Source organism: Phyllobacterium sp. TAF24, from assembly GCF_052113785.1.
In the GTDB taxonomy this organism is placed as follows: domain Bacteria; phylum Pseudomonadota; class Alphaproteobacteria; order Rhizobiales; family Rhizobiaceae; genus Phyllobacterium.
Genome location: NZ_JBFRDN010000016.1, coordinates 57672 through 115342 on the forward strand (window position 1 = coordinate 57672; position 57671 = coordinate 115342).

Consider the following 57671-nt stretch of genomic DNA (forward strand, 5'->3'; position numbering starts at 1 on the left):
CAGTGACAACCCGCCCGCCAGCGGCGTTTTCCTCATTGACGGCCATGGCGTAAACCGAGAGCCAGTCATTGGCCAGAAGCGGGTTCATGCGGTTCTGCCGCCATTCCTCCTGCAGCCGGTCATGCAGATAACGCGCGCGACGCTTGACCTTGAGCCCGCCGGGCATAATGCCTTCCTGCTCCAGACCGCGATCAATGCAGGAGCGCATGGCCGACCAGATGCGATCAAGACCGGTATTCAGATCGTCGCGGCTCATGAAAACTTCTTCGTTGCGGCGCTTCATTTCCGCAATGGACAATCCGCTTTCCTCGCTCATGGTAAGCATCTGCGCAGCGTTCTTGAACGGGAATGGAACCGGGTCTTCAGCCTTGGGAGCCGTCCGGGTCTTGGCGCTTTCAAGCTCTTCCTCGGTGACGACAAAGCCACCACCAATCGAATAGAAAATACGGCGCAACAGCAGGCGCTCATCCGCATCATAGGCTTCGAAGGCCATGCCATTGGCGTGACCCGGCAATGGCGTCCGGCGATCCATGATCAAATCCGTAGCCGGATCGAAGCGATAGGCGGGATGTCCTTCCGGACGGATACGCTTTTCCTGCTTCACTGTTTCCAGCAGCGCATCCATCTGGTTGGGATCAATCGTGGCCGGCAGAAGACCACAGAGGCCCAGAATAACCGCACGATCCGTCGCATGACCAATACCGGTGAAAGCCAGCGATCCGTGCAAATGCACCCGCAGCCGATCAACCTTCACGCCCGTCGGCCGTGGCCATTGTCCGCTCTTCAATTCCGCGAGAAACAACCCGCCAGCCGTCATCGGGCCCATCGTGTGAGAACTCGAAGGACCAATGCCGATTTTATACAGATCGAAAACCGACAGGAACATTCGGGCTACCTCAACAGGTGAAATTGCATATAGCGTATAATGGCTGTTCTGGCGTCTGCGCCGAAGCCAGCCACCGACCTAGCGTTGTGTTTCTACGACATGCCAGACCAAAGAAAAAGGGTGCAGTCGCGCCGCACCCTTACATCAGAAAATTATTCCGGCTCAACTGGTATGGAGCCTGCTATTTTACTCAGTGAATAACGACCAGATAGGTCACAAGTAAAATCACTGCAAAACCAACGACTGCCCAGGCTGTAATGCCCCAGCAGGATTTTTGAACGCTATCGTCCATGAATTTTGTATTTCCCTGTTTCTCTTGGAAGGACACGATTCGCTCGAAAGGCTCCGTCTCTGGGAGAGTGGATATAACTGCCCATACCTTTCTTCGCAACGCCAAAGGTGGCAAAATCAGGGCGAACACACGCATAGCTGAAATGCGCCAAGTGCATGACACCAACGATATCAACACCTTAAATGGTAATACCGCTCACGGCGCCGTTTACGATTGGGGTAAAATCATGTTGAGTGCAACAGTAAAACGAGTAACTTGCCGTTCATAGACTTCATCTCACACCGAGAGAGCCCGCATGGAATCCGCACGCTTAATGTCCTACTGGGTTGATGCGCTGGCCCTTCTCTATTTCTTCGGCGTATGGGGGCTGTATTCGCACACGACGGCAAACGGGTTTCTCAATCGGCGCTCGCTGACATCGGAAATGAATCTGGCAAGGCGGCAATGGATGACCACCATGTCGAGCCGCGAGCTGCGCATGATCGACACCAGCATCATGATCGGCTTGCAGCAAGGCACCGGCTTTTTTGCGTCAACATCGATTCTTGCCATTGGCGGCTGTTTCGGTCTGCTGAATTCATCCGGGCGGGTGGTCACGCTTTTCCACGATATACCGTTTCTGGGCGAGACAACCGAGCGGCTTTTTGAAACCAAAGTTCTCGGTCTGCTGGTTCTCTTCGCCTATGCGTTCTTCAAGTTTGCCTGGGCATACCGGCTGTTCAACTACTGCTCGATTCTGATCGGCGGCGTGCCGATGGCGCGTGACAAGGCCCCGGATGATCCGCAGGTCGTCTTTGCCGTCAACCGGGCGGCAGAGATCAACATTCTGGCTGGCCAGCATTTCAACAGCGGGTTGCGCGGGATTTTCTTTTCCATCGGCTATCTCGGATGGTTCCTCGACCCCATCCTGTTCATGATCACGACCAGCCTGGTTGCGGTTGTCCTCTTGCGCCGTCAGTTTTTCTCGAACGCCCGCGATGCGCTCATGCGCAATAATGCCGAGACTGATTCATAGTCCGCGCGGCAGGTAGCGCCAGACGACGATTGCCGTGAACACCATCAGCATTCCAAGCGCGATGAAAATCGCGCCAAGGCTGAAAAATGTCAGAATAATCGAATAGAAGAACGCTGGTAAAAGCTCTGAGAAATCGAGATAGGTCCTGTATACTGAGGTCATTTGCGCCCGCTCATGCGGATGAACCGCGCGAATGAATGTCGTTGACGCCAGCGTATCCAGCGCGACGCAGAAAAAAGCGCCGGTCAGCAGCATGAGCGCTGCAATCATCGGGAATTTTTCACCGGCAAGTCCAGCACCGGCCAGCGCCAACGCCAGAAGAACGAAGACACCCGAAATCGTCCGCATCAGCCCCTTGGCCATGCCAACCTTGCCCCACAGGATCGACCCAAGCAGAAACAGGTTGCCAAGCGATACGAGCAGACCACCCGCAAGCTTGCCCTGCCCCGTCGCCACCATGAGAATAGGGCCGTAGACAAAGAACGTGCTCCAGTAGCACGACCGCGAGAAGGCGATGAGCCATGCCAGCCGCAGACGTGGCTGGGCGACAAACCGCCTGACATTGGCGATGGGATTGGCAGCGCGGCTCGGACCTTTCTGCAGAGCCGGATTGTCGCTCAGGCGGAAATACCAGAACAGGGTCAGCAGCAGCAGGGAAAAGCCGATTGAAAGCAGGAACGGCGCGATCATGCCCATCGTGCTGTAGAGGAAAACGCCAAGGAATGGTCCCGCTGTCCACGCCACGGTGGCCGTTGCCATGCGCACGGATTCAGCGCGGACCAGTTCGCCCCTCTTGATATGATCCATGATGTAGAGGCTCAGGGTGATCGACAGCGCACCCGCGCCAAAAGTGCGCAGGAACAGTCCAGCCGCCTGCCCCGGCACCGTATCCAGCGCAAAGGCAGCGCAGCCGAGCATCAGCGACACCGCACCAGATGTATAGACCCAGCGGCGCGGAATGCGGACAATCAACAGCGGAATGGACAGTGTCACCATCAACCCAAGCATCGACATACAGGTATAAAGGATGCTGACGCTGCGTTCGCTCTGCAGCAGATCATAGGTCTGGATCGGCACCACGCTGGTAATGATCGCACGGGCCATGGACTCGATGCCAAAGAGGATCGCAAACACCCGAGCTGTCGGGCGTTTGGCCGTACTGATCCAGATAGGATGGCGAACTTGATTGATCACTGGCTTGGCTATCGGGGATGTGCTGATTCGAGCGCCCTTGGACAATCGGACGCCACGCAAGGGATAGCAGTCAATCAAGCGACATAATATGTCTGTTTCGCAGAAAATGCTGAAATAAATGCGAAATATCAATCATCCAGCGCATGGGAACACGTGGATTTTGTTTTCCAACTCCCCTAGCTTGCATAGAGTTGCATTAATCGAGATTCCCGTATGAGCCAGACTGAGACGTTGACCCCGCCCGCCAAATCCCGTCTCGGCAAGCTGGACGTTTTGCGGGGCATCGCGCTCATCGCTATGGCCACCTATCACACGGGCTGGGATTTCGAGTTTTTCGGCTATATGGAGCCCGGCACCACGGGCCATGGCCCGTGGAAGCTCTACGCCCGCATCATCGCCTCGACCTTTCTCGTGCTTGTCGGTTTCAGCCTTGTTCTTGCGCATCGCAACGGCGTTCGCTGGCGACCCTTTGGTATCCGTCTTGTGCAGATTGTCCTGGCATCACTGGCGGTCACGCTTGTTACCCTGTATATCACGCCGGATAGTTTTGTGTTTTTTGGCATTCTGCACGAGATTGCCGCCGCAAGTGTACTCGGCCTGTTGTTCCTGCGCCTTCCGGCTATCGTGATTGCTGTGGCAGCAGCCGCTGTTGTCGCCGCACCGCATTATCTGGCATCGGCCACATTCGACGGGCCGGTTTTCTGGCCGCTGGGCCTGTCGGAAATGCCGATCCTTTCGAATGATTACGTCCCGGTTTTCCCGTGGTTCGGTCCGGTACTCGCCGGAATGGCGCTTGCCAAAACTCTGCTGCACTTCAATCTCACGGGAATTTTCGCAGGAAACATTGTTCCCGGCTGGCTCGACCGCGGATTGCGGTTCATCGGGCGGCACAGTCTGGCATTCTATCTCATTCATCAGCCGGTTCTATTCGGCTGCGTGTTCCTCATTGCTCAGGTGTTTCCTCCTGCAACGCTGACGCCACACGAGGTTTTTGACCGGGAATGCACGCGTACCTGTTCTGCGGACAATGAGAAGGCATTCTGCGAGCGCTTCTGCACCTGCACGATGAGCCAGCTGGAAACACAGAAGATTTTCGATGATGTCTATGCGGGCAAACGCACGCAGGACAACGATCCGCAGATACAGGATATTACCAGTATGTGCAGCAATGAGGCGATGCAGCCGTGAATGGTGTGGTTCGTGGTTCGTGGTTCGACAAGCTCACCATGAGGGAGAGTGTGGATGCAACGATAATCGCGAAGGTTTCGGCATATATCACAAAGGCTCAGGCACAAAGGTTGGGCATGAGGGTTGCAGAATAAAGCTCCCTTACATCACCCCTATCCCTCATGGTGAGCCTGTCGAACCACGCACCACTGATTTATGCAGCCTTGTTAGCGTAATCTTGGAAGTGAACGTAAATCTCAGGTATTAACACCCAGCTCTGCCAGCCGCTCAATGCAGGCCTCTTCCACCTGATCAAGCTCCGTTAGCGTCTCTTCAATATCCCGGCGTTTTTGGCGCAGATCACCACGTTTTTCTTCCACGCGCTTCATCAACAGGTGCAGTTGACCCATTTCACCCGGTGGCTCGGTGTACATTTGGACGATCTCGTGGATCTCGGCGATGGAAAAGCCGAGGCGCTTGCCGCGAAGGATCTGCTTGAGAAGATGCCGGTCTGATGGACGAAACAGGCGGGTGCGTCCACGGCGAACCGGATGGATCAGCCCCTCGTCCTCATAAAAGCGCAATGTCCGCGTCGAAACGCCAAACTCCCGCGTCAGCTCAGTAATGGAATAATATTCGCGCATGACAGACACTGCTCTGTTTCTCTTTATTTCACACGAATGTTTGGCCACGCAATTACGTAAAAGTCAATTGCACCTTTGTTCGCACAAATGAACGTTGGTCACAAACCTTACGTAAGAGGCGTTTCAACCCAGTGCAAACCACCAGGTTGCCAATCCCAAAAATGAGAAAAAACCGACAACGTCGGTTACAGTCGTTACAAAAACTGCCGATGAAATAGCCGGATCGGCTCCGAACTTGTCGAGCAGCAGGGGAATCAGAATGCCACCCAGCGCCGCCGCCATCATGTTGATGATCATGGCTGTGGCGATAATCCCGCCAAGTTCGACACTCTGGAACCAAAGGCCCGCGACCATGCCTATCAATAGCGCGAACACCATGCCGTTAATAAGCCCGACCGAAGCCTCGCGGCGGATGATGCGGCCCGCATTGTAGATATCCATGTGCCGGGTCGCCAAGGCGCGCACGGTGACGGTCATGGTCTGGGTCGCCGCGTTGCCGCCCATAGAAGCCACGATGGGCATAAGGACCGCAAGCGCGACCATCTGCTGGATCGTCCCGTCAAACAGCCCGATGATGGATGCGGACAGAAACGCGGTGAACAGATTTACGACCAGCCATGGCGTGCGTGAACGGGATGTTGAAAAGACCGAGTCGGAAAGTTCTTCGTCGCCGACGCCGCCGAGGCGCATGATATCCTCTTCGGCCTCTTCCTGAATGACGTCCACGATGTTTTCGATGGTGAGCACGCCAACGAGCCGCTCGTTCTCATCGACAACGGCCGCAGACAGAAGATCGTACTGTTCAAAGATTTGCGCCGCTTCTTCCTGATCCATGGTCGCAGGAATGGCGTGACGCGTCTCGTGCATGATCTCGTCGATCTTCGCATCGCGTCCGGCGCGCAGGATACGGTCGAGATCAATGGCGCCGAGCAGCCGGAACATCGGATCGATGACGAAAATCTGCGAAAAAGACTCGGGCAAATCCGCGTTGTTGCGCATGTAGTCGATGGTCTGTCCGACGGTCCAGAATGGCGGAACCGCGACAAACTCCGTCTGCATACGGCGACCGGCGGTTTCTTCCGGATAGCCGAGAGAGCGGCGAAGACGGACGCGCTCGGTAAATGGCAGTTGCGCCAGAATCTCGTCGCGGTCTTCTTGGTCGAGATCCTCAAGAATGTAGACGGCATCATCGGAATCAAGATCCTGAACCGCTTCAGCGATCTGCTGATTCGGCATGGCGTCGACGATTTCGAGGCGCACGGCCTCATCAACTTCCGCCAGAGACGCAAAATCGAATTCATCGCCAAGAAGCTCGATGAGTGCCGAGCGCTGCTCCGATTGCAGCGCCTCAAGAACGTGGCCAAGCTCGGACTGGTGCAGCTTGCCGACGTGGGACCGAAGAAACAGAACATCGCGATCCGCAATGGCGGCGCCGACACGGGCGAGATAGGAAGAGCGGACAGCGCCGTCTTCGCCATAAATGTCGACGTCCCGCTCTTCATCGGCGGACTGAGGCAATGTTTCAGTTTCGTCCATCGGTCCGCACCTGCCTTCCTGACATGTCTTGCACTGTCAGACTGTCAGTTAGCGCATAACCCCTGAAATCCAAATCGAATTCTTGAGGGATTATGCGCAATTTCAGAGGGTTACTACTACCCTGCTCAACCATTGGACGCAAAGCATTGATATCAGGCGGCGCTGTCTTCCCAGCCGCTGATTGCCTTGACCTCAAGAAAGTCTTCCAGTCCCCAATGACCGCCCTCACGGCCAATGCCGGACTGCTTGTAGCCGCCGAAAGGTGCGTCTGCCTTATGCGACGCGCCGTTCACGCGAACCATACCGGCACGCAGCTGCTTTGACACACGCTTGATCCGTTCGCGATCACCGGATTGGATATAGGCAGCGAGCCCATAAGGCGTGTCATTGGCGATTTCGACGGCCTCTTCTTCCGTATCGAACGGGATCATGGCAAGCACCGGTCCAAAGATTTCTTCACGGGCAATCGTCATGTCATTGTTCACATCGGCAAACACGGTTGGACGAACGAAATAGCCCCGATTAAAACCTTCCGGACGGCCAGTACCACCGGCAATCAGGCGCGCACCTTCCTTGATGCCCTGTTCAATCAGGCCCTGTACCTTATTGAACTGTGCTTCGGAAACGAGCGGGCCCATATGGTCGCCATCCTTTGCCGGATCGCCAACCACTGTCGCCTTGGCTGTGGCGGCAGCCACTTCCGTTGCCTTGGCGTAAACGGAGCGTTCCACCAGCATGCGCGTTGGCGCATTGCAGGACTGGCCTGTGTTGTTGAACACGTGTTGCACGCCGCGCGTGACAGCTGCTTCGACATCGCTGTCGGCAAAAACAATATTGGGTGACTTGCCGCCGAGTTCCAGCGACACGCGCTTGACCGTATCGGCAGCCGCCTTGGTGACGGCAATGCCTGCGCGGGTCGATCCGGTAAACGACATCATGTCGATGCCGGGATGTGCGGACATGGCAGCACCGACCGACGGGCCATCGCCATTGACCATGTTGAAAACACCAGCCGGAAGACCCGATGCATCGATCATTTCGGCAAATACAACTGACGAAATCGGTGCAATTTCAGAAGGTTTCAGCACAACGGTGCAACCTGCAGCAATAGCGGGCACAACCTTGAGGATGACCTGATTCATCGGCCAGTTCCATGGTGTGATCAGGCCGCAAACGCCGATTGGTTCATAGGCGATCAGGACATTCTTGTTGTGCTCATCCAATGGCCGTTCGAATTTGAAATCCTTCAAAGCGCGCATGAAAGCCTTGAGGTGGCTGGTGCCCGAGGCCGCCTGCTCTTCCAGCGCCATTTTGATCGGCGCACCCATTTCGGACGAAATCGCCTGCGCCATATCGTTGATACGCGCTTCATAGACTGCGGTCAGGCGTTCAAGCCACGCAATGCGTTCCTCACGGCTTGTCAGGCTCCAGGTGCTGAATGCCTTGCGCGCGGCGTTCACTGCAGCATCGACGTCGGCGGCTGATCCAACTGAAATGACAGCAAATGCCTGCTCATCGGCAGGATTGATGACTTCAAGGTCTCTTGCCACGACTGGAGCTGTCCATTTTCCATTGATATAGAAATCGGTCTTGCGAAGCATGGTTGGTCTCCTGCCTGTGGGATGTTGATTGAGAGCTGGTCGATGCCGCTCATTGTTCGATTGAAGGTGTAGCCGATGAATAGGTTACCAGCCAACAGCAATATCGAACAAAGAGGCGAAAATAGCGGCGTACTCTTATCGGTTCACGATTTCTTCCGCTGATGGAACTGACGGCTGAGGCGCAGGAAATTGCCCAGCATCGCATGGCCATATTCCGTCAGCACCGATTCCGGATGAAACTGTACGCCAAAGGTCGGGTGCTCATTATGTGCGAGCCCCATGATTTCGCCCCTATCCGAACGTGCAGTAACAGTGAGCGCGGTGGTGCTTTCATCGGCAACGACAATAAGCGAATGGTAACGCCCCGCCTTGAATGGGCTTGGCAGTCCCTTGAACACCCCTGTTCCGTCGTGCTGGATCAGTGATGAACGGCCATGCATAGGCTGTTGCGCGCGCAAAACCTTGCCACCAAAGACCTCACCTATACACTGGTGGCCAAGGCAGATGCCCAGAATAGGCAGAGTACCGCTGAACTTTTCAATGATGGCCAGCGACTGGCCCGCTTCATGCGGTCCGCATGGTCCCGGCGAAATAACGAGAGCCGAGGGCTTTAACGTTTCAATATCGGCAATCGAGATCGCGTCATTGCGGACAACCTGCGTTTCCTCGCCAAGTTCGGCAAAATAGCGCGCCACGGTGAAAACAAACGAATCGTAATTATCGATGATGAGGATCATGACCCGATATCTCCGGCCATATCGAACACATCGAAAATCCGCACCGCCTTATCGAGCGTCTCCTGATATTCCGCCGCCGGATCGGATAGCGCCGTGATACCGCCCCCCGCCTGAAACACAGCCTTGCCACCCTGAAACAGCACCGTGCGGATAGCGATATTGGTATCCATATTGCCATTGAAGCCGATAAAGCCGATCGAACCGCAATAGATGCCCCGCGCAACATGCTCGGTTTCCGTGATGATCTCCATCGCCCGCAATTTTGGTGCGCCAGTGATCGAACCGCCGGGGAATGCCGCGCGGATCAGATCCAGCAATGTTCTATCATCCGCCAAACGACCGGTGACGACGGAAACCAGATGATGCACGCTGGCATAGGATTCCAGACCGCAAAGTACAGGCGTTAGAACAGAATGGGGATTGCAGACGCGCGAAAGGTCGTTGCGCATCAGATCAACAATCATCAGGTTTTCAGCGCGATCCTTTTCCGACGCCAGCAGTTCATCCGCATGCTGCCGGTCGATGTCAGGATCAGCCGAGCGCGGTACAGTACCCTTGATTGGCCGTGTTTCGACATTCCTGCCACGCGCCGACAAAAACCTCTCGGGCGAACTTGAAGCTATCACCAGATCGTCATGTTCGAGATAGGCGGCAAATGTTGCAGCGTTGCGCTGGCGCAAGGCTTTGTAGAACGACCAGATGGGATAATCATCAGGAAGATCGGCGCTAAACCGTTGCGCGATGTTGGCCTGAAAAATATCGCCGTCGAGAATGTATTCAACAACCCCAGCGACAGCCTGCATATAGGCTTCACGCTCGAAATTGGATTGCCAGATTTCTCGCGCAATGCGTGGTCTTGGAAAGCTGTGCTGTTCCGGTCGTTTTTCGAGCGCGGCAAAGAAGGCATCCGAACGCTCTACAGCACGAGCCGCACGTTGTTCCCCCGCTTGCTCCGGCAAGCCCGATGAAACCAGCCAGACCTTTTGTTTCAGGTGATCGAAGGCAAGAACGACATCATAAAAACTCCAGACCGCATCCGGAACGTCGCCTTGCGGCTGCTTTACCGGTTCGGGAAGATTTTCCAGCAAGCGTCCGAATTCATAGGAAAAATAACCGATCGCTCCGCCGTGGAAAGGAGGAAGATCACGCTGATCATCGAGCTGATACAGGTCCAGATAATGGGAAAGCGCCTCCAGTGGCGGAAGTTGCGATGCTTCATCGTTCCAGTGGACTACACCGTCTGTTACCACCAGTTTTCCGAAGGGATCGGCGGCCACATAGGAATAACGGCCGAGCTGGTCATGACGCATGGCGCTGTCAAGAAAGCTCAAGCCCCCGAATGGCCTGAGGCTTTCGGCAGCATCTACAGGTTCCAGCCATGGAATTTCCCGGATATACATCCGTTACTATCTCCCGGTGATTTCACCCGCTTTTGCGGGTTGAAAGAAGGATACTTGTCTCGGTCAGGGTGATTCCGTCAATATGGCGAATGTCCCGCAAGGTATGATCGAAGGCTTCAAGGGTTTCGACTTCGATTTCCGCGACAATATCCCAACGTCCATTGGTCGTATGCAGCGCGCGAATCTCGGGAAACCCCTGCAGACGGCGGATAACTTTCTCCGCACCTTGGCCCGCCACTTCGATCATGGCAATGGCACGCACACCATAAACACCCGCCCCGGCTTTCAGCGTCACGGTGAAACCCTGAATGGTGCCATCGCTGGTCAGCTTGTCGACGCGGGCGCGCACGGTGGCGCGCGAAATACCCAGCAATGTCGCCATCGACGAAACGGGCATGCGGCAATCATCCCGGAGCAAAGACAGCAATCGGCGGTCGAGGTCATCCATATCATATTCCAATTTGTATAATTCTGTTGCGCAATCTGCGCATTAAGTTGCGCATTTCTATCAGGATGCTGTCTATTTGTCACCGCCCCGGGCTGGCAGTATAATGGCCGCGACGGAGGGTTCTCCGGCTTCCATCTATTGACCAATTAAACGCGAAAGTGGCGCTTGTTGATGAACATGCTCGGCAAATTTGAGAACGACCCAAAACAGAAATTGATGATTGTCGGCGCGCCTATCGAGGAAGGCGCCGGTCGTCTCGGCGCCCTGATGGGACCTGCGGCGCTGCGCACTGCCGGTCTCATCAGCACATTGGAAGAAATGGGCCATCCTGTTGATGACCATGGCGACCTTCGCCTGCCCGATGTGTTGCCAGTCGTCCCACCAGTCACGGGTCTTGCTCACCATATCGAAAAGATTGCCGCCTGGTCGCGTATGCTGTGCGTTGAGACCTATGAAGCGATGAAGGCGGGAGAATTTCCAGTTATTCTCGGCGGCGACCATTCGCTTTCCATGGGTTCGGTCGCTGGTGTTGCTCGCTACTGCCAGGAAAACAACCGCGAACTCTTCGTGCTCTGGCTCGATGCCCATTCGGATTTCAACACACCGGCCACATCACCATCGGGCAATATGCATGGCATGTCGGCGGCGCTCCTGTGCAACGAACCCGGCCTTGAAGGCGTATTTGGCGATGAGCCGCATGGCCTGATCAAGCCTGAAAATCTGCATCTTTTCGGCATTCGTTCCATTGATACTGTTGAGCGAAAGCTGCTGCGTGAACGCGGCATCGACGTTATCGACATGCGCCAGATTGATGAGTTCGGCGTGGCCAAGCTCATGCGCCGCATCATTGAACGCGTGCAAAAGGCCAATGGCATCCTGCATGTCAGCTTTGACGTGGATTTCATCGATCCATCGCTCGCACCCGGTGTTGGCACGACAGTTCCCGGCGGCGCGACCTATCGCGAAGCGCATCTCGCCATGGAAATGCTGCATGATTCCGGCGTTGTCGGTTCGCTCGATATCGTTGAACTCAACCCGTTTCTTGATGATCGCGGCAAGAGCGCCATGCTGCTTGTCGATCTCGTCGCCAGCCTGTTCGGCCGGCAGATTTATGAACGTCCCGCCCAGTCAGACCAGAGCACCGCTGCTCTCAACGTATAAGAAAATTGGCAAATAGGAGGATATTTTGCTGCAGACAGCCGCCCAACTGATTTCGACCGAGTCCCGTCTTGGCGCTCATAATTACAAGCCGCTTGATGTGGTTCTGTCGCGCGGTGAAGGCGTGCATGTCTGGGATATCGATGGCAATCGTTATCTCGATTGCCTCTCGGCCTATTCGGCTGTCAATCAGGGCCATTGCCATCCCAAAATCCTTAGCGCGATGACTGAACAGGCATCAAAGCTCACACTGACCTCCCGCGCGTTTCGCAATGACCAGCTTGCCCTGTTCTATGAGGAGCTGGCGGCGCTAACCGGCTCGCACAAGATTCTACCAATGAACAGCGGTGCCGAAGCCGTCGAGACTGCCATCAAGGCCGTTCGCAAATGGGGTTATGAGGTCAAGGGCGTGCCAGAGAATGCCGCAGAGATCATCGTCTGTTCCGATAATTTTCATGGCCGCACCATGGGAATCGTCGGTTTCAGCACCGACCCATCGGCGCGCGAGAACTTTGGCCCCTTTGCGCCGGGCTTCAAGGTGGTTCCGTTTGGCGATATCGATGCGTTTGCCGCAGCACTGACATCAAACACGGTGGCTTTCCTCGTTGAGCCTATTCAGGGTGAAGCGGGCGTGATCATCCCGCCAAAGGGCTATTTCACCAAGGTGCGCGAACTTTGCACGCAGAATAACATCACGCTCATCCTTGATGAAATCCAGACTGGCCTTGGCCGCACCGGCGCTCTCTTGGCCGAAGCCCATGAGGGTATCGAAGCGGATGTCACGCTGATTGGTAAGGCGCTGTCAGGCGGTTTCTATCCGGTTTCCGCAGTGCTTTCGAACAGCGATGTGCTCGGCGTTCTGAAACCCGGCCAGCATGGCAGCACATTTGGCGGCAACCCGCTTGCCTGCGCCATCGCCCGGGCTGCCCTGCGCGTGCTGACCGAAGAAAACATGATCGAAAACTCCCGCATCGAAGGCGAATATTTCCTGCAGCAACTCAAAGGCATCCGCAGCAATATTGTCCGCGAGGTGCGGGGTCGTGGGTTGATGCTGGCGATTGAGCTGCATCCGGAAGCCGGTGGTGCCAATCGGTTCTGCTACGCGTTGAAGGAACGCGGAATTCTGGCCAAGGACACCCATGGCGATACGATCCGCATTGCACCGCCATTGGTGATCACGCGCGATCAAGTGGATTGGGCGCTGGAACAGTTCGATGAAGTGCTGACGAGCATGAATTGAGGACGCCCCTCCTTCTCCGTCATCCTCGGGCTTGACCCGAGGACCCACGGCAAACAAAGAAAGACAGCATTCATTGTTCCTGCTTGTTGCAAATGCTGCACGCGCCTTTAAGTCAGCGAGCTGCTGGAATGCATCTGTTTAAGTGGGAAGTTTAGTGCTGCACAGCCATGGGTCCTCGGGTCAAGCCCGAGGATGACGGAAAGGGAGGCGTTGCAACGCTAATCGCCAACGTTGCAGAACCTGGCTCCCTGCAATCCACCAATCTCCCTCATGGTGAACTTGTCGAACCACGCACCACACATCTTTCTTACACCCTCACCCGTTCAGCCTTCGGATCATACATCGGCTTCAGCGAAGCCTCGGCTTTCACGCGCTCCCCGGCGATCTCGATCTCATAAACGGATGAAAGCACCTGTTCTTCGCTCTCGCCCTTGCTGGCGACATAGCCAAGGCCAATTGCACCGCCGAGATGATGCCCGTAATTGCCTGAGGTGATCGTTCCGACAATCTCGCCATCGCGCACGATTGCCTCATTGTGGAACAGCAGCGGCTCGGGATCAGCAAGGCGGAACTGCACCAACCTTCGATCAAGCCCGTTCTGCTTCTTCCTCAACACCGCATCGCGCCCGATGAAATCGCCCTTGGCAGGTTTGACGGCAAAGCCGAGACCGGCCTCCAAAACGTGATCCTCATCGGTGATATCATGGCCGAAATGGCGGAAAGCCTTTTCGATGCGGCAGGAATCCAGCGTATGCAGGCCACAGAGTTTCAAGCCAAGCGCCTGCCCTGCTTCTTCCAAAGCCTCGAAGACGTGGGCGGTCTGGTCAGATGATACATAAAGTTCCCAGCCGAGTTCACCGACATAGGTGACGCGATGCGCCCGCGCCAATCCCATGCCAATCTCGATTTCCCGTGCTGTTGCAAAGGGATGCCCGGCATTGGAGAAATCATTCGGGCTGATCTTTTCGATGAGGTCGCGGGATTTCGGCCCCATCAGGCAAAGTACGGATTCCGCCGCCGTCACATCGGTGATGACAACGAACTCATCCTTGAGGAGTTTGCGCATCCAGGCGAGATCGCGTTGCAGCGTCGCTCCCGGAACGACTGCAAAGAACGCGGTTTCCGACAGGCGCGTAATGGTCAAATCGCTTTCAATACCGCCGCGATTGTTGAGCATCTGCGTGTAGACAATCCTGCCCGGTTCGACATCGAGCTGGTTGGCGCAGAGCTTTTGCAGGAAAGCCAGTGCATCGCGGCCCTCAATGCGGATTTTACCGAATGACGTCATGTCGAACAGACCGACACCACTGCGCACGGCCAGATGCTCATCGCGCTGGTTGTCGAACCAGTTCTGCCGCTTCCACGAATAGCGATATTCGCGTTCCTGACCGGGTTTTGCGAACCAGTTGGCGCGTTCCCAGCCCGCTACCTCGCCAAAGACGGCACCGCGATCCTTCAAATGCTGATGCAGCGGCGATCTGCGGATATTGCGCGATGTTGCCATCTGCCTGTAGGGAAAATGGTCGGCATAGAGCAGGCCGAGCGTTTCGGAGACACGTTCCTTCAGATAGCGGCGGTTTTTCTGGAATGGCTGGGCGCGGCGGATATCCACCTCCCAGAGATCGAAAGGCGCTTCACCATCGTGAATCCACTGCGCCAGCGCCATGCCCGCGCCACCCGACGAGACGATGCCAATCGAGTTGTAGCCCGCCGCAACCCAGTAGCCGCCAAGCTCCGGCGCTTCGCCGAGATAGTAGCGATCATCAGGCGTGAAACTTTCAGGACCATTGAAGAAGGTATGAATACCTGCCGTGCCGAGCATCGGCATGCGGTTGACGCCCATTTCAAGGATCGGCTCGAAATGCTCGAAATCTTCAGGCAGTTGATCAAAGCAGAAATCCTCGGAAATGCCGTTCATGCCCCAAGGCTTTGCCACAGGTTCGAAGGCACCGAGCATCATCTTTCCGGCATCTTCCTTGTAATAGGCGCACTCATCGGGGACGCGCAGCACGGGAAGCCGCCCAAGCCCCTGAATGGCTTCGGTGACGAGATAAAAATGCTCGCAGGCGTGCAGTGGCACCGTGACACCCGACATGGATGCGAGATCACGCGCCCACATGCCGGCGCAGTTGATCACCACATCGGTTTCAATCGTGCCCTGTTCCTCGCCCTTGGCCCATGAAACGCCCGATACCCGGCCATTCTTTTTGCTGATATCGGTGACCTTCACTTGCTCGAATATCTTTGCGCCGCGTTGTCTCGCGCCCTTGGCCAGCGCCATGGCAATATTGGCTGGATCGCACTGTCCATCCAGCGGCAAATGCACTGCACCAACCACATCTTCAATATTAAGATGCGGATACATCTCTTTGACTTCGCTTGGAGAAATCTCGCGCACATCAACATTGAAGGCACGGGCCAGCGATGCCTGCCGGTAAATTTCGTGCTTGCGCTCTTCGGTCAGTGCCACGGTGATGGAACCCACCTGCCGCATGCCCGTGGCAACGCCGGTTTCCTCCTCCAGCTTCACATAGAGATCGGCTGAATATTTGGCGAGGCGTGTCATGTTCTGCGAGGCACGCAACTGGCCGATCAGGCCAGCGGCATGCCAAGTGGTGCCCGAAGTCAGTTGTTTGCGCTCCAGGAGGACGATATCCGTCCAGCCGAGTTTCGCCAGATGATAGGCCACGGAACAGCCGGAAACGCCGCCGCCGATGATGACAGCCCGGGCTTTCGAGGGGAGCGAACTCATGCGCGGATTCTTTCGTTATTGGGGTCCCAGAGCGGTTGATCCGGATGAACAGTGGCCCTGAAGCGCTCGCCGAAAATTTCGACTTCAACTTCCGTGCCGGGTTCGGTGAGTTCGGTCTTGAGCATGCCAAGGGCTATGGATTTGTCGATCCGGTGGCCCCAGCCACCCGATGTGATTTCACCGACAATGCTGCCCTTATGCCAAAGCGTCGACATGTAAGGCGCATCGCAATCACCGGCATCGACGGTCAACGTGACGAAGCGCTTTGTGACGCCCCGCTGTTTTTCGCTTTCAAGCGCAGCTTTGCCAAGAAAATCGGGCTTTTCCCATTTGATGAAACGCTCAAGCCCGCTTTGTAGCGGCGTATAGTCGGTGGAAAGATCGCCCTTCCATGCGCGATAACCTTTCTCCAGTCGCAGCGAGTCGAGCGCATACATGCCGAAAGGCTTTAGCCCATATGTCTGTCCCGCCTGCCAGACCGCATCGAAAATGGCTGTGGTGTCGGCAATCTTGCTATGGATTTCCCAGCCAAGCTCTCCGGCAAAGGAAACGCGCACGAGTTGGCAATAGTGTCCGGCAATCTGTGTTGTCTGGTGCGACAGCCATGATTTTGTCAGGTCCGCATCGCAGATACCGGCAAAGAGATCGCGGGCTTTGGGGCCGGTGACGATCTGACAGGAAAACTGCTCCGTGACATTGCTGATTGTGATGGAGCTACCCTTGGGTAGATGGTTTTGCAACCATTCCAGATCATGCCACTCGGCGACACCTGCGGTGATCAGGAAAAACACGTCCTCATCCAGCGCCATGATGGACATTTCGGTGACGACCCGGCCCTTGGCATCAGCAAAATAGCCAAGGCCGATACGGCCGGGTTTGGGCACCAGTCCGGTGATCAGGCTTGAAAGCCAGTCACGCGCACCCGCACCGCTCACCTTGAAGCGGGAAAAGCCGGGAAGATCGAGAATGCCGACCGCATCGCGCACCGCATGGCATTCTTCGCGTATACGCTGCTGCCATGGCCCTTCGCGCGTAAAGGTCTGGGTGGATTCTTCCGACGTATCGTCGCCGGGCTGCGCATACCAGTTTGCCCGCTCCCAGCCATTATAGGCACCGAACTGCGCGCCGAGCCTGGCGATACGATCATGCAGCGGCGAGAGCTTTTTGTTGCGTCCGGCTGGCCATGTGAGACGCGGGAAATGAATGGCATATTCATGCCCATAAACTTCAACACCCTTGGCGACGCTGTAAGCCTGATCGGCAAAGCCGGTGAAACGGCGCGGATCGCAGGACCACATATCCCATTCCGTTGCACCTTCCGTCACCCACTCAGCCAGCACCTTGCCTGCGCCGCCCGCCTGCGCAATGCCGAAGGTGAAAACACAGGCTTCAAAAGCATTGGGAACACCAGGCATCGGCCCGATCAGCGGATTGCCATCGGGTGCATAGGGTATCGGACCATTAATGACCTTTGATAGGCCGGCCGTTCCCAGAATGGGCACGCGGGCAATGGCATCATTGAGATGCCAGTCGAGCCGTTCCAGATCATCGGGGAAAAGCTGGAAGGAAAAGTCATCCGGCATCGGATCATCTGATGTTGCCCAATGCGCCCGGCAATTGCGCTCATAGGGACCAAGATTCATGCCGTTCTTTTCCTGCCGCAGATAATAGGACGAATCCACATCACGCAGCAGTGGCAGTTTGTGGCCTTGCTCGCGGCTCCATGCGGCAATTTCAGGGATTTCATCAAACAGCAGATATTGGTGGCTCATCACCATCATCGGCACATCGCGGCCAAACAGTTTGCCGATTTCCTGCGCGCGATAACCGGCGGCATTGACCACATATTCACAGCGGATATCGCCCTGCGGCGTGGAAATCACCCATTCATCGCCATCGCGCCGTGCAGCGGTCACAGGGCAAAAACGGATGACTTTTGCGCCCATATCGCGCGCGCCCTTGGCCAGAGCCTGCGTCAGCTGGGCTGGATCAATATCGCCGTCATTGGGATCGTAGAGCGCGCCTTCCAGATCATGCGTCGACAGGAAGGGATAGCGCCCGGTGATTTCATCGACACCGAGCACATCAATATCCATGCCCTGATAGCGGCCCATGCTCTTGACGCGCTGAAACTCGCGCATCCGCTCCTTGCCATGGGCAAGCCGCAGCGAGCCCGTGACGTGGTAGTTCATGGGGTAGTCGACTTCCTGCGCCAGTCCCCGATAGAGTTCAGCCGAATAACGCTGCATGTTCATCACCGACCACGAGGCGGAGAATGTCGGCACATTACCCGCCGCATGCCATGTGGAACCCGATGTCAGCTCGTTCTTTTCCAGAAGCACGCAATCGGTCCATCCAGCCTTGGCCAGATGATACAGGCAGGAGACGCCGACCGCCCCGCCGCCAATGATGACGACCCGCGCCGACGTTGGAAATTCAGACATGCAAAGTCTCCCGTGGTCTTATGCTTTTTGTTTGCAGGCTAAGCCCGTGCGATTTCATCGAGGTACCACTGGATGTACCGCAATTCGTTCTGCTCCATCGGCGCGATGGGTCCCGGCACGAAGTAGTGCGAGCGTACACCGCGCGCCGTGTGTTCGATGATTGTCTTGTCCTCGGCAGTCGTCACCTTCCAAAGCCATGTCAGCTTTTCAAGATCGTAATCCCTGCCCTCTTCGGCGTCGCCGCGCACCAGCCAGATCAGTTCCATCTCGCAGGTCTCAGCCGTCTTCGGGATAAAGCGATAGATCATGCCATGATCAGGGTAGCAGACGAGAAAGCTGGTACCGCCAAGGTGAATGGAGGTCACGCCGCCATCAAATTCGGTGAAACGGCCCATCAATGGCCCAACGGGCGAACCATCCTCGCTACCGCTCGATACGCCATCATAGAGCGCATAGCGGAACGTATCGATGGTTTCCTGACCCTGCGCCGAATTCTGCCAGTGATCGCCGGTGGCGATGTCAATGCCGAGCGCGCAGGTGCGCTGCTCCATGCGGGCATTCAGTTCGGTGATTTTCTCCAGTGGCTGCTCCAGCGCATGGGTCTGCGAATACTCAGGATGCGCCGGACCGCAATGGTAGCACTCCACATAGTTCTCGACCGCCAGTTTCCAGTTGGCATCAACCGGATAGGTCTCGCGGTGCGCCACCTTGGCATCGGCCCAGCCATATTGGCCGCAGGTGGTACGCAGTGACTGTTCGATGATGGAAAAATCCAATGGTTCGTCAGCGAAGCAGATGAAAATCAGCCCTTCGGCCACCCGCACATGCAGTTTTTTCAAGCCGTGGGCGCTGCGGTCAAAATCCCGCGGCATCAACCGGGCCGCCCGCAGGCTGCCGTCGTTCATGTAGGTCCATGCATGGTAAGGGCAGACGAAAAAGCGGGCATTGCCCTTTTGCTGGGTGCAGACCTCGGCGCCGCGATGGCGGCAGACATTGAGGAATGCATGGATCGACCCATCTTCGGTGCGTGAGACGATCACCGCTTCCGCATCGATCTTGAACAGCTCGAAATCGCCTGTATTGGGGATGATGCTGGCGTGGCCGATGCAATGCCAGTGGCGGCGGAAGACGCGCTCCATATCTCTGGCATAGACATCCGGGTCCATATAGAAGGCGCGCACCAGACCGTGACCCGGCCGGTGTTCCGCAATCATGCGATCGATCTTGTCGCCTGCCGGTGCAATCCCGGCCAATGCCTGTTCTGCGCCCATCTTTGCCTCGCTCAAAAAGAATGTTCCCGAACGCTTATTGTTTCTCGGATGCGTCGCAGATTAGAATGATTCCGCATTGGGCTCCGTTCAAGCGATGGTTGCTCATGAAGACATGAATTATTCTCAACAGTCGAAATTGCAGGTGCCACCCGATGATGTCGAAGCCCAGAATACCGCCGCTCGGCTCATTGCGTGCGTTTGAAGCCTCGGCGCGATTGCTGAGCTTTCGCCTTGCGGGTGATGAGCTTGGCGTGACGCAATCAGCGATCAGCCATCGCATTTCCGAACTTGAAGCGATTTTGGGCGTAAAACTCTTCGAGCGGTTGCCGCGCGGCGTGGCGATGACCGATGCCGGGACGCTCTATTATCCCTATATGCGCGATGCCTTTGAAAAGATTGCGCGTGGCACGGCACTGATCAACCGGCTTGGCACAACGGATGATCTGGCGCTTGAAACCTACGCCACCTTTGCCATTCGCTGGCTCATTCCCCGCCTGACGGATTTCCGCAAGGTCAATGCAAACCTTGCCATCCGCATTGGCACGAGCCAGCTTGACTGGGAACTCAACATCGACAGTTGTGATATCGGCATCATCCACACCACGCGGCCGGAGCGGATGAACTTGCATTACCGGCTATTGGTAAAGGCAGAGATGTTTCCCGTATGCAGCGCGCAGGTCGCAGCAAACATTGCGGGTGATAACAGTGCCAAGGCATTGAACAAGGTGCCGCGCCTCGCGCTCTATACGGCGCCTGAAGATTGGGGAACCTGGCTGGAGGCGGCAGGCATTGCCGACACCGGACAGGCTGTGACGCTGAAATTCGACACCTATCTCGCCGCCCTGCAATCGGCGCTCGATGGTCAGGGACTGGCCATCGCGCCGGGTTTTCTGGTGGCGGATGATCTCAAAGCCGGACGTCTGTTGGCGCCTTTCCCGCTGAGAGTTCCGCAACCCGGTGCCTGGTACATGATCTGCCGCAAAGAGCGGGTTAATGAAGCCCGTATCCGCCAGTTTGAGAAGTGGTTGGTGGAGCAGTTTGAGGCTGCATGAGCGTGGTTGTGGTGCGTGGTTCGACAAGCTCACCATGAGGGAGAGTGGGGATGCAACAATAATCACAGAGATTGGAGATCAAAAGGCTGCAGAATAAAGCTCCCCTTCATCACCCATCTCCCTCATGGTGAGCTTGTCGAACCACGAACCACGAACCACAAGCCCAAACCATCTCCAACCCTATTTCCGCTTAATCCCAATCGCTCTGCCCACACGCGCAGGTAGCTCCAGCTTTGAATGGGCTTGCTTGTAGAACTCAAGCTTGGGCAACACATCTTCCGGAAACGGGACAACTTTGGGCCCGTTCATATCCACATGCAGCGACAGAACTTCCGACGTCGCGGCCACCCATCCATCCCGGTGGATGATCTCGTTATAGGTGTGCAGGCGTTTGCCGTCGAAATCGATCAACTGGCTCGTTACAGTCACCACATGGTCAAGATGGATCTCCTGCACATAGCAGATGTGGACCTCGGCGGTGTAAATCGTCAGCTTCCGCTCCGCCGCATATTTCGGCCCAAAACCAAGCTCCGCAAGGAACTCATCACCACCACGGTCAAACACCACGTTATAATAGGCCATGTTCAGATGACCGTTATAATCGATCCACTCCTTTTCCATGGAGATCGGCGCGGAGCGGTATAATTCACCTTCAGACATGCGGGTGTTCCCTTATTGGTAAAACTCGGTGGCATTTGAAGCATGGCAGCCACCCCTTCACTTTGTCAAAAGCGACTGATGATGGCGGCTGCCTAACGATTGGCATTGGTGCGTAAACTGCTCGGCGTCTTACCTTCGAAGGTGCGAAATGTGCGGGCGAAGGCGGCGGCGGATGAAAAACCTGTGCGTGCAGCGATGTCGGCAAGCGGTGTTCTCGTGTCGGTGATCAGCCGCCGCGCGATCTTGAGGCGCAGGCGCAGATAATAGCGGCCCGGCCCTTCGCAGACCGCTTTTGCAAATATCTTTTCAAGGCTGCGGGCGCTGAGACCACAACGTTTGGCAATGGCCCCAATGGTCAGCGGTGCATCGAGATGTCCCTCCATCAGCCGGATTGCAGTGGCGAGTTTCGGATGCACATCGTCAAGCCGCCCGAGCGAAACAAGTGGCTGGGCATCATTGGAGGCATGGGCCTCGTCATAGATGAAGACGCTCGCCACATCGAGCGCCACGGACATGCCGCAGCGCGAACGGATGAGATGCAGCATCAGATCAAAAGTCGGCGATGCGCCGCCGGTGGTGAAGACAGGACCTTCAATAACATAGCGGTCCGGTCGCACATCGGTTTCAGGAAATTCGGCGGTGAACTCCTCCATGTCTTCCCAGTGAGTTGTAGCCCGGCGTCCCCGGAGCAATCCTGCGCGGCCAAGCAGCCATGACCCCGCTTCGATGCCGCCGATCATCTGGTAGCGGTGCGTGGCGCGGCGCAGGCTGGCGGTGAAGGTCGTGCGCGAAATATCCGAGGTACCGAAGCCGCCGATCATCAGCAGCATGTCGGCTTTGTCAGAAGGATCGAAGGCACCGGAGACCGCAATGGGCAGACCGCAGGTGGTGATAGCAGGGTTTCCATCCAGAGAAACGATCTGCCATTTGAACAGGTTGCTGCCCGAGACGCGATTGGCCGCGCGCATGGGATCAATAGTGGATGCCACGCACATCAGTGATGCACCGCTGAAGACGAGAACCGTCACTTCAAGCGTTTTGGCGTTGGGTAAAAAGAGTGGCGACGATTCGCTATTCATCAAATCAAATTCGTATATTGCAAAGCATTGGTTTGCAACAGCTGCATGATTTGCCCAACGAAAAAATGGGAGCAAAGCAATGGGACTCACCCCCAATCGCGACGTATTCATTACCTGTGCCGTGACCGGCTCCGGTGACACGACAGGCCGGTCCGACAAGGTTCCGGTCACCCCGCGCCAGATCGCCGATGAGTGCATTTCCGCCGCTAATGCGGGAGCGGCTATCGCTCACATCCATGTGCGTGATCCGAAAACGGGCAAAGGCTCACGCGACATTGCGCTGTATACGGAAGTGGTCGAGCTGATCAAAGCGTCTGGTGTCGACATGGTGCTGAACCTCACCGCCGGTATGGGCGGCGACCTGACGCTTGGCTCGACCGAACAGCCCATGCCGCCCTCGCCTGATGGTACGGATATGGTTGGCGCCACCGAACGTCTCGTCCACGTGGCAAAGCTGCGCCCGGAAATTTGTACGCTTGATTGCGGCACGATGAATTTCGGCGAAGGCGATTACGTCATGACCAATACGCCTGCCATGCTGAAAGACATGGCGGCACAGATCAAGGCGCTCGGCGTGCGCCCGGAAGTCGAGATTTTCGACACCGGTCATCTGCTTCTCGCCAAATGGCTCTATGACCAGAAATTGCTGGAAGATCCTGTCATGGTGCAGCTCTGCATGGGCATTCCATGGGGTGCGCCGGATGATATCAACACGCTGTTGGCACTCACCAACAATTTGCCATCCAACTGGACGTTTTCGGCCTTTTCCATTGGCCGCAACCAGATGCCCTATGCCGCCATGGCGATGCTGGCGGGCGGCAATATCCGCGTTGGTCTTGAAGACAATATCTGGCTCGACAAGGGCGTTCTTGCCACCAACGGTCAACTGGTCGAACGGGCGGTGAAGGTTGCCGAAAGCATTGGCGCGAAAATCCTCGGTCCTGACGAGGTTCGCGCCCGCATGAAACTGACAAAGGGCTGGTGACATCATGAGGACAATTCGCAAAGCGGCAGCCGTCGGCGGCGGTGTTATCGGCGCGGGCTGGGTCGCCCGCCTCATTCTCAACGGTATCGACGTCTCGATCTTCGATCCTGATCCGGAAGCGGAGCGCAAGGTCAGCGAGGTGATGAAAAATTCACGCCGTGCCTACAAGACCATGGTTCCCGGTGGCCTGCCGAAAGAAGGCAAGCTGACTTTTGCCAAGACCATTGCCGAAGCTGTCGCCGGTGCCAATTTCATTCAGGAAAGCGTGCCGGAACGGCTTGATCTGAAACACAAGGTGCTGGCGGAAATCGACAAACATGCGGCTGTCGACGCGATTATCGGTTCGTCCACATCAGGCATTTTGCCATCGGATATGCAGACATCGATGCAGCATCCGGAGCGCCTGGTCGTTGGTCATCCCTATAATCCTGTTTATCTGCTTCCCCTCGTGGAAATCGTCGGCGGCAAGCTGACCTCGCCGGAAGCCATCGAAACCGCGCGTGAGCTTTACGCCTCGATCGGCATGAAACCGGTGGTCATCCGCAAGGAAATCGAAGCCTTTGTTGGCGACCGTCTGCTCGAAGCCGTCTGGCGCGAAGCGCTGTGGTTGATCAAGGATGATATTACCACCGTCGAGGAACTCGACGATATCATGCGTTATTCCTTCGGGATTCGCTGGGCGCAGATGGGTATGTTTCAGGTCTATCGTGTGGCGGGCGGCGAAGCGGGCATGCGCCACTTCATGGCCCAGTTCGGCCCCTGTCTGTCATGGCCATGGACCAAGCTGATGGACGTTCCTGAACTCACTGACGAGTTGGTCGACAAGATCGCCACCCAGTCCGACGAACAGGCGCATGGTCTTTCGATCCGCGAACTGGAACGCATCCGCGACGACAATCTGGTTGCCATCATGGATGCCCTCTCCCGCCAGAACAAAGGCAAGGGCTGGGGCGCCGGGGCACTCTACAAGGATTACACAAAACAGCTGTCCAAACTGGCAAAGAAGCCTGCCATTTCAAAAGCTGCCGAAAAAGCCAAATCCACCAAACCGAAGAAGAAGGTTTAGAACCATGGATTTCGGTCTTTCGGAGGAACAAAGGCTGATTGTCGAGACAACCCGCGCCTTTGTCGAAAACGAGCTTTACCCGCACGAAGCGGAAGTCGAGCGCACGGGTGTCCTGCGCAAGGAACTGGCTGATGAGCTGAAGCAAAAGGCGATTGCCGCCGGTCTTTATGCGGCGAACATGCCTGAAAGCGTCGGCGGTGCCGGTCTCGATACGGTGACATGGCTGCTCTATGAAAAGGAGCTTGGCCGCGCCAATTACGCGCTGCACTGGTCCTGCGTCGGGCGTCCCTCGAACATTCTGCTCGCTGGCACAGACGCCCAGAAGGAAAAATACCTTTACCCCTGCATTCGCGGCGAAAAGTCTGATTGCCTTGCGATGACCGAACCCGGTGCGGGTTCGGATCTGCGCGGCATGAAGGCAACAGCCGTGGAAAAAGGCGGCGACTGGATCGTCAACGGCACGAAACATTTCATCAGCCATGCGCTGGAAGCGGATTTTGTCATCCTCTTCGTGGCCTCGGGTGAAGAAGACACGCCGCGCGGCAAGAAGAAAAAGATCACTGCCTTCTTCGTCGACAAGGATCATCCCGGGATGAGCATCCGCGAGGGTTATCGCAATGTCTCGCATCGGGGCTATACCAATGCGATCATCGAGTTTGATGATTGCCGCCTGCCCGCCGATGCTATCCTTGGCGAAGTGCACAAAGGCTTTGACGTCGCCAATACATGGCTTGGTGCCACACGGCTGCAGGTCGCGGCTACTTGCCTTGGCCGGGCAGAACGCGCACTTGGCCACGCCATCGAATATGCGGCGCAGCGGGTGCAGTTCGGCCAGCAGATCGGCAAATTCCAGGGCGTTTCGTTCAAGCTGGCCGATATGGCAACGGAACTGAAGGCTGCTGATCTGCTGACTTTCGAAGCCGGATGGAAATTCGATCAGGGCACTGTAACCGATCAGGACATGGCCATGGCTAAGCTGAAAGCCACGGAGGTGCTTGCCTTCGTTGCCGATGAAGCCATCCAGATTCACGGCGGCATGGGATTGATGGACGACCTGCCACTTGAACGCATCTGGCGCGATGCCCGCGTGGAGCGGATTTGGGAAGGCACATCGGAAATCCAGCGCCACATCATTTCCCGCGCTTTGCTTCGTCCGCATGGAGCATGAGCGGTTTATGAGGTCAGGTTTCGCCATCATCACCCCCCTCTGTCCTGTCGGACATCTCCCCCACAAGGGGGGAGATCACATTGGCATGAACGCCTTTGCACAACCGGAAACGTTTCAAATTGTGCAAAGGCAGTATTGTAGGCTGATCTCCCCCCTTGTGGGGGAGATGCCTGACAAGGCAGAGGGGGGTGGTTGCTAGTGCCAAAACTCGACCGTCTGCTTCGACCCAAAACCATTGCAGTCTTCGGCGGCCTTCAGGCGGCCGAAGTCATCAAGCAATCGCAGAAAATGGGATTCTCCGGCGAGATATGGCCTGTGCATCCCAAACATGATGAAATTCTTGGCCTGAAAGCCTATCGCTCGGTTGCCGACCTTCCCGGCAGCCCGGATGCGGCATTCGTCGGCGTCAACCGGTTTCTTACCATCGACATTGTCAGGCAATTGCGTGAACGCGGTGCGGGTGTTGCCGTATGCTATGCCTCGGGCTTTCTGGAAGCTGGCGCCGATGATGCGGATGGTGCGCGGCTGCAGGATGAGCTGATTGAGGCAGCGGGCGACATGCCGATCATCGGGCCAAACTGTTATGGCCTGATCAATTATTGCGATGGTGCCCTGCTCTGGCCCGACCAGCATGGCGGACGCAGACTTGCGGCTGATGAGCGCGGTGTTGCCATCATCACCCAGTCGTCCAATATCGCCATCAACATGACCATGCAGACGCGCGGATTGCCAATTGCCCATGTGATGACGGCAGGCAATCAGGCGCAAACAGGCCTGCCCGATATGGCTATTGCCCTGCTTGAGGATGAGCGGGTCACAGCGCTCGGTCTCCACATCGAAGCGTTTCAATCAGCGGCAAAATTCGAGGCACTGGCAAAACGCGCGCGGGAACTGAACAAACCCATCGTTGCCATGAAGGTTGGTCGCTCGGCGCAGGCGCGCGCGGCAACCGTTTCGCACACGGCCTCGCTGGCTGGATCGGATGCGGCGTCGGATGCATTTTTGAAGCGCCTCGGCATTGCCCGGGTCAATTCCATCGCCTCTTTCCTTGAAACGCTGAAGCTTCTGCATGTGCATAAACAGCTTGATGGCAATACGCTTTCGTCCATGAGTTGTTCCGGCGGCGAAGCCTCTGTCATGGCCGACAGTGCCGAAGGCCGCGCGGTTCACTTTCCAGTCCTCACACCCGAACACCGGGCCAAAGTAAAATCCACGTTGGGGCCGCTGGTCGCCGTGGCCAATCCGCTCGATTACCACACCTTTATCTGGAACAATGAACCGGCACTCACCGAGACCTTTACAGCCATGGTATCAGGGAGCTTTGCGCTCAATTGCCTTGTGCTTGACTTTCCCCGCAAAGACCGCTGTTCCGATGTGGATTGGTGGGCAACCGTGCGGGGTTTTGAGGCTGCTCTTAAAACCAATAATGCCAAGGGCGCCATTGTCGCATCCCTGCCGGAAAATATACCCGAGGAATATATTGCCGGGTTGATGGCGAGAGGTATTGCACCACTCTGCGGGATCACCGAGGCGTTTGATGCTGCTGAGGCTGCCGCGTTTATCGGTCAGGCATGGAAAACACCATTGCCTCAGCCCGTTGTTTCTCCCGAAGAAATCCATGCGGAAAACCTGACGCCTGACGAAGCGGAAGCAAAAGCCCTCCTTAGAATGCGGGGTCTACCCGTGCCTTTGGGCCAACGTTGCCAAAGCGTCGAAGAAGCGGTTGCAGCGGCGGAAAGATTGACCTTTCCGGTCGCGCTCAAGGCACTTGGCGTTGCGCACAAATCCGAGCTTAATGCTGTCAGGCTCAATCTGCGGGATGAACAATCCGCGCGTGCAGCCGCCGATGACTTAATCAGCATCGGCAGCGGACTTTATGTCGAACGCATGGTGACCGAAGCCGTTGCCGAACTCATTGTCGGTATTGTTGATGATCCGCAATTCGGGCCGCTGATGACGCTCGGCACCGGCGGTGTGCTGGTTGAACTGCTGAAAGACAGCGTGACGCTGCTCCTGCCATCCAGCCGGGCGGAGACCGAAGCCGCCCTGCGCTCGCTGCGTATGTTTCCGCTGCTTGACGGCTATCGTGGCAAACCGAAAGCCGATCTTGATGCGGCTTTGGATGCCATTCTTGGCATTGCCGATTTTGCGGTGAAGAATGCCGGCAGGATCGTTGAACTCGATATCAATCCGCTGCTTGTCTGCCGCAGCGGTCAGGGCGCATGGATAGCCGATGCGCTGCTTGTAACCAGGGGAGAGTTGCATGAGTGATGTGATCAGAACGCGCCGCGAAGGCGGTATTCTCGAAGTCACGCTGGATCGTCCGAAGGCCAATGCCATCGATCTCAAGACCAGCCGCCTGCTAGGAGAAACGTTCCAGAATTTCCGCGACGATCCTGAATTGCGCGTGGCGATTGTCCAGACCGAAGGCGACAAATTCTTCTCCGCTGGCTGGGATCTGAAGGCAGCCGCAAGCGGCGATGCCGTGGATGGTGATTATGGGGTCGGTGGCTTTGGCGGATTGCAGGAGCTGCGCGACCTCAACAAGCCTGTCATCGCCGCCGTCAACGGCATGGCGGTGGGAGGCGGGTTTGAACTCGCCCTCTCCTGCGATCTTATCTTTGCCTCCGACCATTCCAGTTTTGCCCTGCCTGAGATACGCGCAGGTACGCTTGCTGATGCCGCCACGGTGAAATTGCCCAAGCGCATTCCCTATCACGTCGCCATGGACCTACTTTTTACCGGACRCTGGATGGATGTCGCCGAGGCGCATCGCTGGGGTCTCGTCAATGAGGTTCTGCCCAAGGACAAGCTGATGGAGCGTGTCTGGGAGATCGCGCGTCTGCTCGAAAGCGGCCCGCCACTGGTGTTTGCCGCCATCAAGGAAGTGGCGCGTGAGGCGGAGGATATGAGTTTTCAGGACGCCATGAGCCGGATCACCAAGCGTAAATTCCGCACCGTCGATGTGCTTTATGCCTCGGAAGACGGTCAGGAAGGTTTTAAAGCCTTTGCCGAAAAACGCGATCCCGTATGGAAAGGCAAATGAGCACGGATTATTCGGTTCTGATCGACGCGGAAACCTGGGCTTTCATCGAGCGGACCAACAGCTTTTACCCACCCGATGCCGTCGACTCTACCGTCGCGCAGCAGCGCGAGGTCTATAACCGAATGTGCAGGGCATTTTTCGTCGGCTATCCCCAGAGCGTTTCATCCGCTGATCGCTTTGTCGACGCTGATAGCAGGAAAATCCCTGTCCGTATCTATGACAAAGAGAACACCACACCCGAAGCCATCTGCCTGTATTTTCATGGCGGTGGCTTTGTCGTCGGTGGTCTCGACAGCCATGATGATGTCTGTGCCGAGATTTGTGACGCCACCGGCTTTCGGGTTATGTCGGTCGATTATCGCCTCGCGCCCGAGCACGTACATCCCGCATCGTTCGAGGATTGTCTTGCGGTATTCGAGCATGTGGCGGCAACGTCTGCTCTGCCCATCGTGCTGTGCGGCGACAGTGCTGGCGGCAATCTGGTTGCTGCCGTTTCGCATCATGTGCGCCACAGTGATCGCGCGCCGATTGGTCAGGTGATGATCTATCCGGGATTGGGCGGTGCGCAGAACGAGGGTTCGTATGTCGCCCATGCGGAAGCACCCATGTTGACCACACGCGATACGGTCTACTACGCCAAGGTCAGAAGCGGTGATCACGACTGGTCAAAAGACCCGCGTTTTGCCCCGCTCGCTGACACCGACTTCTCCAACCTGCCCGATACGATTGTGATCTCTGCAGAATGCGATCCGCTATCGGATGATGGCAGGCACTATTGCGAGCGGATTTCAGCTGATGGCGGCAAGGCGATCTGGAACAATGAGCCCGGTCTGGTGCACGGCTATCTGCGTGCCCGCCACAGCGTCGAACGCGCCCGCTCCAGCTTCCGCCGGATATGCACTGCGGTGCATTTGCTGGGCCAAGGCCGCTGGCCGGGTCAGCTTTGAGTTAGATATCGTGAGTGGTCGATGGTGAGGTGAGTGGTGCGTGGTTGGACATAACGACCATGAGGGAGAGTGACGATGCAACGCTAATCGCAATATCGTTGCAGAATATGGTTCCCCGCGCCCCCATTGCCGTCATCCTCGGGCTTGACCCGAGGACCCACGGTTAAGGAAATTAGACGAATCTGGATACTTGGCGCTTTTAAATTGTGGGTCCTCGGGTCAAGCCCGAGGATGACGGAGAGATGGGTGGGTTAGAGGGAGCTATATTCTGCAACGGTTGTGATCTCCCCAAACCAAATGAAAGCGGACCCTAATTCCCCGCACTCGCCATGCGACGGTTTTTCACCGCACCTTCCAGCCAGCCCAGTTCCATCTCAGGAACCGATGACAGAAGCAGGTCCGTATAGGCATCGAACGGCGGCTTGAGCACCTGCGATTTTGGGCCGTAGCGCACCACCTCGCCGCGATACATTACGGCAATGGCATCGGCGATGGATTTTACCGTGGCAAGATCGTGGGTGATGAAGAGATAGGCCACATGTTCATCCGCCTGCAGATCAAGCAGAAGTTTCAAAATGCCATCGGCCACAAGCGGATCGAGCGCGCTTGTTACCTCGTCGCAGATGATCAGTTTCGGCTTGGCGGCAAGGGCCCGGGCGATACAGACGCGCTGTTTTTGCCCGCCTGACAGTTCGGCGGGATAGCGGTCGACAAAGCCCTTGCCCATCTCGATCTTGTCGAGCAGTTCGGCAATACGCTTGTCGCGTTCCTTGCCGCGCATGCCGAAATAGAATTCGAGCGGCCTGCCAATAATGGTCCCGATGGTCTGGCGCGGGTTCATCGCCACATCCGCCATCTGGTAGATCATCTGCAATTCGCGCAGATCATTGCGGGTGCGATTGGCGAGACGTGGTGAAAGCGTGCGCCCGTCAAAGGTGATCGAACCTTCCATCGGCGGCAGAAGGCCGGTGATCGCGCGTGCGAGTGTCGATTTGCCTGAGCCGGATTCGCCGACAACCGCGAGTGTCTGGCCGAGATGCAGATCCACCGAGACATTTTTCAGAACTTTGACCAGCCCGCCGCCATAGGCCGCCGTGACGTTCTTCACCGACAGAATGGGCGTGCCATCGGTTGTCTTTTCCTGATGCGGGATGTGATGCACCGAAACCAGCTGGCGCGTATATTCCTGGTGCGGTTCCTTGATGATCTGGCGCGTGTCGCCATATTCCACCATCTTGCCGTGGCGCAGTACCATGATGTCATCGGCAACCTGTGCCACAACCGCAAGATCGTGGGTGATATAGAGCGCGGCGACATTCGTGTCGTGAATGGCATCCTTGATCGAAGCGAGCACGTCAATCTGGGTGGTCACGTCAAGCGCCGTGGTCGGTTCATCAAAGACAATCAGATCCGGTTCCGAACAGAGTGCCATGGCAGTCATCGCTCGCTGCAACTGTCCGCCTGAAACCTGATGCGGAAAGCGTTGACCGAAAGTCTCGGGGTTCGGCAGGCCCAGCTTTTTGAACAGGCCAATCGCGCGTTTTTCCGCTTCAGCGCGCGTGGTGATCCTGTGCTGAAGCGCCGCTTCAATCACCTGATCCATCAACTTGCGTGCCGGATTGAAAGCCGCTGCTGCCGACTGCGCAACATAGCAGACTTCGCGGCCACGGATTTGCCGCAGCGTCTTTGCGCCACCTTTGAGGATATCGCGGCCATTGAGCAGCACTTCGCCGCCAGTGATACGGACACCACCGCGTCCATAGCCCATGCCCGAAAGACCGATGGTGGACTTGCCCGCACCGGATTCGCCGATCAGACCCAGAACCTTGCCGCGTTCGACTTTTACCGAGATATCGTCGACAATCACCACATTGCGTGGCGGTTCACCGGGCGGATAGCTGGTCGCTTCAATTCTCAGATTGCGGATATCGAGAAGAAGGCCCGTTTTGTCCTTTGCAGGTGCTTTAGCCATTGCCGCGCCCTCCCTTCAAGCTGGTGGTTCGGTTGAGTATCCAGTCCGCAACCAGATTGACGGAGATCGACAAGACAGCGATAGCGGCAGCCGGAATGAGCGCGGCGGGAATGCCGAAAACAATACCTTCCTTGTTTTCCTTGACCATACCGCCCCAATCCGCATCCGGCGGCTGAACACCAAGACCGAGGAACGACAGCGCTGATAGAAACAGCACAGCGAAGATGAAACGGAGGCCAAGCTCGGCAATCAGCGGCGTCAGGGCATTGGGCAATATTTCACGGAAAATAATCCAGATACGTCCCTCGCCGCGCAGCTTTGCCGCCTCGACGAAATCCATGACGTTGATATCGACAGCCACCGCCCGCGCCAGCCGGTAAACACGGGTGGCATCAAGAAGCCCCATAACGAAGATCAGCGTTGTGATATTGGCGGGCAGAACCGAGAGCACGACAAGCGCAAAGATCAGGGTGGGGATCGCCATGATCAGATCGACAAAGCGCGACATGAGCTGATCGAACCAGCCGCCGATGACCGCAGCCGCAAAGCCAAGAACCGATCCGAGAATGAACGACAGGGCCGTTGCCATGGCAGCAATGAAGATGGTGATGCGCGCGCCGTAGATCATACGCGAAAGCAGATCGCGGCCAAGATTATCCGTACCGAGCCAGTATTTGGCCGACATGGGTTCCCAGACGTCGCCGACGGTTTCGCCGACGGAATATGGAGCAACCCACGGTGCGAAAATCGCCGCGAAGAGAAAGATGGCCGTGATGATCAGACCGATCCAGGCGCTGATGGGAATGTTTTTAACGTTCAACATGGCGCGGCCTCACTTGGGGTGTCTGAGGCGGGGATTGGAAACAATCGCCACGATGTCAGCAATAATATTAAGGGTGATGTAGACGGCCGCAAAAACCAGTCCGCACGCCTGAACAACAGGCACATCGCGCTTGGCCACATGATCAACCAGATACTGCCCCATGCCGGGATAGACGAAAATGACTTCGACCACGACCACACCGACAACAAGGAATGCCAGATTGAGCATCACCACATTGACGATTGGCGCAATGGCATTGGGGAAAGCATGGCGGGTGATGATCTGAAGCGGGGTCAGCCCTTTCAGCTCCGCCGTCTCGATATAGGCTGATTGCATGACGTTGAGGATGGCAGCTCTGGTCATGCGCATCATATGCGCCAGAACGACCAGTGTCAGGACTGTCACCGGCAGGGCAATGGCGCTCAGCCGTTCGCCGAGCGGCATGCCGTCATAGACGGTGGAAACGCTCGGGAACCATTGCAGGCGCACGGCGACAAAATAGATCAGCAGATAACCGGTAAAAAATTCCGGCAGCGAGGTGGAGGCAAGGCCGAGGCCGGAAATGAGCTTGTCCACCCAGCCATTGCGATAGCGCACGGCCAGAAGGCCAAGCGCGATTGCCAAGGGGATCGAGACAACAGCCGCCCAGAAAGCGAGGAACAGCGTGTTCCATAACCGCCCTTTGAGCGACGTCGCAATGTCCTGTCCGCTGGATAGCGCCGTGCCGAGATCACCGGTCAACATACCGCCAAGCCAATGCAGGTAGCGGATATAGGCCGGATCATTCAGCCCCATGTCACGCCGCAGGTTTGCCAAAGCCTCCGGCGTGGCCGACTGGCCGAGAATGGATTGCGCCACATCTCCCGGCAGTATCTGGGTGCCTGCAAAAATCAGCACCGAGACTGCCAGAAGAAGAAGAAGGCCCATGACTATGCGTTGGGCCACCAGTTTGAGGACAGGACCACTCATCCGTTAGGCCATCAGCCAGCAGCGGGACAAGGCATAGCCACCGCTCATTTCCTGATTGCCATCTTTCACCCAGCCGCCAACCTTGGCACTGGTCGCATCGATGAAGTCGTTGAACATCGGCACGATAACGCCGCCTTCATCGCGGACAGTCACCGACATGTCACGATACATCTGCTTGCGCTTGGCAGGGTCCAACTCGGCGCGCGCTGCAATCAATGTCTTGTCGAATTTTTCATTGAAGAAGCGTGTGTCGTTCCAGTCTGCGGTGGAAAGATAGGCGGTTGAATACATCTGGTCCTGTGTCGGACGGCCACCCCAATAGGATTCCGAAAATGGCTGCTTGTTCCACACTTCGGACCAGTAGCCGTCGCCGGGTTCGCGCTTGACCTCGATCTTGATGCCGGCCTTTGCCGCGCTCTGCTGGAAAAGCTGTGCCGCATCAATGGCGCCCGGAAAGGCCACATCGGAGGTGCGCAGCAGCACCGAACCATCATGACCGGATTTCTTGAAGTGGAAAGCCGCCTTGTCGGGATCGTAGGCACGCTGTTCGATATCATCCGAAAACAGCGGATAGGCCTTGTTGATCGGGAAATCATTGCCGATCGAACCATAGCCGCGCAGGATTTTCTGCACCATGTCTTCGCGGTTCATGGCGTATTTCAGCGCCAGACGCAGATCGTTATTGTTGAACGGTGCCGTGTTGCAATGGGCGATGAACACATAATGCCCCTTGCCCGCCACGTTCTGGATAGTCACACCGGGAACGCGCTTGACCAGATCAACGATCTTCGGCTCGACGCGGTTGATCATGTGAACCTGTCCGGACTGCAAAGCGGATGTGCGGGCCGTGGCATCGTTGATGACGATGATTTCAATCTGATCCGCGTGACCGCGCTTATCGCCGTCCCAATAGCTGGCGAATTTCTCGCCGATATGGCGCACGCCCGGTTCGTCCTTGACGACCTTATAAGGCCCGGTACCGATACCGGCGGTCGGCTTGTCCTTGCCGCCATTGGGCTGGATCATCAGATGGTAATCATCCATCAGGAACGGCAGGTCGGCATTCGGCTCTTTCAATGTGAAAACAACGGTATCGCCGTCTTTCTTCACATTGTCGATGCCCTTCATGACACCAAGCGCACCGGATTTTGAATTGGCATCGGAATGGCGTTCCATCGTGGCTACGACGTCATCAGCCGTCATTTCCTTGCCATTGTGGAACTGCACACCCTTGCGGATCTTGAAGGTCCAGACCTTGGCGTCGGGTGTCGAACCCCATTCGGTGGCAAGTTTCGGGTTTAACGTGCCATCGGCCTGAATTTCAACGAGCTGTTCGCCCCATTGGCGGCCAAATTTATAGGGAACCTGGCTCTGCCATGTTGCCGGGTCCATGCTGTCGGTCGAAGCGCCGCCCTGCATGCCGGCTTTTAGCGTACCGCCCTTGACCGGGCCTTCGGCCAAAGCGGCGCTGGAAAGCAATGAATTGGCGAAAACGGTGGTGACACCGAGAGCGGCAGCGCGGCCAAGAAAATCACGACGGGACAAATGTCCGCGTGCGACCTTGCGGCTCAGATAATCGAGTTCTTTTGACATACCCATTCCCCTTTTGTTGCTTGGAACGCATGGCGCCCAAATTCGGTTTTTGTGAATTATGCGACTTGATACCCGTGGATTTCAACCGTCAATGTGACTTTTGACTATAACCTCCAGCAATCAGATGTGCTGACGCGCGATTGTCTCGGCGAAATTTCGCTCGAAAACCAGCTCGTCATTTTCGTAGGCTTCAATGCGGCCCGTCAGATGAAAATTCTGCTTGTCTGACCGCATCGTGGTGAACGTTTCCGTGCGGACGCGCCATTCATCGCGGCCTGACAGCTCCGTCCAATGAGTCTCGCCATAGGCGGAAAGTGGATTATCAGGATGGATTTCCCAGCGTTCACGCGCAACACTGCCATGGATCAGTCCATGCTCTTTGTCCCGCGCTTCGCCAAAATCATCCATGATCGACAAGATAATCTTGCCGCTGACCTGATCATGTTCGATCAGGCGACTGTTTGTGCCCTTGCGCAAGGTGTCGAGTTGCCATGGCGACGCTGCTTCCGGCTCAGGAAAGGTCCATTCGTCACCCATTGCGAGATCGCGGGATGGCAAATCCAGCCTGCCGCCATGCAGCGTCAGGCTGACAGTCTCAGGCGATGGCCAGACCATCGGCCAATAGCTTGATGAGACGGCAATGCGCAGGTGATGACCGGCTGGGACACGGTAGGCAATGTCATCCAGCTTGAACCGGATTTTGACAGGTTCGCCCGGCTTCAGGCTTTCCGGCTTTTCGTGGCTGTTGCGATGGCAGAGATTGAACACACCATAGGTGATGCGTGTCGATGCGCCATCCGGGTGCACATCGCACAGGCGCACGGCAACCAGGGCAACAGGCTTGTCGCTGGAAAGCGTCAGCGAGATTTCAGGTGCGCCGACAATATCAACAGCCTTTTCAAGCACAGCGCCATCATAGCAGACAGACAACGCATCATCGCGGCGCTGATCGCCGGGAAGTTCCGGGCCAAGCCAGATGGCGCAATATTCTCCGCCCATCATGCCGCAATCCTGCGGCGAAGCGATAAGATGGGCAAATTCCTTGACGGGCTTGTTACCCAGAGATTTTTCGGCAGTCAGGTGAAGCACTTCGTTGCGGATGGTCTTTGATGGCCATTGCGGCTCCGCAATCCAGTAACCGGGACGTTCCGTGTACCAGCTTTTCGGACGAACGGAATCCATCAGATAGCCGCGATAAGCCGGATCGTTCTCGACGCCCGTATCGATATCCTTCAGCCAGCGGTCCCACCAGCGCAAAGCCTCCTGCAGGAAGCCGATGCGCGGTTCGGGCACGGCGAAATGCGGATATTTATGCACCCACGGTCCGACAATGCCTTTGACCGGTGCAGTAATGCCTTCCATCAGGCGCGGTACGGCGTTCTTGTAACCATCACCCCAGCCGCCAATCGCCAATGTGGCGGCTTTGACAGCGGAGAAATCCTCGCAGATTGAACCGCGCTTCCAATAGGCATCACGGGTCTGGTGCATCAGCCAGGTCGCGGGCAGAAATGGCTCATGATCAAGCCGGTCGAGCCACATGGCACGCCATTTATCGCCGACAAGCAGCGGATCGGGTGAACGCGAGGAATAGGCGAGCATGGTCGCGCCCCATCCGAGATTTTCGTTCAGCAGCAATCCGCCCTTGTAATGAATATCATCGGCATAGCGGTCATCCGTCGAGCAGAGCGTGATGATGGCTTTCAGCGCTTTGGGCTGCAAAGCCGCCACCTGCAACGAATTGAACCCGCCCCAGGAAATGCCCATCATGCCAACCCTGCCCGATGACCAGGGCTGCGCTGCAATCCATTTGATCACATCGCAGGCATCGTTGAGTTCCTGAACCGAATATTCGTCCTCCATCAGCCCTTCGGAATCGCCGTTGCCGCGCATATCGACACGCAGGCAGGCATAGCCATGTCCGGCAAAATAAGGATGGGTGAGATTATCTCGCGCCGTGGTGCCATCGCGCTTGCGATATGGCAGGAATTCGAGAATGGCGGGAACCGGATTTTCAACTGCATCTTCGGGCATCCAGACCCGGGCCGAGAGGCGGCAGCCATCGGGCAGAACGATGCCCAGATCGGCTTCTTCTCTCACTTTGTGCTGAAAAGTCTCGACTGTCCGCATTACCATCTTTCGTTCCTGCAGCGGAGCGGAAAACAGATCCGGTCATTTGTCTTGGCGACAATGACCAATGCACACCGGGCAGACCACCCGGTGAAAACATGAATCCCATTTTCTCGTCTTTTGCGAGGTGTTCCTTTGTATCGTACTATGCGCATCTGTCCGGCTATGCGGACCAAACACTTGCGACATATGTTCGGTCATTTGCGTCACGCTGGAAAAGTCTCATCCCAGCCTTGATGGAATAAGCTTTTCCAACCGGCGGAAGAGAAAAACAATGATGCCGGTGATGACAAGATAACCGGCGGCCAACAGCAAAAGCGGCTCATAGGTGATGAATGTATCCTGTCTTACGCGCGAGGCGACAGAATAGAGATCGACGACGGTAATCGTTGCCACCAGCGGGGTTGATTTCAGCTGTAACACCGCCTCGCCCGCCAGTGTCGGCAAAGCGCGATGAATGGCCTGCGGCAACCAGATGCGACGAAAAATGGTGAAGCGGCGCATACCGAAAGCCCGCGCCGATTCCAGCTGTCCCTTGGGCACACCGGCAAACGCGCCGCGCATCACCTCGCCCTCATAACCCGCATAGGACAGGGAGAGAGCCAGCACCGCATAGGGCCATGCTTGTCTCAAGTACGGCCAGAGTTCCGAGCTGCGTATCCACGGATATTGCGGGAACAGCGAACCCAGCCCGTAATAGAGCAGCCAGAGTTGCAGGAGCAGCGGCGTGCCGCGAATAACAGTGCAGAACACCCGTGCCGGTACCGCAAGAATTGCCGGGCCCGCTGCCTGTGCCAATCCAAGCGGTACAGCCAGCAGGAAACCGATGATGACGGTAACGATCAATATCCAGATCGTGCGCCACAGGCCTTGCAGGATCAGATCCCCATAATTGGGCAACCAGTCCCAACGCATGAAGAAAATAGCTGAGGCGACAAGCGCAATACCAATCAGAATGAGGACAATGCGATGCGGCGGGAGTTTACGCGCCTGCCCGCTCGTGTCGCTGTCCTTGTGGATCGGAAATGTTTCGATGGGCGCTTCAAGTGGCGTTTCGCTCATCATCGCGCCTCCTTGACCGAAGGCATGCCGCGCCGCGCCCATTGCTCAACCTTGGCAAGGATGAGGTTGGAGAACAATGTGATGGCAAGGTAAAGAACGCCTGCCGCGATGAAGAACAGGAAATAGGCCTTTGTCGTGCCCGCAGCCTGACGGGTCACAAGCGTCAGTTCACTGAAACCCACCACCGCGAGCAGAGCCGTATCCTTGGTCGAGATCAACCATAGATTGGCAAGGCCCGGCAGCGCATGCGGCAGCATGGCAGGCAAGGTAATACGGCGCATCATTAGCGTTGGCGACATGCCATAGGCCCGCGCCGCCTCGATTTCCCCCTGCGGAATGGCTTTGATAGCCCCGCGCAGCACTTCCGTGGCATAGGCACCCTGCACAAAGCCGAGCACAACAATACCAGCAACCAGTCCGCTGATATCGACACGCTGATAGCCGAGGCCTTCCAGCACCCGATTGATCATGTCGGTGCCCGCATAATAGAGCAGCAGGATCAGCACCAGCTCCGGAACCGCACGCACAATAGTCGTATAGATCGCCGCAATATCGCGAACCAGTGGCCCGCCATAGAGCTTGCCATAGGCACCGAATGTGCCAATCAGCAATCCCATGCCAAAGGCACCCACGGCGATCTGCAGCGAATTTGCCAGACCACGCAGGAGATTACCGCCCCATCCCGGCGGATTGGGAGACAGAAGATCAAACATGCCGGCTATACCAGCTGGAATAATTGATGCGTCGGCCAAGCGATCCTCGATTCAAAGCAATGAAATGCACCCATATCCCGGTGAGGGAATTAGCGCTGCAGATTTAGTATGCCGTGGTTCGACAAGCTCACCATGAGGGAGAGTCGTGGTTGCACGGAGCCAAATTCTGCAACGTTGGTGACTATCGTTGCATCCTCGCTCTCCCTCATGGTGAGCTTGTCGAACCACGCACTCCGTTCATGCAAAGAACGCGCTGAAGGGTTAACCATCGGCCATCTCCTCTCCACAAGGGATTGGGTGCATTGTGTAGACTACGTCATGGACGGATAGGAAAAAGCCGGAGCAGGCAAACACCTGCTCCAGCCAACGGCTTACCCGCCATACATATCGAAGTTAAAGTACTTCTTCGAAATCTCGTCATATTTGCCATTGGCGCGAATGTCCTTGATGGCTGTATTGATCTTGCCCTTCAGCTCCGTATCACCTTTGCGCAGGCCAACACCAACACCGGGTCCAAGGACTTCCAGATCGGGCGCAACTTTGCCCTTGATCTCGCAGCAGGCCTTGCCCGCGTCGGTCTGGGCGAAGGTTTCAAGTGCCAATGAATCGGCCTGCGTCGCGTCAATCCGCCCGGCAGCCAGATCCTGATTGGCTTCGTCCTGCGTCTGGTATTCCTTGATTTCAGCCGCTGTCGCGGCAAAATGCTTCTTGGCATAGACCTGGTGAATGGTCGAAACCTGCACGCCTATGATTTTGCCTTTCAGACCTTCGGGTGAAGCGTCCATCTTGACGTCTTTCGATCCGAGGATGACCGTGGGCGTATTGTAATATTTGTCGGAAAAATCGATCGTCTTCTCGCGCTCGGCTGTGATCGACATGGAAGCGGCGATCATATCGATCTTCTTGGTGGTCAAAGCCGGAATGATACCATCCCACGAAACGGGCGTGATCACGCAGTCAAGCTTGGCCTGAGCGCAGATTGCCATGGCAATATCGACTTCCCATCCTTCCCATTTGCCCGAAGCATCAGGTGAGGCAAAAGGTGGATAAGGTTCGGCGGCAATGCCAACCTTGAGTTGTTCAGCGCTGGCAACACCCATTCCTGCGACCAGCACAGCGGCGGCAACCGCTGATTTCAAGAAAGCTCTCATTTTTAACTCCATTTGTTTTCTTGTTCCCCAGGATTATTCCCTGTATTTTTTCATGCAATTTATGAAACAGTGCGGATAAACTGCTTCAAACGTTCAGATTTTGGTGATCCGAACAATTCTTCCGGTGGCCCCTCTTCTTCGACAATGCCGTTGTGGAGATACATGACATGGCTTGCCACTTCCCGGGCAAATTTCATCTCATGTGTCACCAGCAGCATGGTTCGCCCCTCCTTGGCGAGATCACCGATAACCTTCAGAACTTCGCCGACCAGCTCCGGATCGAGCGCCGATGTCGGCTCGTCGAACAGCATCACACGCGGCTGGATCGCAAGGGCGCGGGCAATGGCACCACGCTGCTGCTGACCACCGGAAAGGTAGGCTGGATAGACATCGCGCTTGGCTGAAAGTCCGACCCGTTCGAGCAATTGTTCGCCGATAGCCATGGCTTCATCGCGTTTCATGCCAAGAACATGAACAGGCACTTCGATGACGTTCTGGATCAGGGTCATATGCTGCCAGAGATTGAAATTCTGGAACACCATGCCGAGACGGCTGCGAATACGTTCGATCTGACGGCGGTTGGCAGGGTATTGACCGCCCTCGCCGTCGCTGACCATCTGCACATCCTCGCCATTGATGCGAATGACGCCGCTTGTCGGGTTTTCGAGGAAATTGATACAGCGCAGGAAAGTTGACTTGCCGGAACCGCTGCCGCCGATCATCGCCACGACATCACCGTCTTTGGCGGTCAGCGAAACGCCCTTGAGAACTTCAAGGGCGCCGAATTTCTTGTGCAGGTTCCAGACGTGGATGGCTTCGGCTTTTTCGGCCGGGACGGATTGGAGAGGCTCCGTCTGAGCGGATGCGTGTAACGCTTCCGTCATCGTGCGGTTTCCATGGGTTGTCTGGCACCTGCTGTCATCATTATTGCCTGTTTTGTCAGCATGAGGCGAAACTGCCTAATTTCGAGCATCACACCACTTGCGCTCTAATTATGCAAGCGTATAAATACTCCAGATGCAATTTTTACGAGAGAGCAGTCGATGAGCGCATTCGGTTCCCAGTCCATGGCCCTTCCCCTGAAACGCGTCATCATGCGCATGCCTGACCGCGTTATGGCTGGTGCCGAGCGTGACGTCTGGCATTATGGCCCGCAATTTGATCCGCGCCGCGCGTCGGAACAGCATCGTGTGTTCGCCGATCTTGTGGCTCAATCGGGTGCTGACATTACCTGGATCAGAGATGGCAATGATGGATTGTCGGATTCCATATTCACGCACGATCCCTCTCTCGTCACCGACAAGGGTGCAATCCTTCTGCGCATGGGCAAGCCCCTGCGCCTTGATGAAACCGATCTTCATCACGAAACCTATAGCCAGATGGATGTGCCGGTTCTTGGCCGCATTGTCGCGCCGGGTACGGTTGAAGGCGGTGATTGCGTCTGGGTCGACAGCAAGACACTGGCCATTGGCCGCGGCGTGCGCACCAATCAATCCGGTATCGAGCAGATGGCCGCCATTCTTGAGCCGCTTGGCGTGACTGTTCTCGGCTTTGACCTGCCGCTGTGGCAGGGCGAAGAGGCCTGTTTGCACCTGATGTCCATCATCTCGCCGCTGGCTGAAGACCTTGCTCTTGTCCATCTGCCCCTGCTGCCAGCCGCCTTCTATCAGTTACTGAAAGAGCGCGGCATTCGCCTCATCGCAGCGCCGGAAGAAGAATTTGCCGCCAGCAACGGCCTTAACCTCAACGTGCTGCCAACCGCGCCCTATGAAGTCATCGCGGTGGCGGGCTTTGAGAAGACCAAGGCGGCTATGGAAGCCGCTGGTTGCACCGTCACAACCTTCGAAGCCGATGCATTGTGCATTGCCTGCGAAGGCGGTCCCACCTGCCTCACCCGTCCGGTCTTCCGGCAATGAAGACACAATCGGCCACACGCAAAACCTTTCGCCGTGAAGGCGAGGACAAGCGCCGCGAGGATCTGATCGCCGCAACGCTTGAATGTGTGGCCGAGCGCGGACTTGCCGGTGCCACCGTGCGCGAAATCGCCCAGAGGGCCGATGTAACAGCCGGGCTGATCCGCTATTACTTTCCCACCAAGGATGATCTGATTGGCGCTGCCTATCGCGCCGTCATGAACCGCATGACGGTGCAGGCCAGCGATGCCCTGCACAATGCCGCCGCTGATCCCCGCTCGCGCCTACAGGCCTTTGTTACCGCCAACCTTGGCGAACCGATCATGGACCCGCACAATCTGTCGCTATGGGCAGGTTTCATTGCCCTTGTTCATGCGGACCCTGCCATGGCCGCCGCGCACCGCGACGGCTATCTCGGTTTTCGCGACGAGCTGGAAATCCTGATCCGCGAGGCCCTTATTGCATCGAAAAAACCGGCGGAACCTATTCATACCCGCCGCCATGCTATCGCCATCAATGCGATCATCGATGGATTGTGGCTGGAAGGCTGTCTTGCCGGCGATATTTTCGCCGATGGGGAATTGGCTGAAACCGGCATTGCCGCTATTGAAGCCGTACTTGGAATCTCACTTCACACTCAAGGAGCCGAATGATGCGCTATGCGTCTTTGACCGACCGTCTGGCCGGACTGGGATCGGATAAATGGGCCGTGCATATCCGTGCGCGTGAAATGCAACGCGCTGGCCAGGAGATCATCGAGCTGACCATCGGCGAACCTGACATTCCAACCCCGACTGACATGCTTGAGGTGGCCGAGCGCGCTATGCGTGCAGGGCGTACCGGCTATTCCAACGGTCGCGGCGAACCCGCTGTTCTTGCTGCACTTTCGGCCAAATATACCGCGCGCACGGGCCGGGCTATCGGGCCTGAACACATCATGTGTTTTCCCGGAACCCAGACGGCACTGTCGCTTGTCATGCTCGGTCTTGCCGAAGAAGGCGACGAGATCATCACCGGCGATCCGCTCTATGCCACCTATGACGGCGTTGTCCGCGCAACTGGCGCAACACGGGTTTCCGTTCCCCTGCGCCCCGAAAACGGCTTTCGCATGCAGGCTGCCGATCTGGAAAAGGTCATCACACCGAAATCCCGCGTTCTCCTGCTCAACACGCCGCACAATCCAACCGGCGCCGTGCTGAGCGAGAAGGAAGTGGCTGAAATTGGCGAAGTCTGCCGCAAGCACGATCTGTGGATTGTTTCTGATGAAGTCTATGAACTGCTGATTTTTGACGGCAAGTTTGCCTCGCCGCTTGACCGGCCGGAACTCGCCGACCGGACGATCGCCGTTGCCTCCATTTCCAAATCCCATGCCGCGCCGGGTTTCCGCAGCGGCTGGTGTGTCGGCCCGGCAGAGTTCACCCAGAAACTTCTGCCCCTATCGGAATCCCTGTTGTTTGGCGTCCAGCCCTTTATCGCGGATATGACCGCCTATGCGCTTGGCCAGCCCTCGGCAGCAGCGGCAACCATGCGCGAAAGCTATTCCCGCCGCGCGCAATTGATCTCGAAGCGACTTGACGGGATTGCTGGTATCGGTGCCGACATGCCACAGGCGGGCATGTTCATCCTCGCCGATATTCGCGCAACGGGTCTGAGCGGCAATGATTTCGCCATGCGACTTCTCGAAGAAGAACATGTAGCGGTCATGCCGGGCGAATCCTTCGGCGACAATCTGGCCGGTTATCTGCGCCTTAGCCTCAGCGTCGCCGACGACAAGATAGACGCTGCCTGCGCCGGTATTGTCCGCCTTGCCTCCCGCCTCCAGCAACGGAAATCCGCATGACAACGGTTGGTGAAGCCCTCGTCCATCTGCTCGAATCCTACGATGTCGATACGGTTTTCGGCATTCCCGGTGTTCATACGATAGAACTCTATCGCGGCCTTGCCGCCTCAAAAATACGCCATATCACGCCGCGGCATGAGCAAGGCGCGGGTTTCATGGCCGACGGCTATGCACGGGCAACCGGCAAGCCCGGCGTCGCTTTCGTCATTACCGGCCCCGGCATCACCAATACCATCACCGCCATGGGACAGGCCCGTGCCGATTCCATTCCGATGCTGGTGATCTCGGGTGTCAATCAGCGCGAATCCCTTGGCCAAGGCATGGGCTTCCTGCATGAACTACCCAATCAGCGCGCCATGCTGCAAACGGTTGCGATGTTCTCGCATCGTATTGAAACAGCGGATGAATTGCCGATTGTGCTTGCCCGCGCCTTTGCGTTGTTTGCCTCGCGGCGTCCCGGCCCTGTTCATATCGAGATACCGCTGGATGTGATGGCGCTGCCACTGGATGGTGCAACCCGCCAGCTATCGGATGCACCTATTCCGCAGGCATCGGCGGAAACCATGGCTGAACTAACCCGCCAGTGCCTTGGCGCTGAACGACCGGTTATCCTGATTGGCGGCGGTGCTAGAAGCGCTGCAGCAGAACTAAAGGAATTGGCGGAAAAGCTGGATGCGCCTGTGGTGGCAACCACCAATGCACGCGGCATTCTGCACAATCACCCACTGCTGATCCCGGCCAGCGCCAGCCTCACCGCTGTACGCAAGCTTCTCGCTGAAAGCGATCTGGTGATCGCCATCGGCACCGAAATGGGACCAACAGACTACGACATGTATGGCGATGGCGGTTTTCCGGAACTGAAACGCCTTGTACGCATCGACATCGATGCGGGCCAGCTTGATCGCCGCCCGGCTTTCATGCCCATCGAGGCATCGGCGCAGGAGACTGTCAGATTACTGGCAGCCACATTGCCCGCGCGGCGCAATACCAAGTCGGGTGAAGACCGCGCGCTGGCTACCCGCGATGCGGCATGGGCGGAAATCGGCCCGAGAACGCAGAGCCATGTGCGCTTTCTCAATATTTTGCGCGACACATTGCCGGATTCATTGATCGTGGGCGATTCCACCCAGGCCATCTATTCCGGCAATCTCTATTACGATCATGATCGTGTTGGTGGCTGGTTCAATGCGGCAACCGGCTTTGGTGCCCTCGGTTTTGGCCCACCTGCTGCTATTGGCGCAGCGCTCGGCAAGCCCGAGACATCAACGATCTGCATCGTCGGTGACGGCGGCTTTCAATTTGTGCTGGGAGAACTCGGCGCGGCAGTCGATGAAAAAACGCCTGTGATTTTCGTCGTCTGGAACAATCAGGGCTATCAGGAAATCGAACGCGCCATGCGCGACGTGCACATCAACCCGGTTGGCGTGCGCCCATCAGCGCCCAATTATCTCAAAATCGCCGAGGCCTATGGCGTGGCTTCCATCAAACTGCAAACATTGGGCGAACTACCCGCTGCACTGCTGACAGCCAAGGCGAGCGGAAATCCATATCTGATTGAAATTGATGAAACATTGATCGGTTGATGGCGTCTAGTGGAGCGGTTTTGTCATTCGCACCCGAGCGAATGTCAAATTCAAGCTCCACTTTGCCATCAACCTTTTCTACCTGTTACGGCCGGTGGATTGTCTTGACCTCAAGAAAGTCCTCAAGCCCGAACTTGCCACCTTCACGGCCATTGCCTGACTGCTTGTAGCCACCGAACGGGCTACCATAACGATGCGCACCGCCATTGATATGCACCATGCCCGCTTTCAGCTTTGAGGCAACGCGTTCGGCCCGCTTGGCATCACCTGTCTGCACATAGGCGGCAAGGCCATAAGGTGTATCATTGGCGATGGAAATCGCTTCTTCCTCCGTATCAAAAGGAATGAGCGAGAGCACCGGGCCAAACACTTCCTCGCGAGCAATGCGCATATCGTTGCGCACGTCGGCAAAGATCGTCGGGCGGACGAAATAGCCGGTTTCATAACCTTCCGGCTTGCCTGCACCGCCCACCAGCACGCGAGCGCCTTCCGCAATACCAGCTTCGATCAGGCTTTGTACGCGGCCATACTGGATATGGCTGACGAGCGGACCGATATGGTCGCCATCCTCCTGCGGATCGCCGACGCGCGCTTCCTTGCCCGTGGCTTCGGCAATCTTCACCGCCTTGTCATAGACGGACCGCTGTACCAGCATGCGCGTTGGCGCATCGCAGGATTGGCCGCTATTGTTGAAACATTCAAGCACGCTGCCCGCAACACGGTCTTCCAGATCGGCATCCTCAAACACAATGTTTGGCGATTTGCCGCCAAGTTCGAGCGTCACGCGCTTGACGGTTTCCGCCGCATCCTTGCTGACCGCGATACCGGCGCGGGTGGAGCCGGTGAAGGACATCATGTCGACGTCCTTGTGCTTGGACAGCGCCGCGCCAACCGTTGCGCCATCGCCATTGACGAGGTTGAACGTACCGGCCGGAAAACCCGCCTCATGCACCATCTCGGCATAAAGCAGCGCGTTGAGCGGGGTGAACTCGCTTGGTTTGAGCACGCAGGTGCTGCCCGTTGCCAGCGCCGGAATAACTTTTAGCGCAATCTGGTTTACCGGCCAGTTCCATGGCGTGATCAGGCCGCAAACGCCGATGGGTTCGCGCACCAGAAGGTCGCCATTTGGTAATTCCTCGCGCATGTGCAGGACCTTCAGAGCATCGATAAAGCCCTGAAGATGACCAACGCCGACATCGGCCTGCTGCTGCGTGCTCATAGTAATCGGTGCGCCGAGTTCCGCCGTGATGGTTTGCGCCATCTCGTCATAGCGGCGTTTGTAGATATCGAGCAGCTTTTCCAGAAGCGCCAGCCGTTCCTCGACGGATGTCTGGCTATAGGTCTGAAAAGCTTTCTTCGCCGCCGCCACTGCGCGATCGATATCCGCTGGTGTTCCCATGGAAATGATCGCAATGGGCTTTTCCGTTGCCGGATTGATCACTTCAAGATCATTGGCCACAAGAGGAGGCACCCATTCACCGTTGATATAGAAATCCCGCTTGATGAGCATATTTGCCTCCGCTTGAATACTGGTCGTTCTGCAAATGGTATGGGGCTTTTGGTTTGGATGCCAGATACAAAAACGACGGAAAGTGTGAACACTTACCTCTCTGTATCCTCTTCGTCGTCCTAAAGCGGCCCTCTCTCCATCATTCTCGCCATTCTCTCTCCGTCATCCTCGGGCTTGACCCGAGGACCCATGACAAAGAAGAAACGATATTCACGACATCGAACTGTGAAAGGGAAATATTACTCGTCATCAACGGTGGGTCCTCGGGTCAAGCCCGAGGATGACGGAGAGAGATGGGCGCTTTAGGATGATGGAGAGATGGTTGCTTTAGGATAATGGCGAGATGTGCAACTCATGCACACACTCAATCCGCTGATCGCAACAGCGCCTGTGCCATGCAGTGAATGCCACCGCCGGTTTTGGAGATCTCGCTCATATCAACCGCCGCCACTTCAAATCCGCGTGCGCGCAATTTATCGATCAGCGTCTTGCTGGATGTCGGCGCGATGATCCGGTCCTTGCCGAGCGACATGAAATTGCAGCCCAGATTCATCGTATCCTGAAACGGCACATCGATGATCTCGTGGCCTTTGGATTTCAGCCACTCGACGATGCCGGGCTCGGTGCAGGCAAGACACACCGCTGTCAGTTTCGGTGCGATTGGCACCACCATCAGATCGATATGCACGTAATACTCGTCGATGAAGGCAAGCCGCGTCTCCCAACCCTCCTTGCGGAACCATTCTTCCACCTGCCGGGCGCCCTCCTCCTGCGTGCGCGCACCGCCGCAGCCGATGAGAACACATCCCTCTTCGATCACATTGAAATCGCCGCCCTCAAAGGTACCCGCTGTCACCATGTCGTAGATCGGAATACCGAGCTTTTCATAGGTGCGGATGGCGGCATAGTTTTCGCCGCGCCGCCACCAGTTGGCCATGGCGGTGATGACGGCGCCGTAGGGCGTCATCACACTGGAATCGCGTGAGTAGACCTGCATCGGCAATTCCGGCTCCGGCTCATGCCAATGGATGTTGACGCCGAAATGTTCATAGGCCGCGACCAGTTCCTTGTGCTGCGCCTGTGCGGTCTGAATATTGCATGGTGCTTCACGCAGATGTTTGCGCGACAGCGAGCTTGTCGCCATGTGCCGCAGAAATGCCGGAGACCCCAGCAGCACATCGGTCAGCGGATCGGTTTCATTGCGAAAACCCCAGCCTTTCAGCGGTGCGGTGCCCCCATTTGGATTGCGGCGCTTGAGTGTGAAGGCGTCGGCTTCAAAGCCCTGTTCATGACGTGTCATTGGTCCTGTCTCCTCATCAGGGGCGTGTGGGTATCCACCACTCCCGCCCACGTGCAGTGGTCACATATTCCGGCCAGCGGAAATGAATCGGCGGTTCGTAATCGCAAAGCGGCGCGATCCAGTTCGAACCACCAATGCCGCCGCCGGTGCGTTGGATAAACTCATCCTTTGCGCTTCTGCGGGCATCGCCGTCCTCAAGCAGGCGCAGGGCAGTCAGCGCCACGGTCTTGGCGGCGGCGATCACCATAGGATCGATTGTTTCCGGGATACCGCCCAGCGCATTCATCACCCAGCCCGGATAGGCAAAGCCCTTCGGTGCCTTCAATGCGGGACGCGCTACATAGAAGCGCACTGTTGGCGCATGCCATGTCATATCCGTGTAATCGTCGGAGGTGGAGTTGATCTGGGATGGCGGCAGGTCACGGCGCAGGATTGCTTCAGCATCCCTTGGCGCGATCAATGTCTCGCACTCGTCAAGGAAAGGATCAAGCATCGGCTCGATCCCGGCATTGACCTGAATTTCCCGCGCCACTGCCTTTGCCGCCTCGTTCCAGCGCGGCGCACCGACTGTCTGCAGGGCATCCCATGTGATTTCTGCCATGGCATGATTGGCAAGGCCGGGGCGTGACTTGCACACCCAATGCCGCTCCACCCGGCAGCCGGTCATTGCGGCCGCATGTTCGGCATTGCGGTCAAGCACTGATGTCACCTGCTCGGCCATGGCGATGGTTGGCACGCGCATCATGTACTGAATTTCGGCGAGCCCAGCGGGAAGATTGTCAGCAGTTGCCTGCCCGGCGGTCAGAATTGCCTCGCTGATCGACCAGCCGCCCTGATGCGGCAGCATGGAATCGCGCAGGGCTTTTGACGCCATATACATCATCATCAGCGCATCATTGGCACCGGGTGCCCGCACCGCCGAATGGGATTGCGGGATCGGCGCGCCATCGCTGAGGCCCCAACTTTGAGGCTGATCGCAGACAAAGCGATAAATCATCGAATAGGCTGCGCCGCAATGTGTGTCCCAACGCACCGTATTGCACAGCGGCAGCATGTAGAACGGATGGAACGAGATCATTCCATCCAGCCCATCATAATAGCCCTTAGCAGCGTGAATGGGCTTTGAGCCGCGCACTTTTTCCGCCGGTTCGCCGGTAAAGCGCAATGTCCCTGCTATGCCGTGCTTTTCCATGGCAGCTTTCGTTGCCAGCAGACCGCCGAGACTGGATATACCGAGCCCCGAATGCGGGTCGGTGTGGCCGCCTGCATGTTCGTTCAAACCGGGCCTTGGCCGCTGGACCGTCGCCGCGTCCTGACAGTTGCCGGGCACCGCATCATATTCCGCATACATGCCAATGGTTGGGGATTTGCCCGTAGTACCTGCCCGGTTGGTCCAATGCGCACAGAATGCCGTTGGCATACCGCCTGAACCAATTTCGACGTCAAAACCCTCACGGCGCAGCAGCGTCACATACCATTCTGCCGATTGATATTCGCGCCAGGCAGTTTCGCCGAAATCAAAAATGGTGCGGGTCCATGCCGAGAGATCAGCTTGGCGCTTTTCGACAAAATCCAGCGCTGTGGTTCCTGCTGTTGTTGTCACGATCCATCTCCCGTTGCGGCGAGATAATCATCTGGAAGGCGGGACAAAAAGTGATATGTTTTTTCAAAACGTGCAAATTCTATTCACCTCATCACTGGAATCCCGTTCATGCGCATTCCCTCCACCCAAGCCCTGCGGTCCCTTGAAAGCTTTGCCCGGCATGGCAGCGTCTGGCGCGCGGCGGATGAGCTGCATCTCACCCGCAGTGCCGTCAGCCATCAATTGCGCCTGCTGGAGCGCGATCTCGGCTTTGAACTGTTGCAGCGCGATGGCAAAGGTGTTGCCCTCACCCCACGCGGGCGCAAATATGCCAATGATGTGCGCAAAGCGCTGATTGTCATTGACGATGCCGGTGGCAGGCAAAACCCTGCCGGTGTGAGCGGTTCGCTGTGCATCAGTTCGACGGCGGGCTTTGCCTCGCTGTGGCTGTGTACCCACATTGCCGAGTTTCAGGAGAAATATCCTGAGGTATCGCTGCGCATCGTCACCCCGCGCAAACTGGATGATGTGACGKATTCCTCTGTCGATATTTTTATAGCCTTCGGAGATGGGAACTGGCCCAACCGCGCGGTGGAACTGCTGTGTGAGGTGGAGTTCACGCCACTGTGCAGCCCCGTCCTGCTCAACAAAATCGGTGGCATCGCCGAACCAAAAGACCTGTTGCGCGCGCCTCTCCTGCATCTGGGCGATTTTGAGGATTGGACCCGCTGGATGGCGCTGGCCAATGTGGAAAACCCTGATTCCGAGCGCGGCATCATCTTTTCCGATATGAATCTTGTCTATTCGGCTGCCATTACGGCGCAGGGTGTCGCCATGGGCGATGAACTCACCTGCCGCAAAGCCATGAAGGCAGGTCAACTCATCCGTCCGTTTGACCTTGGCATCAAGTCGCCGAAATCCTATTTCCTCGTCACTGATTTCGCCAAAGTCGAGCATCCTGCCCAGTTGGCGTTCACGGAATGGCTGAAATCGCGCCTGTCGCAAACACGCAACACTTAGACACCCAAACGCTGTTTTCTCATATTGGCGTGAATTTCGTTCACGTATCGCGGCAATATATTTCAATTGTCGTCACCGCAGATTGTGCCTAGGCTTTCCCAAAAAGCAGGGGAAAGAGGTCTATCAATGCCTCAAGGCATACAACTGGGCGACGCAAAGGCCGCCGAGATCAAGGCTGTATCTGTTGGCAAGACATTCGGTGCATTCCGTGCGCTGAAAGACCTGTCGCTCGACATCGGACGCGGCGAATTTTTGACCCTTCTCGGCCCTTCCGGTTCGGGCAAGACGACCTTCCTGATGATCCTTGCCGGGTTTACCGCGCCCAGCGAAGGCCGGTTGATGATGGATGGTAAGGACATCACGGATGTGCCCGCCGAAGAGCGCTCCTACGGGATGGTGTTTCAGGGCTATGCGCTGTTTCCGCATCTTAACGTCGAACAGAACATCGCCTTTCCGCTCAAAGTGCGCGGCCGTTCCTCCGCCGATATCAAGCGACGGGTCGGCGAGATGATCGAACGCGTTGGTCTTGTGGGGCATGAGAAAAAACTACCAACAAAGCTTTCCGGTGGCCAGCAACAGCGTGTGGCGCTTGCCCGTGCGCTGGCGTTTGAACCATCGGTGCTTTTGCTGGATGAACCATTCTCCGCGCTCGACAAGAATTTGCGCGAGATGATGCAGGAGGAAGCCAAACGCCTGCATCAGGAAACCGGTACGACATTTGTTTTCGTCACCCATGATCAGTCTGAGGCGCTCGCCCTCTCCTCTCGGGTTGCGATTTTCAATCATGGCGAGTTGTTGCAGGTCGGACGCCCGCAGGACGTCTATGAGCGTCCGGCCAATCGTTTTGTGGCGGAGTTTCTCGGCGAGATCAATCTTTTGCCGCTCGGGGCACTCAGGCTGGATGGTGACAAGGCGGCGGGACAGTTTGAGGACCGCACGATTGTGCTCAGCCAGACAGGGCCACAAATCGGCCCGAACGCGGTTGCCGCCGTGCGCCCGGAGCATATGACCATCGCCGCCACGCAGCCAAACCCTGATCATAACGCCATCGCCTGCCGGATCGAGGATGCAACCTATCTCGGCGCAGTGACCAAATATCACCTGAAAACCCGCACCGGCACATCCATCGCCGTGTCGATGCCAACAGCTGCAACCACAGGCTTTGCCCATCGCTCTGACGTCTGGGTGTCATGGCCCACAGAACAGGGATTTTTGCTACCGCAGCAAGGATAAGCACACCGCATCCGGAATGTGACAATAACAATCCAAGGGGAACACAATGGATCACGCATTTCAAAAAGACTGTCTGGAAATACTGGCCGACAAGGTGGAACGGGGCGAGATAAGCCGCCGCCGCTTCACCCAGATGGCCGCCATGCTGCTTGCAGGCGCGCCTGCCCTGCTGCGCTCCAACCGCGCTTTGGCCCAATCAAAAGATCTGGTTCTGGTCAATTGGGGCGGCGACGCCATGACTGCCTATGACAAGGCCTACGGTCAGCCATTCGCCAAGGAGAGCGGTATCGCCGTGAAGATGGATGGTTCCGGCCCGACGGAAGGCGCTATTACCGCGCAGTTCAAGAGCGGTAAACCCAGTTGGGACCTGATGGATATCGATCCCTTCTCCGGTATTACCCTGGGCAAACAGGGCATGCTTGAACCCATCGACTATACTATTGTTGACAAGAGCAAGATGCGCCCCGGCTTTGGCTGGGATCATGCGGCTTCTACCTATTTCTTCTCCTATATCATCGCCTATGATTCATCGAAATTCGGCGATCAGGTGCCAACGGGCATGGCGGACTTTTTCGACGTAAAGAAATTTCCCGGTAAACGCTCACTCTACAAATGGGGCTCGGCCATGTGGGAAGCCGCATTGATGGCCGATGGTGTCGCTCCGGAAAAGCTTTATCCGCTCGATCTGAAGCGCGCCCATGACAAGCTCGCGGCGTTCAAGGAAAACGTCGTGGCCTATTGGGGTGGCGGTGCGGAAAGCCAGTCTGTCCTCATGGATGGTGAAGCTTCCATGGCGCTGATCTGGTCAACGCGTGCGCAACTGCTCGAACAGGATTCTGGCGGCAATATCAAATTTGTCTGGGATCAGGGGCTGATTTCCCCCGGCGCACTGGCTGTGATGAAGAACAATCCCGGCGGCAAGGACAATGCGATGAAGTTTATTGCCAGTGCCCAGACGCCCGAGCGGCAATTGCAGATGTTCGAACTGCTCGGACAAGGTCCCGCCAATCCGGCCACTGACGCGCTTATTCCGGCGGATAAAAAACGGGTCAATTGCGTCGATCCGGCCAATATGACCAAGCAAATCCCGCTCAACATGGAATGGTATGCGGAGCACTATGCCTCGGCTTTCGATGAGTACACCAAAGTCATCTCGGCGTGATCAAACACAGTGCGGAGGTTTTCCAATCTCCGCACGCTCGTATCTGTTTCCAGTGAAGGATGCTGAATGACCGGAAAGTCGGTTTTGCCCAGAACGATATTGCTGCTTGCGCCGCTGCTGCTGTTTCTCGGGCTCGCTTATGTCGTGCCGTTTCTCGGTGTTATCAGGTGGAGCGTAACGCTGCCGGAACCGGGGCTTGGGCAGTACCGTGCAGTGCTCACCGATCCTCTGGTCCAATCCGTCTTCATCCGCACCTTGCGCATTTGTCTCATAGTCACGGCTGCGGCGCTCATCATGGCCTATGCCATTGCCTATGTCTGGGTGCGCGGAACACCGACACAGCGCATGCTGGCGGAATTCTGCATTCTCGTGCCGTTCTGGATTTCCGTTCTAACGCGGGCTTTCGGCTGGCTCGCATTGCTGTCCAATCGCGGCCTGATCAATACATGGCTACAGGCAGCCGGGATTATCAGCGAGCCGCTGGCGCTTGCCCGCAATGAATTCGGTGTCATCGTCGGCATGACGCATTTTCTCATCCCTTTTGCTGTCTTTCCCATAGCATCCGCCATGCGCAGCATTGATGAGCGCGTGCTTTTGGCCGCCCGTGGCATGGGCGCATCGCGCAGCCGCATTTTCTGGAGCGTGTTTGTGCCTCTCACCTATGGCGGTCTGATCGGCGCGGCACTGATTGTTTTCGTATTCGCGCTTGGCTTTTTCGTTACTCCGGCCATTCTCGGCGGCGGGCGCAGCGTCATGGTGGCGGAGCTGGTTTATCTCAGGATTTTCCAAAGCCCGGACTGGGGTCTTGGTGCGGCGATCAGTGTCGTGCTTGTGATCTTCATCGGCATCCTGCTCGCCCTGATGCGGCGCTTCATCAAACCTGCGCATCTGGTGGGCTGAGCCATGCAATCATCACGCCCCGGTCCCATCCTGCTCATTATCGCCACTGCCGTTGCGCTGTTCCTGCTGATGCCACTTCTGGCTGTCGTGCCCGTATCCTTCACGCCGCAGCGGTTTTTGTCGATGCCAAATGGCGTGCTGTCGCTGCGGCATTATCAGGCGCTCATCGATAATCCCGCTTGGGGGCAAAGCGTCTTGCTCAGCCTGCGCATCGGTATTCTCTCCAGCGCCATCGCAACAGTGCTGGCCACCATGTTCGGGCTTGGCATCTGGATGTTTCAACCGCGCTTTTCCGCGCTGCTGATCGGTTTTGTTCTCCTGCCGCTGATCGTACCGCCCGTGGTGTCAGCCATGACGCTGTATTTCCTGATGACCACCCTTTCCGCTTTCAACAGCTTTATCGGCTATGACACATGGATCGGCGTTGCGCTTGCCCATGCGGTGATGATCACACCTTTTGCCGTGGTTCTTATTCTGGTGGCGCTGTTTCAGGTGGACCGGCGCATTGACCTTGCCGCGCGTGGTCTTGGCGCGAACCTTACCACGCGCGCCTTTCGCATCATCATTCCCAATATTAAGTTCGGTATTGCCACCGCGGCGCTGCTTTCCTTTGTGCTGTCGTGGGAGGAGATCGGCGTCACCCTGTTCATCACCAGCGTCAACGCCATTACCCTGCCACGTCTGATGTGGATGGGCCTGCGCGACAATATTGATCCTGCCATCGCCGCTATTTCCGTGCTTCTGATCATCGTGACCGCCGTCATTCTGGCTTTAAGGATTTTCATCGAACGGCGCGGGGCATCGGAGACGAAATGACAGCAGATGATATTGTGGCCGCGCTTGAAGCGATTACCGGCGCTGGGGGCGTCAAAACCGGTGAGGCCTTGYGAGCTGTCCATCCCGGTTCCGATGAGCATAATCTCAATGCCGATCTGATGGTCATCCCGCACACAGCGGGTCAAGTTGTAGAAATCCTAAATTTTTGCAACCAAAACGCGATATCAGTTGTACCCCATGGCGGGCGCACCAGTCTTGCCGGTGGTGCTGTGTCGGCCAAAGGCGAAATCATCCTTTCGCTGGCCGCGCTCAACCGCATTGAATCCATTGAAGCGGCGGCAGGAACTGCCATTGTCCAATGCGGCGTCACCCTGCAAGCCTTGCAGGAAGAAGCTGCCAAGGTGAAACTGACCACGGGCATCGATATTCCGTCACGCGGCAGTGCCACCATCGGCGGCATGATTTCCACCAATGCGGGGGGCATGGAGGCCTTTCGGCAGGGTGTCATGCGCCAGCGGGTGCTGGGGCTTGAGGTGGTTCTGCCTGATGGCTCCATCATGAGCGACCTTGCGCAAGTGACCAAGAGCAATGAGGGTTATGATCTGAAACAGCTCTTCATCGGGGCGGAAGGCACGCTCGGCATTGTCACCCGCGCCGTTATCAAGCTCGCTCCGGTTGATGAATTCACGGCCACGGCGCTCGTCGCCTGTGCATCCGCCAGCAAAGCCGTCTCGCTGTTTCAGGCACTGCGGCACAATCGCTCGGTCACTCTCCTGCGCACTGAGTTCATGGGTGAGCGCTATTTCCGCGTTGCCGTCGAAGCACTCGGGCCGGCATCGCTCGCAGCGTTCACCGAGGCACCCGTCTATCTCATTGTCGAGACAGAAGGGCCTGACCAGCAGAGAGCGCAATCGACGCTGGAAGACGCGCTGGGTATGGCCATAGAAAATGAACTGGTGCTCGACGCGATCATTGCCCAGAGCGGCAAAGAGCGGAACGACATCTGGAATATCCGCGAAGACAGCAATGTCATCACCCGCGCCTACCCGTATGGATACTGGTTCGATATTTCTGTGCCGTTGCAGCATATCGATGCTTATCTCAGGCAGTTTGAAGCGGGTGTCGCCGCGCTTGGTCCTGATGTAAAAGGCTTTGCCTTCGGTCATCTCGGGGATGGCAACCTGCATATTTGTGTCGCCGGGGAGAACGGCAATCCTGACAAGGACGCAGTTAAATCGGTCGTCTATGCCAATCTGCGTGAGATGGGTGGCTCCTTCTCCGCCGAGCACGGAATAGGCCTTGAAAAAAAGCCGGAACTGCACGCGCTTGTTGATCCGGTAAAGCTTTCGCTGATGCGGGCAATCAAGCGGATAATCGATCCACGCAACATCATGAATCCGGGGAAAGTTGTTGATGTTTCCTAGCAATACATCTATTTTGCGTGGTTCGTGGTTGGACATGACAACCATGAGGGAGATACCTCTTCCCGTCATCCTCGGGCTTGACCCGAGGACCCACGCAAATGACAACAAAACAAGCGCTCCATCTTCATGGATCCTCAGGTCAAGCCCGAGGATGACGGAGATTGGTGGATGTGAGGAGGCAAAATCGGCRGCGTCTGCGATTAGCGTTGCATCCCCACTCTCCCTCATGGTTGTTATGTCGAACCACGAACCACGCCCCCTCACCCCAAACCCCAAAACAACCATGTCGCAGTCAACAAAGCATGTGGCGCGTTCCGGCTTCTTGACCACCCTAAGCAGGGTTATCGTTTGCCCATGGTCCAGCCTTTTTTCTATCGGCATTATCAGGAYCGGGTGCAGCTTCAGCGTCCGGTGCGTGGGTGGATGACCATCTCCAAGACAGATATCAAAAACCAATAAAAGGGGTTCTCACATGAAGACATTATTGATAAGCGGCGTCATGGCATTCACCCTGCTGGGTGCAGCGGGTGCTGCATCAGCCGCCGAATGCGGCGATGTGACGATTGCCAGCATGAACTGGCAGTCGGCGGAGGTACTCGCCAATCTCGACAAGATCATTCTCAACCAGGGTTATGGCTGCAATGCCGATATTGTTCAGGGTGATACGATCCCGACGCTGACCTCCATGACCGAAAAGGGCCAGCCTGATATCGCCCCTGAAGGCTGGGTGGATTTCATGCGTGATATCCTCGACAAGGCTGTTGCTGATGGCAAGCTTGTTTACACGGGCAAGTCGTTGTCAGACGGCGGTGTTCAGGGCTGGTGGGTCCCGAAATATCTGGTTGATGCCCATCCTGATATCAAGACCATTGACGATGCGCTGAAACATCCGGAACTGTTCCCGGCACCGGAAGATGCATCCAAGGGCGCTGTCTTCAACGGCCCTCCCGGCTGGGGCGGCACATTGGCAACCACCCAGTTCTTCAAAGCTTATGACGCGGAAAAGAAGGGTTTTACACTGGTTGATACGGGCTCGGCTGCCGGGCTCGATGGTTCTCTCGCCAAAGCCTATGAACGCAAACAGGGCTGGGTTGGTTACTATTGGGAACCGACTGCCCTTCTCGGCAAATATCAGATGGTCAAGCTCGACCATGGCGTGCCTTTTGACGCCAAAGAGTGGAAGCGCTGCAACACCGTCGCCGATTGCGCAGACCCGAAGAAGAACGCCT

The 57671-nt window shown here is 56.6% G+C and carries 47 protein-coding genes (2 of these 47 cut by a window edge); 22 read left to right on the plus strand and 25 right to left on the minus strand.

What is annotated here, in order from left to right; genetic code table 11:
* Positions 1–886, minus strand: the 5' portion of a protein-coding gene (locus tag AB4Y96_RS15055; RefSeq protein ID WP_441918273.1) for an L-serine ammonia-lyase. The gene continues 515 nt to the left of window position 1, outside the view; the window shows 886 of its 1401 coding nt (coding positions 1–886); it begins with the start codon at positions 884–886; its stop codon lies off the left edge, out of view.
* A 587-nt stretch (positions 887–1473) separates the two neighbouring features.
* On the opposite strand from AB4Y96_RS15055, the gene AB4Y96_RS15060 reads away from it, so the two are divergent.
* Positions 1474–2193, plus strand: coding sequence for a DUF599 domain-containing protein (locus AB4Y96_RS15060; protein WP_091884571.1), 720 nt, complete (start codon positions 1474–1476; stop codon positions 2191–2193).
* Here the strand turns inward: AB4Y96_RS15060 and AB4Y96_RS15065 are convergent.
* On the minus strand, positions 2188–3387 hold the full coding sequence (locus AB4Y96_RS15065; RefSeq protein WP_112529319.1) for an MFS transporter: 1200 nt from the start codon (positions 3385–3387) through the stop codon (positions 2188–2190). The genes AB4Y96_RS15060 and AB4Y96_RS15065 overlap by 6 nt on opposite strands.
* 213 nt (positions 3388–3600) lie before the next feature.
* Here AB4Y96_RS15065 and AB4Y96_RS15070 point away from each other — a divergent pair, with 213 nt between their 5' ends.
* Positions 3601–4575 (plus strand): heparan-alpha-glucosaminide N-acetyltransferase, encoded by a 975-nt coding sequence (locus AB4Y96_RS15070; protein ID WP_441918274.1) that lies wholly within the window; start codon positions 3601–3603, stop codon positions 4573–4575.
* A gap of 236 nt (positions 4576–4811) precedes the next feature.
* On the opposite strand, the gene AB4Y96_RS15075 is transcribed toward AB4Y96_RS15070, so the two are convergent.
* From AB4Y96_RS15075 to AB4Y96_RS15100, 6 genes are all read right to left on the minus strand, one after another.
* Positions 4812–5198, minus strand: a complete 387-nt coding sequence (locus tag AB4Y96_RS15075) for a MerR family transcriptional regulator (RefSeq protein WP_091884577.1) — start codon at positions 5196–5198, stop codon at positions 4812–4814.
* A 123-nt stretch (positions 5199–5321) separates the two neighbouring features.
* Complete coding sequence (gene mgtE, locus AB4Y96_RS15080) at positions 5322–6734, minus strand: magnesium transporter (RefSeq protein ID WP_091884580.1); 1413 nt, start codon at positions 6732–6734, stop codon at positions 5322–5324.
* 152 nt (positions 6735–6886) lie between these two features.
* Entirely contained in the window at positions 6887–8335 is a 1449-nt protein-coding gene (locus AB4Y96_RS15085; RefSeq protein WP_441918275.1) for an aldehyde dehydrogenase family protein, read from the minus strand.
* Between the two features lie 143 nt (positions 8336–8478).
* Complete coding sequence (locus AB4Y96_RS15090) at positions 8479–9072, minus strand: anthranilate synthase component II (RefSeq protein WP_441918276.1); 594 nt, start codon at positions 9070–9072, stop codon at positions 8479–8481.
* Positions 9069–10472, minus strand: coding sequence for an aminodeoxychorismate synthase component I (gene pabB / locus AB4Y96_RS15095; RefSeq protein WP_441918277.1), 1404 nt, complete (start codon positions 10470–10472; stop codon positions 9069–9071). Before pabB ends, AB4Y96_RS15090 begins: the two co-directional genes overlap by 4 nt.
* Before the next feature lie 22 nt (positions 10473–10494).
* A complete protein-coding gene (locus tag AB4Y96_RS15100) occupies positions 10495–10920 on the minus strand; it encodes an Lrp/AsnC family transcriptional regulator (RefSeq protein WP_091884590.1) in 426 nt (141 codons plus the stop codon).
* A 177-nt stretch (positions 10921–11097) separates the two neighbouring features.
* Between AB4Y96_RS15100 and rocF the strand changes: the two genes are divergently transcribed.
* Together rocF and rocD are read left to right on the plus strand one after the other, a co-directional pair.
* The gene (gene rocF / locus AB4Y96_RS15105; protein WP_441918311.1) at positions 11098–12081 is read left to right on the plus strand and encodes an arginase; all 984 of its coding nucleotides are present in this window, start codon (positions 11098–11100) and stop codon (positions 12079–12081) included.
* Between the two features lie 28 nt (positions 12082–12109).
* Positions 12110–13318, plus strand: a complete 1209-nt coding sequence (gene rocD / locus AB4Y96_RS15110; protein WP_441918312.1) for an ornithine--oxo-acid transaminase — start codon at positions 12110–12112, stop codon at positions 13316–13318.
* A gap of 307 nt (positions 13319–13625) precedes the next feature.
* Here rocD and AB4Y96_RS15115 read toward each other — a convergent pair whose 3' ends face one another.
* From AB4Y96_RS15115 to AB4Y96_RS15125, 3 genes are read right to left on the minus strand one after another with little or no spacing between them, the layout of a single operon-like run.
* Positions 13626–16070 carry a GcvT family protein gene (locus AB4Y96_RS15115; protein ID WP_441918278.1) on the minus strand — a complete coding sequence of 815 codons (2445 nt, stop codon included), beginning with the start codon at positions 16068–16070 and terminating at the stop codon, positions 13626–13628.
* Complete coding sequence (locus tag AB4Y96_RS15120) at positions 16067–18514, minus strand: GcvT family protein (protein ID WP_441918279.1); 2448 nt, start codon at positions 18512–18514, stop codon at positions 16067–16069. Before AB4Y96_RS15120 ends, AB4Y96_RS15115 begins: the two co-directional genes overlap by 4 nt.
* Before the next feature lie 38 nt (positions 18515–18552).
* On the minus strand, positions 18553–19785 hold the full coding sequence (locus AB4Y96_RS15125) for an aromatic ring-hydroxylating oxygenase subunit alpha (RefSeq protein WP_441918313.1): 1233 nt from the start codon (positions 19783–19785) through the stop codon (positions 18553–18555).
* A gap of 152 nt (positions 19786–19937) precedes the next feature.
* Between AB4Y96_RS15125 and AB4Y96_RS15130 the strand changes: the two genes are divergently transcribed.
* Positions 19938–20837 carry a LysR substrate-binding domain-containing protein gene (locus tag AB4Y96_RS15130; RefSeq protein WP_441918280.1) on the plus strand — a complete coding sequence of 300 codons (900 nt, stop codon included), beginning with the start codon at positions 19938–19940 and terminating at the stop codon, positions 20835–20837.
* 180 nt (positions 20838–21017) lie between these two features.
* Here the strand turns inward: AB4Y96_RS15130 and AB4Y96_RS15135 are convergent, their stop codons facing one another.
* Positions 21018–21497, minus strand: coding sequence for a thioesterase family protein (locus tag AB4Y96_RS15135; RefSeq protein WP_091884606.1), 480 nt, complete (start codon positions 21495–21497; stop codon positions 21018–21020).
* A 92-nt stretch (positions 21498–21589) separates the two neighbouring features.
* Positions 21590–22579, minus strand: coding sequence for a GlxA family transcriptional regulator (locus AB4Y96_RS15140; protein ID WP_441918281.1), 990 nt, complete (start codon positions 22577–22579; stop codon positions 21590–21592).
* A 76-nt stretch (positions 22580–22655) separates the two neighbouring features.
* Between AB4Y96_RS15140 and AB4Y96_RS15145 the strand changes: the two genes are divergently transcribed.
* From AB4Y96_RS15145 to AB4Y96_RS15170, 6 genes are all read left to right on the plus strand, one after another.
* Positions 22656–23561, plus strand: coding sequence for a 3-keto-5-aminohexanoate cleavage protein (locus AB4Y96_RS15145; RefSeq protein WP_091884608.1), 906 nt, complete (start codon positions 22656–22658; stop codon positions 23559–23561).
* A 4-nt stretch (positions 23562–23565) separates the two neighbouring features.
* Entirely contained in the window at positions 23566–24627 is a 1062-nt protein-coding gene (locus tag AB4Y96_RS15150; protein WP_441918282.1) for a carnitine 3-dehydrogenase, read from the plus strand.
* Positions 24628–24631: 4 nt separating this feature from the next.
* Entirely contained in the window at positions 24632–25795 is a 1164-nt protein-coding gene (locus AB4Y96_RS15155; RefSeq protein ID WP_441918283.1) for an acyl-CoA dehydrogenase family protein, read from the plus strand.
* A gap of 198 nt (positions 25796–25993) precedes the next feature.
* On the plus strand, positions 25994–28066 hold the full coding sequence (locus AB4Y96_RS15160; RefSeq protein ID WP_441918284.1) for an acetate--CoA ligase family protein: 2073 nt from the start codon (positions 25994–25996) through the stop codon (positions 28064–28066).
* Entirely contained in the window at positions 28059–28841 is a 783-nt protein-coding gene (locus AB4Y96_RS15165; RefSeq protein WP_441918285.1) for a carnitinyl-CoA dehydratase, read from the plus strand. The genes AB4Y96_RS15160 and AB4Y96_RS15165 overlap by 8 nt, the downstream gene beginning before the upstream one ends.
* Positions 28838–29788 carry an alpha/beta hydrolase gene (locus AB4Y96_RS15170; protein ID WP_441918286.1) on the plus strand — a complete coding sequence of 317 codons (951 nt, stop codon included), beginning with the start codon at positions 28838–28840 and terminating at the stop codon, positions 29786–29788. The genes AB4Y96_RS15165 and AB4Y96_RS15170 overlap by 4 nt, the downstream gene beginning before the upstream one ends.
* 310 nt (positions 29789–30098) lie before the next feature.
* Here AB4Y96_RS15170 and AB4Y96_RS15175 read toward each other — a convergent pair whose 3' ends face one another.
* The 9 genes from AB4Y96_RS15175 to AB4Y96_RS15215 form a co-directional block, all read right to left on the minus strand.
* The gene (locus tag AB4Y96_RS15175; RefSeq protein WP_441918287.1) at positions 30099–31760 is read right to left on the minus strand and encodes an ABC transporter ATP-binding protein; all 1662 of its coding nucleotides are present in this window, start codon (positions 31758–31760) and stop codon (positions 30099–30101) included.
* Positions 31753–32583 (minus strand): ABC transporter permease, encoded by an 831-nt coding sequence (locus AB4Y96_RS15180; protein WP_091884628.1) that lies wholly within the window; start codon positions 32581–32583, stop codon positions 31753–31755. Before AB4Y96_RS15180 ends, AB4Y96_RS15175 begins: the two co-directional genes overlap by 8 nt.
* A 9-nt stretch (positions 32584–32592) precedes the next feature.
* Positions 32593–33552 carry an ABC transporter permease gene (locus AB4Y96_RS15185; RefSeq protein ID WP_441918288.1) on the minus strand — a complete coding sequence of 320 codons (960 nt, stop codon included), beginning with the start codon at positions 33550–33552 and terminating at the stop codon, positions 32593–32595.
* 3 nt (positions 33553–33555) lie between these two features.
* Positions 33556–35145 carry an ABC transporter substrate-binding protein gene (locus AB4Y96_RS15190; RefSeq protein ID WP_441918289.1) on the minus strand — a complete coding sequence of 530 codons (1590 nt, stop codon included), beginning with the start codon at positions 35143–35145 and terminating at the stop codon, positions 33556–33558.
* A 120-nt stretch (positions 35146–35265) separates the two neighbouring features.
* Entirely contained in the window at positions 35266–37272 is a 2007-nt protein-coding gene (locus AB4Y96_RS15195) for a CocE/NonD family hydrolase (RefSeq protein ID WP_441918314.1), read from the minus strand.
* A gap of 222 nt (positions 37273–37494) precedes the next feature.
* On the minus strand, positions 37495–38334 hold the full coding sequence (locus AB4Y96_RS15200) for an ABC transporter permease (protein ID WP_441918290.1): 840 nt from the start codon (positions 38332–38334) through the stop codon (positions 37495–37497).
* A complete protein-coding gene (locus AB4Y96_RS15205; protein ID WP_091884868.1) occupies positions 38334–39047 on the minus strand; it encodes an ABC transporter permease in 714 nt (237 codons plus the stop codon). The genes AB4Y96_RS15200 and AB4Y96_RS15205 overlap by 1 nt, the downstream gene beginning before the upstream one ends.
* Before the next feature lie 371 nt (positions 39048–39418).
* Positions 39419–40198, minus strand: a complete 780-nt coding sequence (locus AB4Y96_RS15210) for a transporter substrate-binding domain-containing protein (RefSeq protein ID WP_441918291.1) — start codon at positions 40196–40198, stop codon at positions 39419–39421.
* Positions 40199–40257: 59 nt separating this feature from the next.
* A complete protein-coding gene (locus tag AB4Y96_RS15215) occupies positions 40258–41082 on the minus strand; it encodes an ABC transporter ATP-binding protein (RefSeq protein WP_441918292.1) in 825 nt (274 codons plus the stop codon).
* 159 nt (positions 41083–41241) lie between these two features.
* Here AB4Y96_RS15215 and AB4Y96_RS15220 point away from each other — a divergent pair, with 159 nt between their 5' ends.
* From AB4Y96_RS15220 to AB4Y96_RS15235, 4 genes are read left to right on the plus strand one after another with little or no spacing between them, the layout of a single operon-like run.
* A complete protein-coding gene (locus AB4Y96_RS15220) occupies positions 41242–42114 on the plus strand; it encodes a dimethylarginine dimethylaminohydrolase family protein (RefSeq protein WP_091884638.1) in 873 nt (290 codons plus the stop codon).
* The gene (locus AB4Y96_RS15225; protein ID WP_091884640.1) at positions 42111–42764 is read left to right on the plus strand and encodes a TetR/AcrR family transcriptional regulator; all 654 of its coding nucleotides are present in this window, start codon (positions 42111–42113) and stop codon (positions 42762–42764) included. Before AB4Y96_RS15220 ends, AB4Y96_RS15225 begins: the two co-directional genes overlap by 4 nt.
* Positions 42764–43951 carry a pyridoxal phosphate-dependent aminotransferase gene (locus tag AB4Y96_RS15230; RefSeq protein ID WP_091884872.1) on the plus strand — a complete coding sequence of 396 codons (1188 nt, stop codon included), beginning with the start codon at positions 42764–42766 and terminating at the stop codon, positions 43949–43951. The genes AB4Y96_RS15225 and AB4Y96_RS15230 overlap by 1 nt, the downstream gene beginning before the upstream one ends.
* A complete protein-coding gene (locus AB4Y96_RS15235; protein ID WP_441918293.1) occupies positions 43948–45534 on the plus strand; it encodes a 5-guanidino-2-oxopentanoate decarboxylase in 1587 nt (528 codons plus the stop codon). Before AB4Y96_RS15230 ends, AB4Y96_RS15235 begins: the two co-directional genes overlap by 4 nt.
* Before the next feature lie 85 nt (positions 45535–45619).
* Here the strand turns inward: AB4Y96_RS15235 and AB4Y96_RS15240 are convergent, their stop codons facing one another.
* The 3 genes from AB4Y96_RS15240 to AB4Y96_RS15250 all read right to left on the minus strand — a co-directional run bounded on the left by AB4Y96_RS15240 (position 45620) and on the right by AB4Y96_RS15250 (position 49947).
* Positions 45620–47044, minus strand: a complete 1425-nt coding sequence (locus AB4Y96_RS15240) for an aldehyde dehydrogenase family protein (protein ID WP_441918294.1) — start codon at positions 47042–47044, stop codon at positions 45620–45622.
* A gap of 364 nt (positions 47045–47408) precedes the next feature.
* Complete coding sequence (locus tag AB4Y96_RS15245; RefSeq protein WP_441918295.1) at positions 47409–48344, minus strand: dimethylarginine dimethylaminohydrolase family protein; 936 nt, start codon at positions 48342–48344, stop codon at positions 47409–47411.
* Positions 48345–48360: 16 nt separating this feature from the next.
* The gene (locus AB4Y96_RS15250) at positions 48361–49947 is read right to left on the minus strand and encodes an amidohydrolase (protein WP_441918296.1); all 1587 of its coding nucleotides are present in this window, start codon (positions 49945–49947) and stop codon (positions 48361–48363) included.
* 108 nt (positions 49948–50055) lie between these two features.
* On the opposite strand from AB4Y96_RS15250, the gene AB4Y96_RS15255 reads away from it, so the two are divergent.
* The 7 genes from AB4Y96_RS15255 to AB4Y96_RS15285 form a co-directional block, all read left to right on the plus strand.
* Positions 50056–50946 (plus strand): LysR substrate-binding domain-containing protein, encoded by an 891-nt coding sequence (locus AB4Y96_RS15255; protein ID WP_441918297.1) that lies wholly within the window; start codon positions 50056–50058, stop codon positions 50944–50946.
* Between the two features lie 126 nt (positions 50947–51072).
* Positions 51073–52179 carry an ABC transporter ATP-binding protein gene (locus tag AB4Y96_RS15260; RefSeq protein WP_441918298.1) on the plus strand — a complete coding sequence of 369 codons (1107 nt, stop codon included), beginning with the start codon at positions 51073–51075 and terminating at the stop codon, positions 52177–52179.
* 46 nt (positions 52180–52225) lie between these two features.
* Positions 52226–53341: an ABC transporter substrate-binding protein gene (locus tag AB4Y96_RS15265; protein ID WP_441918299.1), complete on the plus strand. Its 1116-nt coding sequence runs from the start codon at positions 52226–52228 to the stop codon at positions 53339–53341.
* 66 nt (positions 53342–53407) lie between these two features.
* Positions 53408–54241 carry an ABC transporter permease gene (locus AB4Y96_RS15270; RefSeq protein ID WP_441918300.1) on the plus strand — a complete coding sequence of 278 codons (834 nt, stop codon included), beginning with the start codon at positions 53408–53410 and terminating at the stop codon, positions 54239–54241.
* Positions 54242–54244: 3 nt separating this feature from the next.
* Positions 54245–55057, plus strand: a complete 813-nt coding sequence (locus tag AB4Y96_RS15275) for an ABC transporter permease (protein WP_091884661.1) — start codon at positions 54245–54247, stop codon at positions 55055–55057.
* Positions 55054–56442, plus strand: a complete 1389-nt coding sequence (locus AB4Y96_RS15280; RefSeq protein WP_441918301.1) for an FAD-binding oxidoreductase — start codon at positions 55054–55056, stop codon at positions 56440–56442. The genes AB4Y96_RS15275 and AB4Y96_RS15280 overlap by 4 nt, the downstream gene beginning before the upstream one ends.
* Before the next feature lie 472 nt (positions 56443–56914).
* A protein-coding gene (locus AB4Y96_RS15285) for an ABC transporter substrate-binding protein (RefSeq protein WP_441918302.1) crosses the window boundary here: on the plus strand, positions 56915–57671 show its 5' portion. 245 nt of this gene lie beyond the right edge of the window; only the first 757 of its 1002 coding nucleotides appear in the window; the start codon lies at positions 56915–56917; its stop codon lies off the right edge, out of view.

Bases quoted from the DNA above. Each gene is read 5' to 3' on its own strand.
- AB4Y96_RS15215 (WP_441918292.1), bottom strand. From the start codon at position 41,082: ATGACGGAAGCGTTACACGCATCCGCTCAGACGGAGCCTCTCCAATCC.
- AB4Y96_RS15275 (WP_091884661.1), top strand. From the start codon at position 54,245: ATGCAATCATCACGCCCCGGTCCCATCCTGCTCATTATCGCCACTGCC.
- AB4Y96_RS15245 (WP_441918295.1), bottom strand. From the start codon at position 48,344: ATGACACGTCATGAACAGGGCTTTGAAGCCGACGCCTTCACACTCAAG.
- AB4Y96_RS15070 (WP_441918274.1), top strand. From the start codon at position 3,601: ATGAGCCAGACTGAGACGTTGACCCCGCCCGCCAAATCCCGTCTCGGC.
- AB4Y96_RS15235 (WP_441918293.1), top strand. From the start codon at position 43,948: ATGACAACGGTTGGTGAAGCCCTCGTCCATCTGCTCGAATCCTACGAT.
- AB4Y96_RS15120 (WP_441918279.1), bottom strand. From the start codon at position 18,514: ATGTCTGAATTTCCAACGTCGGCGCGGGTCGTCATCATTGGCGGCGGG.
- AB4Y96_RS15155 (WP_441918283.1), top strand. From the start codon at position 24,632: ATGGATTTCGGTCTTTCGGAGGAACAAAGGCTGATTGTCGAGACAACC.
- AB4Y96_RS15125 (WP_441918313.1), bottom strand. From the start codon at position 19,785: ATGGGCGCAGAACAGGCATTGGCCGGGATTGCACCGGCAGGCGACAAG.
- AB4Y96_RS15230 (WP_091884872.1), top strand. From the start codon at position 42,764: ATGCGCTATGCGTCTTTGACCGACCGTCTGGCCGGACTGGGATCGGAT.
- AB4Y96_RS15100 (WP_091884590.1), bottom strand. From the start codon at position 10,920: ATGGATGACCTCGACCGCCGATTGCTGTCTTTGCTCCGGGATGATTGC.
- AB4Y96_RS15150 (WP_441918282.1), top strand. From the start codon at position 23,566: ATGAGGACAATTCGCAAAGCGGCAGCCGTCGGCGGCGGTGTTATCGGC.
- AB4Y96_RS15185 (WP_441918288.1), bottom strand. From the start codon at position 33,552: ATGAGTGGTCCTGTCCTCAAACTGGTGGCCCAACGCATAGTCATGGGC.
- AB4Y96_RS15060 (WP_091884571.1), top strand. From the start codon at position 1,474: ATGGAATCCGCACGCTTAATGTCCTACTGGGTTGATGCGCTGGCCCTT.
- AB4Y96_RS15225 (WP_091884640.1), top strand. From the start codon at position 42,111: ATGAAGACACAATCGGCCACACGCAAAACCTTTCGCCGTGAAGGCGAG.
- AB4Y96_RS15205 (WP_091884868.1), bottom strand. From the start codon at position 39,047: ATGTTTGATCTTCTGTCTCCCAATCCGCCGGGATGGGGCGGTAATCTC.
- AB4Y96_RS15090 (WP_441918276.1), bottom strand. From the start codon at position 9,072: ATGATCCTCATCATCGATAATTACGATTCGTTTGTTTTCACCGTGGCG.
- AB4Y96_RS15190 (WP_441918289.1), bottom strand. From the start codon at position 35,145: ATGTCAAAAGAACTCGATTATCTGAGCCGCAAGGTCGCACGCGGACAT.
- AB4Y96_RS15085 (WP_441918275.1), bottom strand. From the start codon at position 8,335: ATGCTTCGCAAGACCGATTTCTATATCAATGGAAAATGGACAGCTCCA.
- AB4Y96_RS15210 (WP_441918291.1), bottom strand. From the start codon at position 40,198: ATGAGAGCTTTCTTGAAATCAGCGGTTGCCGCCGCTGTGCTGGTCGCA.
- AB4Y96_RS15180 (WP_091884628.1), bottom strand. From the start codon at position 32,583: ATGTTGAACGTTAAAAACATTCCCATCAGCGCCTGGATCGGTCTGATC.
- AB4Y96_RS15135 (WP_091884606.1), bottom strand. From the start codon at position 21,497: ATGTCTGAAGGTGAATTATACCGCTCCGCGCCGATCTCCATGGAAAAG.
- AB4Y96_RS15260 (WP_441918298.1), top strand. From the start codon at position 51,073: ATGCCTCAAGGCATACAACTGGGCGACGCAAAGGCCGCCGAGATCAAG.
- AB4Y96_RS15220 (WP_091884638.1), top strand. From the start codon at position 41,242: ATGAGCGCATTCGGTTCCCAGTCCATGGCCCTTCCCCTGAAACGCGTC.
- AB4Y96_RS15170 (WP_441918286.1), top strand. From the start codon at position 28,838: ATGAGCACGGATTATTCGGTTCTGATCGACGCGGAAACCTGGGCTTTC.
- AB4Y96_RS15265 (WP_441918299.1), top strand. From the start codon at position 52,226: ATGGATCACGCATTTCAAAAAGACTGTCTGGAAATACTGGCCGACAAG.
- AB4Y96_RS15175 (WP_441918287.1), bottom strand. From the start codon at position 31,760: ATGGCTAAAGCACCTGCAAAGGACAAAACGGGCCTTCTTCTCGATATC.
- AB4Y96_RS15075 (WP_091884577.1), bottom strand. From the start codon at position 5,198: ATGCGCGAATATTATTCCATTACTGAGCTGACGCGGGAGTTTGGCGTT.
- AB4Y96_RS15145 (WP_091884608.1), top strand. From the start codon at position 22,656: ATGGGACTCACCCCCAATCGCGACGTATTCATTACCTGTGCCGTGACC.
- rocF (WP_441918311.1), top strand. From the start codon at position 11,098: ATGCTCGGCAAATTTGAGAACGACCCAAAACAGAAATTGATGATTGTC.
- AB4Y96_RS15195 (WP_441918314.1), bottom strand. From the start codon at position 37,272: ATGCGGACAGTCGAGACTTTTCAGCACAAAGTGAGAGAAGAAGCCGAT.
- AB4Y96_RS15270 (WP_441918300.1), top strand. From the start codon at position 53,408: ATGACCGGAAAGTCGGTTTTGCCCAGAACGATATTGCTGCTTGCGCCG.
- AB4Y96_RS15200 (WP_441918290.1), bottom strand. From the start codon at position 38,334: ATGAGCGAAACGCCACTTGAAGCGCCCATCGAAACATTTCCGATCCAC.
- AB4Y96_RS15240 (WP_441918294.1), bottom strand. From the start codon at position 47,044: ATGCTCATCAAGCGGGATTTCTATATCAACGGTGAATGGGTGCCTCCT.
- pabB (WP_441918277.1), bottom strand. From the start codon at position 10,472: ATGTATATCCGGGAAATTCCATGGCTGGAACCTGTAGATGCTGCCGAA.
- mgtE (WP_091884580.1), bottom strand. From the start codon at position 6,734: ATGGACGAAACTGAAACATTGCCTCAGTCCGCCGATGAAGAGCGGGAC.
- AB4Y96_RS15115 (WP_441918278.1), bottom strand. From the start codon at position 16,070: ATGAGTTCGCTCCCCTCGAAAGCCCGGGCTGTCATCATCGGCGGCGGC.
- AB4Y96_RS15130 (WP_441918280.1), top strand. From the start codon at position 19,938: ATGATGTCGAAGCCCAGAATACCGCCGCTCGGCTCATTGCGTGCGTTT.